Source organism: Rhodococcus sp. NPDC047139 (genome assembly GCF_040643435.1).
GTDB lineage: Bacteria > Actinomycetota > Actinomycetes > Mycobacteriales > Mycobacteriaceae > Rhodococcus.
The window spans coordinates 1-56,917 of record NZ_JBEYUH010000009.1; the positions used below are offsets into that span (position 1 = coordinate 1).

At 67.3% G+C, this 56,917-nt stretch carries 59 protein-coding genes and 1 pseudogene (1 of these 60 cut by a window edge); 19 read left to right on the forward strand and 41 right to left on the reverse strand.

Translation table 11 applies throughout. The features are described from left to right. Positions 1 to 133: 133 nt before the first annotated feature. The 6 genes from ABZ789_RS13265 to ABZ789_RS13290 all read right to left on the reverse strand — a co-directional run bounded on the left by ABZ789_RS13265 (position 134) and on the right by ABZ789_RS13290 (position 6,391). Positions 134 to 1,369, reverse strand: coding sequence for a fatty acid desaturase (locus tag ABZ789_RS13265; RefSeq protein WP_358424321.1), 1,236 nt, complete (start codon positions 1,367 to 1,369; stop codon positions 134 to 136). A gap of 63 nt (positions 1,370 to 1,432) precedes the next feature. Next, positions 1,433 to 2,719 carry an acyl-CoA desaturase gene (locus tag ABZ789_RS13270; protein ID WP_358424323.1) on the reverse strand — a complete coding sequence of 429 codons (1,287 nt, stop codon included), beginning with the start codon at positions 2,717 to 2,719 and terminating at the stop codon, positions 1,433 to 1,435. A gap of 35 nt (positions 2,720 to 2,754) precedes the next feature. Further along, positions 2,755 to 3,885: a ferredoxin reductase gene (locus ABZ789_RS13275; protein ID WP_358424325.1), complete on the reverse strand. Its 1,131-nt coding sequence runs from the start codon at positions 3,883 to 3,885 to the stop codon at positions 2,755 to 2,757. Positions 3,886 to 3,983: 98 nt separating this feature from the next. After that, entirely contained in the window at positions 3,984 to 4,460 is a 477-nt protein-coding gene (locus tag ABZ789_RS13280; RefSeq protein WP_358424651.1) for a hypothetical protein, read from the reverse strand. Positions 4,461 to 4,496: 36 nt separating this feature from the next. Further along, the gene (locus tag ABZ789_RS13285) at positions 4,497 to 5,906 is read right to left on the reverse strand and encodes a wax ester/triacylglycerol synthase family O-acyltransferase (RefSeq protein ID WP_358424327.1); all 1,410 of its coding nucleotides are present in this window, start codon (positions 5,904 to 5,906) and stop codon (positions 4,497 to 4,499) included. Then, positions 5,891 to 6,391 (reverse strand): HAD-IA family hydrolase, encoded by a 501-nt coding sequence (locus tag ABZ789_RS13290; protein WP_358424653.1) that lies wholly within the window; start codon positions 6,389 to 6,391, stop codon positions 5,891 to 5,893. The genes ABZ789_RS13285 and ABZ789_RS13290 overlap by 16 nt, the downstream gene beginning before the upstream one ends. Positions 6,392 to 6,565: 174 nt before the next feature. Between ABZ789_RS13290 and ABZ789_RS13295 the strand changes: the two genes are divergently transcribed. Then, positions 6,566 to 7,099, forward strand: a complete 534-nt coding sequence (locus ABZ789_RS13295) for an Rv3235 family protein (protein ID WP_358424329.1) — start codon at positions 6,566 to 6,568, stop codon at positions 7,097 to 7,099. A 49-nt stretch (positions 7,100 to 7,148) separates the two neighbouring features. On the opposite strand, the gene secA is transcribed toward ABZ789_RS13295, so the two are convergent. The 16 genes and pseudogenes from secA to ABZ789_RS13375 all read right to left on the reverse strand — a co-directional run bounded on the left by secA (position 7,149) and on the right by ABZ789_RS13375 (position 25,014). Next, a complete protein-coding gene (secA, locus tag ABZ789_RS13300) occupies positions 7,149 to 9,998 on the reverse strand; it encodes a preprotein translocase subunit SecA (RefSeq protein ID WP_358424331.1) in 2,850 nt (949 codons plus the stop codon). Positions 9,999 to 10,140: 142 nt separating this feature from the next. Next, complete coding sequence (gene raiA / locus ABZ789_RS13305; protein ID WP_358424333.1) at positions 10,141 to 10,809, reverse strand: ribosome-associated translation inhibitor RaiA; 669 nt, start codon at positions 10,807 to 10,809, stop codon at positions 10,141 to 10,143. Positions 10,810 to 11,042: 233 nt separating this feature from the next. Further along, positions 11,043 to 11,687 carry a phosphoribosyltransferase family protein gene (locus tag ABZ789_RS13310; protein ID WP_358424335.1) on the reverse strand — a complete coding sequence of 215 codons (645 nt, stop codon included), beginning with the start codon at positions 11,685 to 11,687 and terminating at the stop codon, positions 11,043 to 11,045. A 33-nt stretch (positions 11,688 to 11,720) separates the two neighbouring features. Beyond that, on the reverse strand, positions 11,721 to 13,496 hold the full coding sequence (gene lpqB, locus ABZ789_RS13315) for an MtrAB system accessory lipoprotein LpqB (protein ID WP_358424337.1): 1,776 nt from the start codon (positions 13,494 to 13,496) through the stop codon (positions 11,721 to 11,723). Then, a pseudogene (mtrB, locus tag ABZ789_RS13320) lies at positions 13,493 to 15,143 on the reverse strand (MtrAB system histidine kinase MtrB). Before mtrB ends, lpqB begins: the two are co-directional and overlap by 4 nt. Before the next feature lie 68 nt (positions 15,144 to 15,211). Then, positions 15,212 to 15,898: an MtrAB system response regulator MtrA gene (gene mtrA / locus ABZ789_RS13325; RefSeq protein ID WP_358424655.1), complete on the reverse strand. Its 687-nt coding sequence runs from the start codon at positions 15,896 to 15,898 to the stop codon at positions 15,212 to 15,214. Further along, a complete protein-coding gene (locus ABZ789_RS13330; RefSeq protein WP_358424338.1) occupies positions 15,895 to 16,560 on the reverse strand; it encodes a dTMP kinase in 666 nt (221 codons plus the stop codon). The genes mtrA and ABZ789_RS13330 overlap by 4 nt, the downstream gene beginning before the upstream one ends. A gap of 31 nt (positions 16,561 to 16,591) precedes the next feature. Beyond that, positions 16,592 to 18,061, reverse strand: a complete 1,470-nt coding sequence (ahcY, locus tag ABZ789_RS13335; RefSeq protein ID WP_358424340.1) for an adenosylhomocysteinase — start codon at positions 18,059 to 18,061, stop codon at positions 16,592 to 16,594. A 100-nt stretch (positions 18,062 to 18,161) separates the two neighbouring features. Beyond that, entirely contained in the window at positions 18,162 to 18,767 is a 606-nt protein-coding gene (locus ABZ789_RS13340) for a TetR family transcriptional regulator (protein ID WP_358424342.1), read from the reverse strand. 75 nt (positions 18,768 to 18,842) lie between these two features. Further along, the gene (locus ABZ789_RS13345) at positions 18,843 to 19,028 is read right to left on the reverse strand and encodes a rubredoxin (protein ID WP_358424344.1); all 186 of its coding nucleotides are present in this window, start codon (positions 19,026 to 19,028) and stop codon (positions 18,843 to 18,845) included. Then, positions 19,025 to 19,192 (reverse strand): rubredoxin, encoded by a 168-nt coding sequence (locus ABZ789_RS13350; RefSeq protein ID WP_358424346.1) that lies wholly within the window; start codon positions 19,190 to 19,192, stop codon positions 19,025 to 19,027. Before ABZ789_RS13350 ends, ABZ789_RS13345 begins: the two co-directional genes overlap by 4 nt. 5 nt (positions 19,193 to 19,197) lie before the next feature. Next, positions 19,198 to 20,442 (reverse strand): alkane 1-monooxygenase, encoded by a 1,245-nt coding sequence (locus tag ABZ789_RS13355; RefSeq protein ID WP_358424348.1) that lies wholly within the window; start codon positions 20,440 to 20,442, stop codon positions 19,198 to 19,200. A gap of 218 nt (positions 20,443 to 20,660) precedes the next feature. Continuing rightward, positions 20,661 to 21,938: a mannose-6-phosphate isomerase, class I gene (manA, locus tag ABZ789_RS13360; protein WP_358424350.1), complete on the reverse strand. Its 1,278-nt coding sequence runs from the start codon at positions 21,936 to 21,938 to the stop codon at positions 20,661 to 20,663. After that, positions 21,938 to 23,023, reverse strand: a complete 1,086-nt coding sequence (locus tag ABZ789_RS13365) for a tobH protein (RefSeq protein WP_358424352.1) — start codon at positions 23,021 to 23,023, stop codon at positions 21,938 to 21,940. Before ABZ789_RS13365 ends, manA begins: the two co-directional genes overlap by 1 nt. 146 nt (positions 23,024 to 23,169) lie before the next feature. Then, a complete protein-coding gene (locus ABZ789_RS13370) occupies positions 23,170 to 24,540 on the reverse strand; it encodes a phosphomannomutase/phosphoglucomutase (RefSeq protein WP_358424354.1) in 1,371 nt (456 codons plus the stop codon). 78 nt (positions 24,541 to 24,618) lie between these two features. Then, a complete protein-coding gene (locus ABZ789_RS13375) occupies positions 24,619 to 25,014 on the reverse strand; it encodes a DUF3499 domain-containing protein (protein WP_358424356.1) in 396 nt (131 codons plus the stop codon). 87 nt (positions 25,015 to 25,101) lie between these two features. On the opposite strand from ABZ789_RS13375, the gene ABZ789_RS13380 reads away from it, so the two are divergent. Next, positions 25,102 to 25,596: a metallopeptidase family protein gene (locus ABZ789_RS13380; protein ID WP_358424358.1), complete on the forward strand. Its 495-nt coding sequence runs from the start codon at positions 25,102 to 25,104 to the stop codon at positions 25,594 to 25,596. A gap of 121 nt (positions 25,597 to 25,717) precedes the next feature. On the opposite strand, the gene ABZ789_RS13385 is transcribed toward ABZ789_RS13380, so the two are convergent. Next, on the reverse strand, positions 25,718 to 25,984 hold the full coding sequence (locus tag ABZ789_RS13385; protein ID WP_167388378.1) for a WhiB family transcriptional regulator: 267 nt from the start codon (positions 25,982 to 25,984) through the stop codon (positions 25,718 to 25,720). A gap of 334 nt (positions 25,985 to 26,318) precedes the next feature. Here ABZ789_RS13385 and cofD point away from each other — a divergent pair, with 334 nt between their 5' ends. The 3 genes from cofD to ABZ789_RS13400 are packed head-to-tail and all read left to right on the forward strand — an operon-like array spanning position 26,319 to position 29,238. Next, positions 26,319 to 27,308 carry a 2-phospho-L-lactate transferase gene (gene cofD / locus ABZ789_RS13390; protein WP_358424360.1) on the forward strand — a complete coding sequence of 330 codons (990 nt, stop codon included), beginning with the start codon at positions 26,319 to 26,321 and terminating at the stop codon, positions 27,306 to 27,308. Further along, positions 27,308 to 28,678 (forward strand): coenzyme F420-0:L-glutamate ligase, encoded by a 1,371-nt coding sequence (locus ABZ789_RS13395; protein WP_358424657.1) that lies wholly within the window; start codon positions 27,308 to 27,310, stop codon positions 28,676 to 28,678. Before cofD ends, ABZ789_RS13395 begins: the two co-directional genes overlap by 1 nt. A 2-nt stretch (positions 28,679 to 28,680) precedes the next feature. Beyond that, entirely contained in the window at positions 28,681 to 29,238 is a 558-nt protein-coding gene (locus ABZ789_RS13400) for an NUDIX domain-containing protein (protein WP_358424362.1), read from the forward strand. Positions 29,239 to 29,283: 45 nt separating this feature from the next. On the opposite strand, the gene ABZ789_RS13405 is transcribed toward ABZ789_RS13400, so the two are convergent. The 4 genes from ABZ789_RS13405 to rfbD are packed head-to-tail and all read right to left on the reverse strand — an operon-like array spanning position 29,284 to position 32,994. Continuing rightward, complete coding sequence (locus tag ABZ789_RS13405) at positions 29,284 to 30,048, reverse strand: SGNH/GDSL hydrolase family protein (protein ID WP_358424364.1); 765 nt, start codon at positions 30,046 to 30,048, stop codon at positions 29,284 to 29,286. Positions 30,049 to 30,062: 14 nt separating this feature from the next. Next, positions 30,063 to 31,148: an NDP-sugar synthase gene (locus ABZ789_RS13410; protein ID WP_358424365.1), complete on the reverse strand. Its 1,086-nt coding sequence runs from the start codon at positions 31,146 to 31,148 to the stop codon at positions 30,063 to 30,065. Further along, positions 31,145 to 32,065 (reverse strand): glycosyltransferase family 2 protein, encoded by a 921-nt coding sequence (locus ABZ789_RS13415; protein WP_358424366.1) that lies wholly within the window; start codon positions 32,063 to 32,065, stop codon positions 31,145 to 31,147. Before ABZ789_RS13415 ends, ABZ789_RS13410 begins: the two co-directional genes overlap by 4 nt. Positions 32,066 to 32,124: 59 nt before the next feature. Further along, the gene (gene rfbD, locus ABZ789_RS13420) at positions 32,125 to 32,994 is read right to left on the reverse strand and encodes a dTDP-4-dehydrorhamnose reductase (RefSeq protein ID WP_358424368.1); all 870 of its coding nucleotides are present in this window, start codon (positions 32,992 to 32,994) and stop codon (positions 32,125 to 32,127) included. 292 nt (positions 32,995 to 33,286) lie between these two features. On the opposite strand from rfbD, the gene ABZ789_RS13425 reads away from it, so the two are divergent. Both ABZ789_RS13425 and ABZ789_RS13430 read left to right on the forward strand, forming a co-directional pair. Further along, a complete protein-coding gene (locus ABZ789_RS13425) occupies positions 33,287 to 34,780 on the forward strand; it encodes an LCP family protein (protein ID WP_358424370.1) in 1,494 nt (497 codons plus the stop codon). A gap of 53 nt (positions 34,781 to 34,833) precedes the next feature. Then, complete coding sequence (locus ABZ789_RS13430) at positions 34,834 to 35,544, forward strand: TIGR03089 family protein (RefSeq protein WP_358424372.1); 711 nt, start codon at positions 34,834 to 34,836, stop codon at positions 35,542 to 35,544. On the opposite strand, the gene ABZ789_RS13435 is transcribed toward ABZ789_RS13430, so the two are convergent. From ABZ789_RS13435 to ABZ789_RS13445, 3 genes are read right to left on the reverse strand one after another with little or no spacing between them, the layout of a single operon-like run. Beyond that, positions 35,522 to 35,932: a hypothetical protein gene (locus tag ABZ789_RS13435; RefSeq protein ID WP_358424374.1), complete on the reverse strand. Its 411-nt coding sequence runs from the start codon at positions 35,930 to 35,932 to the stop codon at positions 35,522 to 35,524. The genes ABZ789_RS13430 and ABZ789_RS13435 overlap by 23 nt on opposite strands. A gap of 43 nt (positions 35,933 to 35,975) precedes the next feature. Continuing rightward, positions 35,976 to 36,488: a 5-(carboxyamino)imidazole ribonucleotide mutase gene (purE, locus tag ABZ789_RS13440; RefSeq protein ID WP_358424376.1), complete on the reverse strand. Its 513-nt coding sequence runs from the start codon at positions 36,486 to 36,488 to the stop codon at positions 35,976 to 35,978. Then, complete coding sequence (locus ABZ789_RS13445; RefSeq protein ID WP_358424378.1) at positions 36,481 to 37,755, reverse strand: 5-(carboxyamino)imidazole ribonucleotide synthase; 1,275 nt, start codon at positions 37,753 to 37,755, stop codon at positions 36,481 to 36,483. Before ABZ789_RS13445 ends, purE begins: the two co-directional genes overlap by 8 nt. A 167-nt stretch (positions 37,756 to 37,922) precedes the next feature. Here ABZ789_RS13445 and ABZ789_RS13450 point away from each other — a divergent pair, with 167 nt between their 5' ends. Further along, entirely contained in the window at positions 37,923 to 38,456 is a 534-nt protein-coding gene (locus ABZ789_RS13450; RefSeq protein WP_358424380.1) for a GtrA family protein, read from the forward strand. Between the two features lie 9 nt (positions 38,457 to 38,465). Here ABZ789_RS13450 and ABZ789_RS13455 read toward each other — a convergent pair whose 3' ends face one another. The 4 genes from ABZ789_RS13455 to ABZ789_RS13470 form a co-directional block, all read right to left on the reverse strand. After that, positions 38,466 to 39,764 (reverse strand): HAMP domain-containing sensor histidine kinase, encoded by a 1,299-nt coding sequence (locus ABZ789_RS13455; protein WP_358424382.1) that lies wholly within the window; start codon positions 39,762 to 39,764, stop codon positions 38,466 to 38,468. A 10-nt stretch (positions 39,765 to 39,774) separates the two neighbouring features. Next, positions 39,775 to 40,458: a response regulator transcription factor gene (locus tag ABZ789_RS13460; RefSeq protein ID WP_358424384.1), complete on the reverse strand. Its 684-nt coding sequence runs from the start codon at positions 40,456 to 40,458 to the stop codon at positions 39,775 to 39,777. A 75-nt stretch (positions 40,459 to 40,533) separates the two neighbouring features. Beyond that, a complete protein-coding gene (locus ABZ789_RS13465) occupies positions 40,534 to 41,097 on the reverse strand; it encodes a PH domain-containing protein (protein WP_358424386.1) in 564 nt (187 codons plus the stop codon). A gap of 54 nt (positions 41,098 to 41,151) precedes the next feature. Continuing rightward, positions 41,152 to 41,997, reverse strand: coding sequence for a biotin--[acetyl-CoA-carboxylase] ligase (locus ABZ789_RS13470; protein ID WP_358424388.1), 846 nt, complete (start codon positions 41,995 to 41,997; stop codon positions 41,152 to 41,154). A 116-nt stretch (positions 41,998 to 42,113) separates the two neighbouring features. Between ABZ789_RS13470 and ABZ789_RS13475 the strand changes: the two genes are divergently transcribed. From ABZ789_RS13475 to ABZ789_RS13485, 3 genes are all read left to right on the forward strand, one after another. After that, entirely contained in the window at positions 42,114 to 43,754 is a 1,641-nt protein-coding gene (locus ABZ789_RS13475; protein ID WP_358424390.1) for an acyl-CoA carboxylase subunit beta, read from the forward strand. Between the two features lie 214 nt (positions 43,755 to 43,968). Then, positions 43,969 to 44,295, forward strand: coding sequence for an acyl-CoA carboxylase subunit epsilon (locus ABZ789_RS13480; RefSeq protein WP_358424392.1), 327 nt, complete (start codon positions 43,969 to 43,971; stop codon positions 44,293 to 44,295). A gap of 1 nt (position 44,296) precedes the next feature. Further along, positions 44,297 to 44,959: a Maf family protein gene (locus ABZ789_RS13485; protein ID WP_358424394.1), complete on the forward strand. Its 663-nt coding sequence runs from the start codon at positions 44,297 to 44,299 to the stop codon at positions 44,957 to 44,959. Here ABZ789_RS13485 and ABZ789_RS13490 read toward each other — a convergent pair. Further along, entirely contained in the window at positions 44,956 to 45,360 is a 405-nt protein-coding gene (locus tag ABZ789_RS13490) for a group III truncated hemoglobin (RefSeq protein ID WP_358424396.1), read from the reverse strand. The genes ABZ789_RS13485 and ABZ789_RS13490 overlap by 4 nt on opposite strands. Positions 45,361 to 45,422: 62 nt before the next feature. On the opposite strand from ABZ789_RS13490, the gene ABZ789_RS13495 reads away from it, so the two are divergent. The 7 genes from ABZ789_RS13495 to ABZ789_RS13525 all read left to right on the forward strand — a co-directional run bounded on the left by ABZ789_RS13495 (position 45,423) and on the right by ABZ789_RS13525 (position 51,426). After that, positions 45,423 to 46,316 carry a sulfurtransferase gene (locus tag ABZ789_RS13495; RefSeq protein WP_358424398.1) on the forward strand — a complete coding sequence of 298 codons (894 nt, stop codon included), beginning with the start codon at positions 45,423 to 45,425 and terminating at the stop codon, positions 46,314 to 46,316. After that, positions 46,313 to 46,726, forward strand: a complete 414-nt coding sequence (locus ABZ789_RS13500; RefSeq protein WP_358424400.1) for a SufE family protein — start codon at positions 46,313 to 46,315, stop codon at positions 46,724 to 46,726. The genes ABZ789_RS13495 and ABZ789_RS13500 overlap by 4 nt, the downstream gene beginning before the upstream one ends. Positions 46,727 to 46,733: 7 nt before the next feature. Continuing rightward, positions 46,734 to 48,173 (forward strand): condensation domain-containing protein, encoded by a 1,440-nt coding sequence (locus ABZ789_RS13505; protein WP_358424402.1) that lies wholly within the window; start codon positions 46,734 to 46,736, stop codon positions 48,171 to 48,173. A gap of 121 nt (positions 48,174 to 48,294) precedes the next feature. After that, positions 48,295 to 50,085, forward strand: a complete 1,791-nt coding sequence (locus tag ABZ789_RS13510; RefSeq protein ID WP_358424404.1) for an acetyl/propionyl/methylcrotonyl-CoA carboxylase subunit alpha — start codon at positions 48,295 to 48,297, stop codon at positions 50,083 to 50,085. A 111-nt stretch (positions 50,086 to 50,196) separates the two neighbouring features. After that, positions 50,197 to 50,574, forward strand: coding sequence for a DUF1707 domain-containing protein (locus ABZ789_RS13515; protein WP_358424406.1), 378 nt, complete (start codon positions 50,197 to 50,199; stop codon positions 50,572 to 50,574). Between the two features lie 70 nt (positions 50,575 to 50,644). Next, complete coding sequence (locus ABZ789_RS13520; protein ID WP_358424408.1) at positions 50,645 to 51,061, forward strand: DUF1707 domain-containing protein; 417 nt, start codon at positions 50,645 to 50,647, stop codon at positions 51,059 to 51,061. Positions 51,062 to 51,063: 2 nt separating this feature from the next. Continuing rightward, a complete protein-coding gene (locus tag ABZ789_RS13525; RefSeq protein ID WP_358424410.1) occupies positions 51,064 to 51,426 on the forward strand; it encodes a VanZ family protein in 363 nt (120 codons plus the stop codon). Positions 51,427 to 51,522: 96 nt separating this feature from the next. Here ABZ789_RS13525 and ABZ789_RS13530 read toward each other — a convergent pair whose 3' ends face one another. From ABZ789_RS13530 to ABZ789_RS13540, 3 genes are all read right to left on the reverse strand, one after another. After that, positions 51,523 to 52,356, reverse strand: coding sequence for a tyrosine-protein phosphatase (locus ABZ789_RS13530; RefSeq protein ID WP_358424412.1), 834 nt, complete (start codon positions 52,354 to 52,356; stop codon positions 51,523 to 51,525). 48 nt (positions 52,357 to 52,404) lie between these two features. Beyond that, positions 52,405 to 53,739: an L-lysine 6-transaminase gene (gene lat, locus ABZ789_RS13535; RefSeq protein ID WP_358424414.1), complete on the reverse strand. Its 1,335-nt coding sequence runs from the start codon at positions 53,737 to 53,739 to the stop codon at positions 52,405 to 52,407. 67 nt (positions 53,740 to 53,806) lie between these two features. Next, a complete protein-coding gene (locus ABZ789_RS13540) occupies positions 53,807 to 54,271 on the reverse strand; it encodes an Lrp/AsnC family transcriptional regulator (protein ID WP_358424416.1) in 465 nt (154 codons plus the stop codon). Between the two features lie 36 nt (positions 54,272 to 54,307). Between ABZ789_RS13540 and ABZ789_RS13545 the strand changes: the two genes are divergently transcribed. Further along, positions 54,308 to 55,813: an aldehyde dehydrogenase family protein gene (locus ABZ789_RS13545; RefSeq protein WP_358424418.1), complete on the forward strand. Its 1,506-nt coding sequence runs from the start codon at positions 54,308 to 54,310 to the stop codon at positions 55,811 to 55,813. 13 nt (positions 55,814 to 55,826) lie between these two features. Here the strand turns inward: ABZ789_RS13545 and ABZ789_RS13550 are convergent, their stop codons facing one another. The 3 genes in view from ABZ789_RS13550 to ABZ789_RS13560 are tightly spaced (at most 40 nt apart) and all read right to left on the reverse strand, a layout consistent with a single transcriptional unit that may run on beyond the window. Further along, positions 55,827 to 56,273 carry a pyridoxamine 5'-phosphate oxidase family protein gene (locus tag ABZ789_RS13550; RefSeq protein ID WP_358424420.1) on the reverse strand — a complete coding sequence of 149 codons (447 nt, stop codon included), beginning with the start codon at positions 56,271 to 56,273 and terminating at the stop codon, positions 55,827 to 55,829. After that, positions 56,270 to 56,644, reverse strand: a complete 375-nt coding sequence (locus ABZ789_RS13555; RefSeq protein WP_358424422.1) for a hypothetical protein — start codon at positions 56,642 to 56,644, stop codon at positions 56,270 to 56,272. The genes ABZ789_RS13550 and ABZ789_RS13555 overlap by 4 nt, the downstream gene beginning before the upstream one ends. 40 nt (positions 56,645 to 56,684) lie before the next feature. Further along, positions 56,685 to 56,917, reverse strand: the 3' portion of a protein-coding gene (locus ABZ789_RS13560; protein WP_358424424.1) for a Rho termination factor N-terminal domain-containing protein. It continues 25 nt past the right edge of the window; the window shows 233 of its 258 coding nt (coding positions 26-258); its start codon lies off the right edge, out of view — the gene reads right to left on this strand; the stop codon is at positions 56,685 to 56,687.

The following is a 56,917-nucleotide window of genomic DNA, read 5'->3' on the forward strand; positions in this document are numbered from 1 at the left end:
CCAGATGGTTACCGAACCGGTCGCAGTCCTCCGCAAACGACATGATCGTCGCAACCTCTCGTTGAGAGTGTTGCGACGATCATGTGAACCCGCCATGCGGTACCGGGGTCCGTTCTGCTTCGAATGAATACGGTCAGCGCATTCCGAGCACGCGGCGGATGAGCCCGCGCTTGCGGCGCTTCTCGATCGTGGTGGCCAGGCCCACGCGACGACCGGTGACCGGGTCGATCTCGGCCGGCCCACCGAAGCCCCGCTCGGACGCGGTCTCCGGGGCGGCGTGGCGATCGTCCTTGAGGTACTTGTCCGGAAGCGAGAGCTTCGCGATCGTGCGCCACGACTTCCAGTACTGCACCGCGAGCGGACCGGTGGTGTACGGCAGGTCGTACTTCTCGCAGAGTTCTCGCACGCGCACCGCGATCTCCGCGTACCGGTTCGACGGCAGGTCGGGGTAGATGTGGTGCTCGATCTGATAGCTTAGATTCCCGGTCATGAAGTCCATGACCCTGCCACCGGAGATGTTCGCCGAGCCGAGCATCTGGCGGAGGTACCACTCGGCACGCGTCTCGTTCTCGACGTCCTGCTTCGTGAACTTCTCCGCGCCGTCCGGGAAATGGCCGCAGAAGATCACGGCGTTGGTCCAGATGTTCCGGACGAAGTTTGCGGTCGCGTTGGCCTTCATCGTGGACTTCCACGAGCGGCCGGTCAGGGCCGGGTAGATCACGTAGTCCTTGAGATGCTGTTTGCCGAGTTTGGCGAGCACCTCCTTGCCGCGCGCCTTGGTCAGCTCGCGGTCGTCGCGTCCCTGGACGACCTTGCCGAGTTCGAGCAGCTGGATGGCGATGCCGTACTGGAACAGCGCTGCAAGGATCGCGTTGTAGGCGAGGTTGCCGAGGTAGAACGGCTTCCACCGCTGGTCGCGGGTGACACGGAGCAGGCCGTATCCCACATCGTCGTCCATCCCGAGGATGTTGGTGTACTTGTGGTGCAGATAATTGTGAGTGATCTTCCAGTGCGCCGACGGGTCGACGTTGTCCCACTCCCAGTTGGCCGAGTGCACCTCGGGGTCGTTCATCCAGTCCCACTGCCCGTGCATGACGTTGTGCCCGAGCTCCATGTTCTCGATGATCTTCGACAGGGAGAGCATGCCCGTGCCCAGCAGCCACAACGGCCGCTTCTTCGAACCGAGCAGCACGAGGCGGCCGCCGATCTCGAGGCCGCGCTGCAGCCGGATCGTGTTGCGGACGTAGCGCGCGTCGCGCTCACCGCGCGACTCCTCGATATCGCGCCGGATGGCGTCGAGTTCGCGGCCGATGGCCTCGACGTCCGCCTCCGTCAGGTGCGCGTACTCCTTGACATCCGATATCGCCATGCGGGCTACCCTACCGTAAGTTACGGCCCCGTAGGTTGGCCGATTTCCGTGCTGTGACGCGAATCACACATCAATCGGGCGGCGAGAGCGACGCAATCCGCCGCGGCCCCGCCGGCGCTCTGCTACTGCATGCTCGGCATGGGCACGCAGCGCCGTGAGCAGACCTCGGCGCCGCCCGGTGAGCGTTTCGGGGACCGTCACCGGCATGTGCGGACGCCACCGGTCGAACTTGCGCTCGGACGACGTCTCGGGCGCATCATCGGCGGTCGCCTTCAGGAACCGGTCGGGCAACGCGAGCTTGTGGATCGTACGCAGAGCGAGAAGGTACTGCCGGGTGAGCGGGCCGGTGGTGTACGGCAGGTCGTACTTGCCGCACAGCGCCCGCACGCGCGCGGCGACCTCCGGGTAGCGGTTGCTCGGCAGATCCGGGAACAGGTGGTGTTCGATCTGGTAGCTGAGATTGCCGGTGAGGAAATCCATCACACGTCCGCCGGAGATGTTCGCACTCCCGAGGAGCTGCCGCAGATACCACTCGCCGCGCGTCTCGTTCTCGTAGTGCTCGACGGTGAATTTCTCTGCACCATCGGGAAAGTGGCCGCAGAAGATCACCAGGTACGCCCAGATGTTGCGGATCACGTTCGCCGTGAGGTTCGCCGACAGCGTGCTGCGCCAGGCCGGCCCGGTGAGTGCAGGGAAGAAGATCAGGTCCTTGATGACCTGCCGGCCCGCTTTGGCAGCGAACTCCTTGTTGGGCAACGAATTCCACTGCATGCGGGGCACGCCGTCGATTGCCTTCTTCGCCGAGAGGTCGTGCAGTGCGATCCCCCACTCGAAGGTCAATGCGAGCACGATGTTGGCGACCGGCTGCGCGAGATTGCGCGGACGCCATTTCTCGTCGCGGGTCATGCGCAGGATGCCGAATCCCACATCGTCGTCCATGCCCACGATGTTGGTGTAGGTGTGGTGCGCGTAGTTGTGGGCGCGCTTCCAGTGGTCCGACGGGCCCGTCTGATCCCATTCCCACGAGGTCGAATGAATCTCGGGATCGTTCATCCAGTCCCACTGCCCGTGCATCACATTGTGCCCGAGTTCCATGTTCTCGATGATCTTCGCGAGCGACAGCGCAGCGGTACCCAGCACCCAACGCGACCGGCGACGCGAACCGAACAGCACGCCCCGCCCGACCACCTCCAGCACGCGTTGCAGACGGATGACGGAGTGGATGTACCGGGCGTCGCGCGGGCCGCGCGAGTCCTCCACATCGCGTCGGATCGCGTCGAATTCATTTGCCAGAGAAACGATGTCGGCTTCGGTCAGATGTGAGAACTCACGGATGTCGGTGATGGCCAAGCGGGATCCTTCGCGGGTTGCAGTCGGTGTCGTGTCTAGACGTCCAGCGTGCAGTCACCGGCTGCGGCGGAGATGCAGGTCTGAACGCGCTCGCCCTCTGCGTGTTCCTTGCCGGATCGCAGATCGACGACGTGCCCCTTGTCGAGCGGCACCACACAAGTCTGACAGATTCCCATCCGGCAGCCGAACGGCATCAGCGCGCCGACGCTCTCACCCGCCTCGAGAATGGTCGTGGCCCCGTCCACGGTGACGGTCTTGCCGGACTTGGCGAACGTGATGGTTCCGCCCGAGCCCGAGGTGTCGGCGCGGCTGACCGCGAACCGCTCGAGATGGACCCTGTCCTCGATTCCCTCGGCAGCCCAGTGCGCGGTGATGTCGTCGAGCATCTGCTGGGGACCACACGCCCAGGTCTGACGCTCCCGCCAGTCGGGGCACACCTCATCGAGTTCCGCCAGGGCGAACTTGCCCTGTTCGCGGGTGTGACGGACGTGCACCCGGAAGGTGTCGTGGTCGGCGGCGAAACGCTCGAGTTCGGAGCCGAACATCACACTCTCGGCCGTGGGCGCCGAATGGATGTGTACGACGTCGGGCAGCTCGAGTTCGCGCTCGACCGCGCGGCGGTCGAGCGTTCGCAACATAGACATGATCGGAGTGATACCGCTGCCCGCAGTAAGGAAGAGGATCTTTGCCGGCGGCGGATCGGGCAGAACGAAATCGCCCTTCGGCGCCGCGAGACGTACGACGGTTCCCTCCGGCACGCCACCGACGAGGTGGCTCGACAAGAAGCCCTCGGGCATGGCCTTCACGGCGATCGAGATGACCTTGTCGTTCCAGGTGGGCGAGGAGGTCAGCGAATACGACCGCCAGTGCCAGCGCCCATCGATGTGCAGGCCGATCCCGATGTACTGGCCGGGGGCGTACCCGAAGTCGAAACCCCAGCCGGGGCGGATGACGATCGTCGCGGAATCCGGAGTCTCCGATCGGACCGAGATGATTCGACCCCGCAGCTCACGGGCCGACCACAACGGGTTGACCAGGTGGAGATAGTCGTCGGGGAGCAGAGGGGTGGTCAGCCGGGCCACCGCGCCGCGCAGGACGTTGGAGAGCGACCGCTCCCCGGGCGCGACATGTGCCGCAGGCTTCTCGATCCATTGCTTCAGACCCATACGACCGCTTCTCCTCACTCCAGGCTACGCTCGCGCAGGTTATCAGAGGTTACGGAAGCGTAGGTTGAGTCGAGATCGTCGTCACACGGCCACGAAAGTCAGAGCAGTTCGAGCAGGAAGGGCAGTTCCTGGGCCGCATACCAGGCGAGTTCGTGGTCCTCCGCGTCTCCCAGCACGAACTCGGCCTCCTCGTCGCCCAGTTCTGCCGCGTCGACGATCTCCCGAGCGCGGGCGATGTCGGACTCGGCTTCCTGCAGGTCGATGTGCACCGACGCCACCGCCCGAAGCGGGATGGGTCCGGCGAGCTTGACGACCGCGTCGTCGAGGTCCGGTCGCGGTTTCACCTCGTCGACATCGGCTGCGATCACCACCCGGCGGGACGCGAAGGAGGGGTGCTCCTCCGAGTCCTCGGACGCGAGCAGCCGCAACGAGGCGCGTGCCGCTTCGGCCATGGCGACCTCGGCGAGTTCGTCGTCATCTCCGGCCGTGTAAGCCTCCCGCAGTGCGGGGGTCACCGCGAAGGCCGTCCTGCCGAGCGCGTCGAGCTCGTCGTCGGCAACCAGTCGCTGCAACATCGCGAGCGTTGCGGGTACGTAGACACGCGTCACTTCTCACCTGCCGGCATCCGTCAGCTCCTCGAGCGATTCCTGGATCAGCGTCGCTGCCACGTCCACATCGGGCATCGCATCACGATCCGCATTCAAACCGTAGTAGATCTTTCCGTCGTAGGACGTCAACGCGATGCTCAGGGCCTGATTCTTCAGCAGCGGCGAGACCGGATAGATCTCCAGCAGCCTGGCCCCGGTCAGGTAGAGCGGGTGCTGCGGACCCGGGGCGTTGGTGATCATGAGATTGAACACCCGCTGCGAGAACCCCATCGCCACCCGGGCGCCCACCGCGTGCATGGTCGCGGGAGCGAAACCCGACAACCGGACCATCGTCTGTGCCTCCACGCGCCGCCGCTGCCGTGAGTAGGCCTCACCGGCGTGCGCTATGTGCGACAAGCGGACGACCGCGTTCGGCTCCCCCACCGGCAGGTCGAGCAGGAACGACGAGACCTCCCCCTGTGGATGCACCTGGATGGTGTCGTTGTCGTCGCTGTCGGCCGGATCCTGCGTGTACACCGACATCGGAACCATCGCCCGTACCACGGTCGACTCGGTGACCGGCTCTCCGCGGGAGAGCAGCCAGTACCTCAAGGCACCGGCTATGACGGCGAGCACGACATCGTTGATCGTGCAGCCGTAGCGGGAGTGGATCTTGCGATACGGCTCGAGGTCGGACCGCACCACCGAGAACCGGCGACTCCGTGATATCTGCGTGTTCAGTGGCGTCTCGGGTGCCGATTGCGCGGCCGTTCGGGCGAGCCTTCCGACCGCGTCGACGGTCTCGGTGAGAGTCGTCGCGAGATCACCCATTGCGGAACGGAGCGCGGTGACACCCTCACCCGGACGTGCGACGAGTTCGGCGAGCGCCCCGACGAGCAGGGCGGACTCCGACGGTTCGCGCTCGGGCATCCACAGTTCCTCGGGAACCTCGCGGGGCTCGGGTTCCTTGTCGAACAGCACCTGCACGATGTCGAGTGCTCCCTCGCCGTCGACGAGCGCCGAATGCGACTTCGTGAACAACGCGACCCGATCGTCCGCGAGACCTTCGACGAGATACATCTCCCACAAGGGTCTCGTGCGGTCGAGCGGCCGCGAGACCAGGCGTGCGACGAGATCGTGCAACTGCTCGTCGGAGCCGGGTTTCGGCAGAGCCGAGCGCCGTACGTGATAGGTGATATCGAAGTCGCGGTCGTCGATCCACACGGGGCGCGAGAGCCCGAAGGCGACTTCGCGCACCTTCTTGCGGTAACGAGGCACTTCGGGGAGGCGTTGCTCGACCAATCGGAGCACGTTCTCGTAATCGAGACCTTCGCCCGGTGGCTCGAGGATCGCCAGCGAACCCACGTGCATCGGTGTGTTGCTCGTCTCCAGGTAGTAGTACGACGCGTCCTGCGCTGTCATCCGGCTCGCCATCGACCCCGCTCCCCCTCGTGATCCGAACTTCCCGTGCCCCGCCACCACGGCCCGGCGTCGCCCGCATCTCGCGTGTCGATCTCCCCGAGATCGAAATCGAAGAGCACGGCCAACTCCGACCGGACGTCGTGTGAACCATCATGGTGGACGCCGACCATCCCCGCAGCAGCGGCGGCCCGCACATGACCGAAGAGATCGTCGACGAAGACGCATTCGCCCGGTTCGAGGCCGAGCAACTGCGCGACCGCGTGGTAACTGGCGGCCTGTGGTTTCGCGACACCCACGTCCCCCGAAAGCACCACGCAGTCGACGAAGGGACCTTCGAGATCACGCAGCCACTGCGCCGCGGGTCCGCCCGGGTCATTGCTGAGCAGAGCGGTACGGACACCTCGCTTCCGCAGGAACGACACGATCGCCGCGAAAGTGCCGGGTTCGCTTCCCGGCCCGACGAGTACGCCACCGACATCGAGTACGAGTCCTCGCAGCACGACACCACCGTATGCCCCGGAGCCTCCGGACGCGGAAGGCACGGCTGCGCATCATCCGAGCCCGATCGCCCGGACTGTGGCATCATGTGCGCGGTTCGTCCTCTCCCGAGCCGCAGCACGGGACCGGTCTCCGCCGGTGCCGTTTCCTCCGACCGACTCTCGGGAGAGCTCATGTCGCATCACACCGGCCGTTACGTACACCGTCTCACTCGCGTCGAACCCCCGATCGAACGGGACTGTGCACAGCCCCGCAGCCACCTCTGTGCGCGGCCCACACCGCACGACGGGCGCTCCGGACGCTCCTCCACCCGGATCGACGGGGCAGAGCCCCCGCAGGTGGGGGGCGCCGGTACCGAGCAACCCCCGAGTATCCCACTCGATCCGGGCGTCGAGAGGTTCGCGGCGGCGGCCGTGCGTCTCGTTCTCGAAGTCGTCGACGGACGCCGACCCGCTGTGCAGTCGACCTCGGTTCTCGACCCCCGGCTCCTCGCCACTGTCACCACCAACCGCGCACCTCGTGCGGGCCGCAACACCGCGGTACTGCTGCGCACGCGTGTGCGCGCCGTCGATCCCGGCACCGTCGAACTGTTCGGCAGTTACGCCCGCGGAGAGCGGGTGTACGCGTTCGCCGGCCGGATGGTGCGCAAGCGTCCACGCCCGAGGGCGCCGTACCGGTGGACGATCACGACCCTGTGGCTCGGCTGAGCCACAGGGTCGTGGACGGACATCGGAACGCCTGTTCGGCGCCGACGGTTCAGTGTCGGCGGTTGGCCTTCGCGTCGCGCCGGGCCGCTGCACGACGTTCCTTGCGGGTTCCGGCCTGCCGCGGCGCGGATCCCGCATCGACGGCGGCGGTCGTACGCGCGACGTGGGCCCGACCGTCCTCGTCGGGACCGGTGTAGGTCAAGCGACGTTCGGTTTCGTCGAGTCCCTTCGCTCGCAGCGCCGCCGGGGCGGGCGCGGGCTGTGCCGGCGCCGTCCGTGTGGCTGCCGCCGCCGGGCGTGCGGACTGTGTGGAAGGAGCGGCCTTGGCCAGGCTCGGCGCCGCCTGAGCTGCCGCCGCTGCCGAGGCAGCCGTGACCGAGACACCCGCCGACGGCTGCGGCTGCGACGCCTCGACCTGCAGGTTGAACAGGAACCCGACCGATTCCTCCTTCAGGCCTTCGAGCATCGCGGTGAACATGTCGAAGCCCTCGCGCTGGTACTCGACGAGGGGGTCGCGCTGTGCCATCGCCCGCAGGCCGATGCCCTCCTTGAGATAGTCCATCTCGTAGAGGTGCTCACGCCACTTCCGGTCGAGTACCGACAGCAGGACACGGCGCTCGAGCTCGCGCATCGCTCCTTCACCGCCGATGGCTTCGAGTTCGGCCTCGCGGCGGCTGTAGGCGGCACGGGCGTCCTCGAGCAGAACCTCGAGCAGCCCGTCGCGGTCGAGGTCCTCGTTCTCGGCGACGAGCGCCCTGTAATCGACGCCGACCGGGTACAGCGTCTTGAGTGCCGTCCACAGCTGTTCGAGATCCCAGTCCTCGACGTAGCCCTCGGCGGTCGCACCGTCGACGTAGGCGGTGACGACGTCGGTGAGCATGTGCTGCACCTGTCCCTCGAGGTCCTCACCGCGCAGGATGCGGCGTCGTTCCTCGTAGATGACGGTGCGCTGCTGGTTCATCACCTCGTCGTACTTGAGGACGTTCTTGCGGATCTCGAAGTTCTGCTGCTCGACCTGCGTCTGTGCGCTCTTGATGGCCTTCGAGACCATCTTCGCCTCGATCGGCACGTCGTCGGGCAGGTTCAGGCGCGTCATGATCGATTCGAGGGCGGCGCCGTTGAAGCGGCGCATCAACTCGTCACCGAGCGACAGATAGAACCGCGACTCTCCCGGGTCGCCCTGACGGCCGGACCGTCCACGCAGCTGGTTGTCGATACGGCGGGATTCGTGCCGCTCGGTGCCGAGCACGTACAGGCCCCCGGCGGCACGCACCCGGTCGGCGTCGGCCTTCGACTCGGCCTTGATCTGCTCGAGCGTCCCGTCCCACGCCGCCTCGTACTCCTCCGGCGTGTTGACCGGGTCGAGGCCGCGCTTGCGCAACGCGATGTCGGCGAGGATGTCGGGGTTTCCACCGAGCACGACGTCGGTACCGCGACCGGCCATGTTCGTCGCGACGGTCACCGCACCCGACCGGCCGGCCTGTGCGATGATCTGCGCTTCCTGCTCATGGAACTTCGCGTTCAGCACGCTGTGCGGAACCCCGCGCTTGGTGAACTGCCGCGACAGGTACTCCGAGCGCTCGACGCTCGTCGTGCCGATAAGGACCGGCTGTCCCTTCTCGTGACGTTCGACCACATCGTCGACGACGGCCGCGAACTTCGCTTCCTCGGTCTTGTAGATCAGGTCGCCCTGGTCGACACGCACCATCGGACGGTTCGTGGGGATCGGGATGACGCCCAGGCTGTAGATCTGATGGAGCTCGGCGGCCTCGGTCTCGGCCGTACCGGTCATACCCGACAGCTTGTCGTACAGACGGAAATAGTTCTGCAGCGTGATCGTGGCCAGGGTCTGGTTCTCGGCCTTGATCTCGACGCCTTCCTTGGCCTCGATCGCCTGATGCATGCCCTCGTTGTAGCGACGGCCCGACAGCACACGGCCCGTGAACTCGTCGACGATGACGACCTCACCGTTGCGGACGATGTAGTCCTTGTCCTTGGCGTAGAGCTCCTTGGCCTTGATCGCGTTGTTCAGGTAGCTCACCAGCGGCGAGTTCGCCGCCTCGTACAGGTTGTCGATGCCGAGCTGATCCTCGACGAATTCGACACCGGCCTCGTGCACACCCACGGTCCGCTTGCGGATGTCGATCTCGTAGTGCACATCGGGCTTCAGCAGCTTCGCGATACGTGCGAACTCGGAGTACCACTTGCTCGACGCGTCCGCAGGACCGGAGATGATGAGCGGGGTGCGGGCCTCGTCGATGAGGATCGAGTCCACCTCGTCGACGATCGCGAAATTGTGACCGCGCTGCACGAGATCGTCGAGCGAGTGCGTCATGTTGTCGCGCAGGTAATCGAACCCGAACTCGTTGTTGGTGCCGTAGGTGATGTCGGCGGCATACGCCGCGCGGCGCTGTGCCGGCGTCATCCCGGACAGGATCACGTCGGTCTCGAGGCCGAGGAAGCGGTGCACACGGCCCATCCACTCGGCGTCGCGCTTGGCGAGGTAGTCGTTGACGGTGACGACGTGGACGCCGTCACCGGAGATTGCATTGAGGTAGGCAGGCAGCACACAGGTGAGGGTCTTGCCCTCACCTGTCTTCATCTCGGCGATGTTGCCGAAGTGCAGGGCTGCGCCACCCATGATCTGCACGAGATAGTGCTTCTGGCCGAGGACTCGGAAGGACGCCTCACGGGCGGTCGCGAAGGCCTCCGGAAGAAGGTCGTCGAGTGTCTCGCCCTCCTGGTACCGCCTGCGGAACTCGTCCGTCTTGGCACGGAGCTCGGCGTCGGTCAGGGCTTCGAAGTCCGGGGAGAGGGAATCGACATGCTCGGCGATGTGCTTGAGCCGCTTGACCATGCGACCTTCACCGATCCGGAGCAGCTTCGTCAGCGACAGCACTGGGTGTTCGTCCTCAATCTCGGGTACCTGCACGGACAAGAAATCCGGCCGAGGCCTTCTCGGACCCCGGCCGGATTCCATGGTAGGCGCTGCGCCGGAGTGACCGCGATGGCGAGGGTGCCTTCGGTCACTCCGGGCAGGGTCACACGAGCCTGATCAAACCGTAGTCGAAGGCATGTCGCCGGTAGACCACGGACGGCTTGTCCGTCTCCTTGTCGTGGAACAGGTAGAAATCGTGACCGACGAGTTCCATCTCGTAGAGTGCGTCGTCGACGGTCATCGGCTGCGCGTTGTGTTCCTTCGTACGAACGATGCGGCCGGGGCCTTCCTGACTCTCCTTCTCGGTGTCGCCGAGCGACAAGTCCGGCGAAATCGCGAGTTCGTCGTCCTGGGCGAGCGTCGCGGTGGCTTCTGCCACCGACACGGGAGTCTTCTCACCGTAAGAGACCTTGCGGCGCTCCTTCGTCCGTCGCAGGCGCGATTCGAGCTTGCTGATCACCGACTCGAAGGCAGCATAGAAGCTGTCGGCGCTGGCCTCCGCCCGCACGACCGGACCCTTCCCGCGGGCTGTGATCTCGACACGCTGACAACTCTTCTTCTGACGCCGATTGCGTTCGTGCTGCAACTCGACATCGAAGAGGAAGATCGTCGGATCGAAACGCTCGAGCCGCGCGAGTTTCTCGGACACGTAGATCCGGAAATGATCGGGGACCTCGACGTTGCGTCCTTTCACGACAACGTCGGCACGGGCGCCTTCCGTGGCGGCATCGGCCTCTGCAACGGAACCTTTGGACTTCGAAGGGGTCGTCACGCGTACCTCCCGAGTTACGGCCGGCGCAGCCCGCGCGCCGGCATGATTTGTGAGCGCGAAAGAGCACTCGCCCAGAACGGAAGAACAGGCGTTTCCACCCGTCTACCTTGTTGTTTCCGGGTCTGATGGCGACGGTAGTACGTAACTCGAAGGACTGCCAGTGTTCACGCCCGATTTCACTGCGTGTCGTACATCGCTCTCTCGGCGTGCCCTTCCGGGGCCCGCTCGAGGACTCACGCGTGAGCGATCACGAGGGCTCCGAGAGGCTCGAATCCGGCGTGCCGCAGCGCCCGGACGGACTCGCGGACGGTGGTACCGGTGGTGAGCACGTCGTCGACGACGAGCACCGGAACCGAGCGTGGCAGCCCCTCCGCACGCACCGAGATGCGCCCGGTGAGATTGCGTTGCCGGGCGGCTGCCGTGAGCCCCACCGAGTCGCGCACACCCGCCGCCACATTCAGGATCGGGTGCACGTGCAGCGAGCGGTCGTGCGCCGCGGCGGCGCAGGCCGCGCGCGTGACAGGATCGCCGCCGCGTGCCCGCGCCGCGCGCGTCCGGGTGGGCGCGGGTGCCACGATCAACGGTCCGTCCGGCAGGTCGCCCCACCGCCGTAGCCGCGAGATCGCAACCGCCCACGCGAGGCCGAGGGGCTCGGCGAGATCCCGGCGTCCGCGTTCCTTGGCGACGATCACCGCGCGACGCCGGGGCCCGGAGTACGTGCCCAGGCTCCACACCCGAACTCCGGGATCGACGCGGGGTACGACCACCGCGGGATGATCGGTGAGTTCCCGCCTGCACACCCGGCACCAGCTCGAGCCGGGGGCAGCGCATCCGCCGCAGGTGGAGGGCAGGACGAGGTCGAGAAGGGCCGACAGCACACCGGGGAGTGTGCCCGAGATCACCGACAGTGCTCAGCCGGGGAGCACGGGGATCGCAGCCATACCGGCGAGGCCGGGCACCTCTCGCCAGTACCGGTCGCCCGCCGGGTCGCGGTCGTTGAGCTGGAAGACCGTGCGGGAGTCCGCCACGAATTCGCTGCTCGTCGACGCCTCGATCGCCACCACAGGTGGCGTGAGGTTGCGACTGGGCAAGGCGTCGATTCGCGAGCCGTCGACCGCCAGCTGCACCACGGGCACATCGGCCGCGGCACGGGAGACCACGATGGTGTCGGCAGTACTCCAGTCCAGCGCCAGGGCAGGTCCGCCCAGACCGAAGCCGATCTCGCGCGGACTGCTGAGCGAATACTCGCCGGTCGTCGTCGGGACGACCGTGGCGACGAAGACCCGGCCGTCGACGATCATGGCGGCGCGGACCCCGTCACGCGACAGGCGCAGTTCACTGATCCGGCCCCCGAGACCCCGGATCGCCCCGGCCTCGACACCGACCACCGTCACCCGTCCGGTCCCTGGTTCCCGCACCGCACGTACGACTGCGGTCCCGTTGACGACCGCCCACACCGAGTTGTTGTTGGGAGCCCAGGTGGGGCGGGTGATGGTCCCGCCGTCGACCGCCGGCTCGGCCGTTCCCTCGTTGTAGGTGCCCACCATGAGCTGTGCGGCCGGTTCCGGTGCAGGTTTCCCAGTGTCCTCGACGGCGGCGACGAGTTCGCCGTCGAGTGACAAGGACACCGATTGCAGATCGTCGGATGCGCCGAAGAAGCTGCGGACGGGGGTGACCCCTGTCTCCGTGACGCTCACCAGCCTCCCGTCGAGCAGCGCGTGCAAACCGACCGTCACGCTCGACGTGGCGAGGGGATTCATCGACGCCACATCCGCAGTGGTCCACCCGTTCGGAAAACGTTCGTCGAGTGGTTGACCGTCCGCGAGGAGGTGGTACGGCCCGCCGATGTCGGCGTTGGCGAGAGTCCAGATCACCTGCGCGGCGAGCAGTTCGCGATCCTGCCGTCCCATCGAGCCGGCACCCTGGAAGTCGATGCGGATCCCGCCGAGTCCCACCCCCACGTCGGTCGTACGGCCATCCGCCTTCGTCACCGATCCGATGACGGTGACATCCTCGAGAAGATTCTTGACCGCCGGCGCGAGCACCGCTTTCGGCCCTTCGACGAGCAACCCGATGAGCTGGGAGGCCGTCTGCTCCGGAGGCCCCGTGATCCAGCGGGGGTCGGGAACGACAGCGTTGCCGGTCGGGTCGAGGAAGTACAGCGACCGGCGCTGATAGGTGTTGAGGAAGCGCGGCCGATCCATGATGACACCGGGTGGCATCCCGTCGATGCGCCACTCTCCGTCGGTGCGCACGAGAGAGAATCGGGCCTCGAAGTCGCCCTCGTCGGCCCGGTACACACCGCCTGCTTCGAGGTGTCCGACGGTGCTCGCCCGGATCACGTAGGTTGCGCTGTTGCCGTCCCGTTCCTCGACGAGGACGTCGACCTTGTCGACGATCGTCGCACTGGCAGCGTCGTCCCATGCCTCGGACATGCTCGAGGTGAGGAACTGCCGAGCGGCGCGATGCCGGTTCGCCGGGTCGGTGCTGGCCTGGAGGAAGTCGCGCAGCAGGAGGTCGGGTTCGCGGCCCGGCACGGGCGCTGCGACCTCCGTGGTCACCGGTCCCCTCTCGAGGGTTCCGATGGCCTGCGGGGACGACGAGTCGGGCAGGGTGGCACATCCGGACAGCACCAGTGCGAGAAGTACGACGAGCACGCCCGCTGTACGCGGAGTCGAGCGGCTCATGTACTGGCTCCTTCCGACGATGTGCTCGCAGAGTCGCTCGGGGTCTCCCCCACCGGCGGCCGCTCGGGTACTTCTGCGCCTTCCGGAAGTCTGCCCTGCACCGCCCGCACAGCGGTGGGGACGAGGGGAAGCGGACTGCGACCCACCTTACGTCCGCGCTCGCGCGGCAGCGTGAGCCGGAAGCTCGCACCCCGCCCCGGTTCACCCCACGCTTCGAGCTTGCCGTGGTGCAGGTTGGCGTCCTCGACACTGATGGCGAGCCCGAGACCGGTGCCGCCGGACCGCCGCACCCGCGACGGGTCCGAGCGCCAGAACCGGTTGAAGACGAGCTTCTCCTCGCCCGGCCGCAAGCCCACACCCTGATCGCGGACGACGAACGCTGCCGTGGCGTCGTCGGCCCGCAACCGCAACAGGATGGGCTTTCCTTCACCGTGGTCGATCGCGTTGGCGAGGAGGTTCCGCAGGATGCGCTCGACGCGCCGGGGGTCGACCTCCGCCTCGACGGGTTCGTCCGGCAAATCCACGATGAGTTCCGTGGCGGTTTCGCGGGCCAGGTGACGCACCGTCGAGACGGCAGCACGCGCACACATCCGCAGGTCGAGACGCTCGGATGCGAGTTCGGCAACGCCGGCGTCGTGCCGGCTTATCTCGAGCAGGTCGTTGAGAAGACTCTCGAAGCGGTCGAGCTCCGCGACGAGCAGTTCGGACGACCGCTTGAGGACAGGGTCCAGTTCGTCGCTGCCGTCGTGGATGAGATCGGCGGCCATGCGCACGGTCGTCAGAGGGGTGCGCAGTTCGTGACTCACATCCGAAGTGAACCGTTTCTGCAGGTTGCCGTACTCCTCGAGTTGGGTGATCTGCCGCGACAGGCTCTCGGCCATCTCGTTGAACGACATCGCCAGCCGGGCCATGTCGTCCTCACCTCGTACGGGCATGCGTTCCTTGAGCCGCCCGTCCGCGAATCGCACAGCGATCCGGGAGGCGGAGCGGATCGGCAGGACGACCTGCCGCGCGACGATCATGGAGATTGCTGCCAGCAGATACCAACAGGACCACGGCACCGACGAGCAGTGTGCCCCGCACGAGGGCGAGGGTGCGTTCCTCACCGCCGAGAGGGAAGACCAGATACAGCTCGAGTGTCGAGATGTCGGAATCGGTGGGACTGCCCACGATGAGGACGGGACCGGTATATCCCTCCGGGTCGGAGACGGTCGCGAACTGGTAGGCGATCTGTCCGTTCTGGACGAAGGCACGCAGATTCTGCGGTATCTGATCGGCGGGCCCGCTCGAGGTGGGGGCTCGCGGTCCGTCACCGGGGACGATCAGGACGGGGTCGAAGGTGCCCGCGACTCCGGCGTCCTGTCCCCCTTCATTTCCGCGGCTGGTCAGGATCGCAGCGGCACCGTCGAGCCGGACTGCGAGCGACCCCGAGTCGTCGGCTCCGGCGAGTTGTCCCTCGACCAGGGCGCGGGAGCGTTCCATCTCCTCGGTCGCCGCGTCGATCTTCACTTCGAGCAGACGGTCGGTGATCTGGCTCGTGAGTACCACTCCGAGCACGAACATGACGATCAGCGACAGCGTGAGGGTCGACGTCACGACCCGCAGCTGCAGCGATCGTCGCCAAGTGTGCGCGAGCCGGCTGCTCATCGACCGCGACCACCTCACCAGCGGCAGCGTCCTTCGCGTGATACGCCGCCGAAGCCGGTAGGTACGGATCACGGTGGTCCGGCCTTGTAGCCGACCCCCCGTACCGTGAGCACCGCCTCGGGATTCTCGGGATCCTTCTCGACCTTGGCACGCAGTCGCTGGACATGGACGTTCACGAGCCGGGTGTCGGCGGCATGCCGGTAACCCCAGACCTGTTCGAGCAGGACCTCACGAGTGAACACCTGACGCGGCTTGCGTGCGAGAGCCACGAGCAGGTCGAACTCGAGGGGCGTCAGCGAGATCGCTTCGTCGCCACGAGTCACCTTGTGAGCGGGCACGTCGATGGTGATGTCGCCGATCGTCAGGACCTCGGCGGGTTCCTGCTCGGTGCGGCGCAGCCGTGCCCGCACCCGCGCCACGAGTTCCTTCGGCTTGAACGGTTTGACGATGTAGTCGTCGGCACCGGACTCGAGGCCGAGGACGACATCGACGGTGTCGGACTTGGCGGTGAGCATGACGATCGGAACACCGGAATCGGCTCGGAGCACCCGGCACACGTCGATGCCGTTCATACCGGGAAGCATGAGGTCGAGCAGGACGAGATCGGGACGGATCTCCCGCACGGCGCCGAGCGCCTGCGTACCGTCACCCACCACGAACGGTTCGAATCCCTCGCCGCGCAGCACGATGGTGAGCATCTCGGCCAGCGCAGTGTCGTCGTCGACTACCAGAATCCTCGGCTTCATAACCTCTATCGTGTCACTCCTTCACCGTTGTGAAGCAGATTTGAGATGTGAACGGCGAGTTGTCGTGGGGCGGTCTGCGGGCCTGCGACCTCCCACGGAGACATCCAGTGTTGCTGCGCGAGCCCGTCGTACACCTCGCCGGTGCGCTCTTGCAGACCGGAGTCGCGTTCGTAGGCGTCGCGGTCGCGATCCGTCTCGGTCGCGGCCCGGTTACGGGCCCGCGCCGCAGCCAGTGCGACGGGAACCCGAAGCAGCACCTGCAGATCGGGCACCGGAAGCCCGAATCGTTCGAATTCGAGCCGGCGGATCCAGTCCACCGCAGGGCCGGTGGCGTCCTGGTTCCGGCGCGCCGCGGTGTACGCGGCGTTGGATGCGACGTACCGATCGAGCAGCACGATGTCGTTGTCGGCGAGCATCTTGCGCAACTCGTCGGCTGCATCACGACGGTCGAGTGCCCACAGCAACGCCATCGCCTCCACACTCGCGGCGGTGTCCCCGTGATGCCCTCGCAACGCTTCCGCACCCAGATCGGCATGGATCGAGTGCCCGTAACGGGGAAAGGCCAGCGTTGCGACCGTGAGTCCTGCCTCGCGCCAGGTCTCGACGAGGCCGGCGGACAGCGTCCGTTTGCCGGCCCCGTCGAGACCTTCGACGACGATCAGATCACCCATGTGCCCTGTGATTCCCGTCGAGTGGGCGGGCTCAGTAGCGGTAGTGCTCGGGCTTGTACGGACCTTCGACGTCGACACCGATGTACTCGGCCTGTTCCTTGGTCAGCTTGGTGATCTTGCCGCCGAGCGCCTCGACGTGGATCTTGGCGACCTTCTCGTCGAGGTGCTTGGGCAGGCGGTAGACCTCGTTGTCGTATTCGTCGGGCTTGGTCCACAGCTCGATCTGAGCGATCACCTGGTTGGCGAACGAATTGCTCATCACGAAGGAGGGGTGGCCGGTGGCGTTGCCGAGGTTGAGCAGGCGCCCCTCCGACAGGACGATGATCGAATGCCCGTCGGCGAACCGGAACTCGTCGACCTGCGGCTTGATGTTGATACGCGTGACGTCGGCCGCCCGCTCGAGGCCGGCCATGTCGATCTCGTTGTCGAAGTGGCCGATGTTGCCGAGGATGGCCTGGTGCTTCATCGCCTTCATGTGCTCGAAGGTGATGATGTCCTTGTTGCCGGTTGCGGTGATGACGATGTCGGCCTGGCCGATGAAATCCTCGACCGTGACGACGTCGTAGCCGTCCATCATGGCCTGCAGCGCGTTGATCGGGTCGACCTCGGTGACCGACACACGCGCACCCTGCCCGCGCAGCGCCTCGGCACATCCCTTGCCGACGTCGCCGTAACCGCACACGAGGGCGGCCTTGCCGCCGATGAGAACGTCGGTGCCGCGGTTGATGCCGTCGAGCAGCGAGTGCCGGGTGCCGTACTTGTTGTCGAACTTGCTCTTGGTGACCGAGTCGTTGACGTTGATCGCCGGGAACGCGAGTTCGCCGCCCGCCGACAGCTGGTACAGGCGCAGCACGCCGGTGGTGGTCTCCTCGGTGACGCCCTGGATGGACTCGGCGACGGTGGTCCACTTCTTCGAGTCGGCTGCCAGCGATCGGCGCAGCAGCTCGAGGAAGACCTGGTACTCGGCGGAGTCCTGCTCGTCGTCGACCGGCGGGACGACACCCGCCTTCTCGAACTGCGCACCCTTGAGTACGAGCATCGTGGCGTCACCGCCGTCGTCGAGAATCATGTTGGCGGGCTCGCCGGGCCAGGTGAGCATCTGCTCGGCCGCCCACCAGTACTCCTCGAGCGTCTCGCCCTTCCAGGCGAAGACCGGGACTCCCTTCGGCTCCTCGACCGTCCCGTGCGGGCCGACGACGACGGCCGCGGCGGCGTGGTCCTGAGTGGAGAAGATGTTGCACGAGGCCCAACGCACCTGCGCGCCGAGGGAGACGAGCGTTTCGATCAGCACGGCGGTCTGGACCGTCATGTGCAGCGAACCGGAGATCCGTGCGCCCTTCAGCGGCTGCACCTCCGCGTATTCGCGACGCAGCGCCATCAGGCCCGGCATCTCGTGTTCCGCGAGCCGGATCTCCTTGCGGCCGAATTCGGCGAGGGACAGATCGGCGACCTTGAAATCGAGACCGTTGACCCGGTCGGCGACGAGCGTGGTGTCAGACACGTGCAGATGCCTCTTCCTGTCGGCAGACGATGTTGGTTCCAGGCTATACAACCTGCGCGACGATCGGTTCGGTCGCACTCCGGTAGGGCCGCGGAGCCGGTCAGCCGTGTACTCCCGCTCGTTCCACGAACGGCACGAGCAGATCGGCGAGGTCGGCGGCCACGTCGCGCCCCGAGGTCGGGGGCATGGAGACGAAACTCAGCGCGACCCGCACGACAGCGCGTGCGAGGATGCCCGCGTCGGTCTCGGACGCCCCGATCCAGCTGTGGTGGAAGGTCTCGGTGAGACGGCTTGCGCCGCGTTCGAGGATCGGGGCGGCGTCGGTGGTGATCAGGCGGAGCAGGTCGGGTTTGGCCTCCCCGTCGAGCAGCGACCGCACGAGAGGGTCGGCGGCGGACGCCTCGAAGAAGAAGGCGAATCCGTCGACGAGTGCGGCACGCGCGTCCCCGACATGCGCGTACACGGAGTCGGCGACCGCGTCGACGAACTCGTCGACCAGACGCAGCGCGTAGCCCTGGGCGAGTCCCTGCCGGGAGGAGAACTCCTTGTACAGCGTCTGGCGGCTGATGCCTGCGGTTCGGGCGACATCACTCATGGTGACCGCCGACCAGTCGCGTTCGGCCAGAAGCTCACGCATGGCATCGAGAATTGTCGAACGCAACAACACCCGACTGGCCTCGTGGAAGGGAACGCGCGCGGTCGACATGGTCGGAACGCTCTCACGCAGGCGGGTGTGCGTCAAAGCCGCCACGCGCCGCGCCCTTCCGGTGTGGCCTGCCGCTCACCGGCGGACGATCTCCACCATTTCGAAATCCGCCTTGGCCGCGCCACAGTCCGGGCAGGACCAGTCGTCGGGGATGTCCTCCCAGCGGGTGCCGGGTTCGATGCCCTCGTCGGGCCACCCTTCGGCCTCGTCGTACTCGAAGCCGCACACGAGACACCGGAACAATCGGTAATCGGTATTCATCGAACGTGCTCCTCGAAGTCGATCTTCTCGCGGACGCCGCAATCGGGACAGGGCCAGTCGTCGGGCACGGCATCCCACGGGGTCCCGGCCGGGAATCCTTCGTGGGGCGCACCGGCACTCTCGTCGTAAACGAAATCGCAGACCGGGCAACGGTATGCCGACAACTAGATCACTTCCCTTCCCCGACAGCGGAATCCGTCGAGCCGTAGCGTGCCAGGATCTTCTCCCGCAGACGCGGCTCGATGTTCACACGCGTGATGTCGCCGTCGTAGTGGTCGAGCACGCGAGGGTCCATGACCTTGCGCCAGAGCGGCGGGATATAGGCGAGGGTGATCATCGTCGCGTAACCGGCCGGCAGCTGAGGCGAGACCTCCATGCTGCGCAGCGTCTGGTAGCGACGGGTGGGGTTGGCGTGATGGTCGCTGTGACGCTGGAGGTGGTACAGGAAGATGTTCGTCACCAGGTGGTCGCTGTTCCAGCTGTGCGCGGGTGAGCACCGCTCGTAGCGACCCTTGCCGGTCTTCTGCCGCAGCAACCCGTAGTGCTCGAGATAGTTCACGACCTCGAGAAGCGAAAACCCGAACACAGCCTGGATCACGAGGTAGGGAGCGATACCGAGACCGAACACGCCGAGCAGTACCGCGTACAGCACCACCGAGATCGCCCACGCGTTGAGGACGTCGTTGTGCACACTCCACACCGGCTTGCCGAGACGTTCGAGACGGGCGCGCTCGAGCCGCCACGCCGAGCGCAGGCTGCCGACCACACTGCGCGGCAGAAAACGCCAGAAGCTCTCCCCGAACCGCGCCGAGGCGGGATCCTCCGGAGTCGCCACGCGAACGTGATGCCCACGATTGTGCTCGATGTAGAAGTGGCCGTAGAACGACGGGGCGAGGGCCCACTTCGACAGTCGGCGTTCGAATTCGACCTTCTTGTGGCCGAGTTCATGCGCGGTGTTGATGCCGATACCCGCAACCACGCCGACGGAGATTGCGAGACCGATCGCGGATACCACGCCGAGACCGCCGTCGATACCGAGCCAGGACAGATCGTCGGCCGACCACAGATAGCAGGCGAAGATCAGTGACGCGAACTGGAAGGGCAGGTAGAGATACGTGCAGTATCGGTAGAAACGATCGTTCTCGAGCTGCTCGAACATCTCGTCCGGTGGGTTCTCACCGTCGGGTCCGATGAACAGGTCGAGGGTCGGAACGAAGACGTAGACCAGCATGGGCCCGATCCACCACAGGATCGGGGTGATGCTCTGCAAACCGAGCTGGTTGCCTGCCCACACGAGCGCTGTGGCGAGGAACAATGCCGTGGGCGGTACCAGGCCCAGAAGCCACAGGTGTCGCTTGCGGTCGCGCCAGTGGAGTTCGGGTTCCTCGCGCGACTCCGCCGATGCCGTGCTCATGTCGTCTCTCCTCATCCCCGTCGATATCCCCGTCGATGGCGCGCACCTCATCGAACTGGTGACGCACACCACTCTAGGTTTGACTCTAGATCCACATTCGTCAGAGGTCTAGACATTTTGAGGAATTTGTAAATGTTGTGATCCGTCCGGAAACGACGGAAGGCGAGCTCGTTCGAGCTTCGCCTTCCGGGTGATCCCGCTCCTGGCGGGAACAGCTCTCAGGATTCGTCGACGACCGGCATTCCCGGCAGGTCGCCGAGCCGGGCGCGGAACACCAGCGTGTCCGCAGCGCATCCGTGGACGGTGGGCTCCCGGTCGCGGGCCGACAACCACGCCGAATCGCCCGGCTTCAGGTTCACCGTCTCCCCGCCACATTCCACGCGAGCGATCCCGGCAGTGCACAACAGGATCTGCGGTCCGTCCGCGTCGACCCGGAGCACCTCACCCGCACCGAGATCGATTCGCGACAACATGAACTCCGGTGCCGGAGTGCGATAGCGCCGTTCCACTGGCGCCCCGGTCGCCACACCGTCCGGGGCCTCCGGCTCCGCTTCGAGGATCGGTACCGAGGCCGCATCGAAGTCGAGCACTCTCAGCAGTTCCGGCACGTCCACATGTTTCGGCGTGAGACCGCCGCGCAGCACGTTGTCGGAGTTGGCCATGATCTCGACGCCCATCCCGTGCAGATACGCGTGCAGATTCCCTGCGTCGAGATAGAGCCCCTCCCCCGGCTTCAAGGTGATCCGGTTGAGCAGCAGCGACGCGAGAACTCCCGCGTCGCCGGGATAGAAGTCGGCAAGTTGCAGAGCGGTACGCACTTCGGGAACGAAATCGCGTTCGCGCTCGCGACCGGACGCGAGATAGGTCACGCAACCGTCGAGTACCCGCGGCAGCAGTGCCCCCAGAGCAGGCGGAGGCAAGGTGATCCACGTGGTGAACAGCGCCCGCAGACCGCTGGAATCGGGTTGACCGGCGAGGAGCCCCACATAAGGATCGAGTTCCGGCACCGCCAGCGCCTCGAAGAGTTCCACCGTCCGTTTCGCATCGCGGAAACCGGCAAGCGCTTCGAAGCGCGTCAACGCCACCACGAGTTCCGGTTTGTGGCTCGCGTCCTTGTAGTTGCGCACGGGGGAATCGACGGGAATGCCCAGTGCTTCCTCCCGCGCGAAGCCCTCGGCCGCCTGGCGGGCACTGGGGTGCGCCTGCAGCGACAAGGGCTCCTCTGCAGCCAGCAGTTTCAGGAGGAAGGGCAGCCGGGGACCGAAGGTTCCCACGGCGCGGTCACCGAGATGCTGCGGCGGATCGGCGGACAGCAGGTCGAGCAGCGACTGTTGTCCACCGTCCGCGTCCACCACGCGGGCAGGATCCGCCGGATGGGCACCGAGCCACAACTCGGCCTCGGGATGATCGGACGGCACGGTGCGGCCGCGCAGCGAAGCGATCGCGGTCCGCGATCCCCAGGCGTACGAGCGCACCGCACCTTCGAGCCGGTGCACTATCTCCCCCCTGCCAATCCGAGATATGCGGCTGCCATCTCTGTGCGGACGGTCAACGCTGCCACCTGTTCCAGCACGGTGGGTACCGCACTCGACTCGAACTCTCCGATCACGGAGGTCAACTCCACGTCGGGTAACGCCGCCGTCCTGCGTTGCGCCGCCGATCGGTCGGGGTCGGTGCTGAACACGAACACGCGAGCCGGCGTGATCGGCGCCGGTCCGTCCAGTTCCTCGTCGTGGAAGAACGGGTCGTACGACTCTCCGCTCGCGGTGACGACGTCCATGAGCCGGTCCCGGGCGGCGAGCACGTCGCTCAGCGCTGCGGCACCCGCGACCACTCCCGCTGCCTGGAGCAGAGACTCCGAAGCGTGCCGGGCGAGCACAGTGGTCGCAGCGGAGTCCCCGGCGAAGACCACGCGTCGCGACTGCATGCGCACGGCGAGGGATTTCGCCGGATTCTGGAAGACCTCGTTCGCCGGATGGTTGCGCGCAGCTTCCGCGTCGGCCGCATCGGCCACCTCGGTGAGCGGGGGGACCCCGGCGAGCCGAACAGCGCGCTGCAGCATCCCGAGCACCGCGCAGAACACCGCGACGTGCCTGGCGAGCACGTAACGGGTCCGGACAGGAACCCGCGGCGACAGCGTCATCGCCCGGCCGGCAGCGACCGCCCGCACCGGGCCCTCGTCGGGTGCGTCCACGACGACCTCCGCGCTGCGGCGCAGTCCCGCGTCGACGCTGCGCGCCAACTCCGGATCTCCGGCGTCGTTCCCGGAGACGACCACGATGTCGAGCGCACCCACCCAAGGTGGAGTGGTCGGCGCGGATACCAGGGGCACCCCGGCCTGACCACCGAGCAACGCCACGACCAGTTCTGCGGCCGCCCGGGCACGAGCATCCGTGCCGACGAAAACGACGCTGCGAGGATGCATGTCGGTGAGCCGGTCGAGCAGTCCTTCGTCGACGGATGCTGCGACCGACCTGATCTGCGCGCCGCCGAGAGCCGCGCTTCTGAGGACGCCGTCGACATCGGCGGCGAGCAGACCACCCGCATCGTCGAAGTCGAACAGCGGCGAGGGTGCCGTCACGACCGCATCACCTTCCTTCTGCCGCCGCGACCTCGGCGCTTTGGCTGACCGGCCTCGGCGATGCCCCGAATCGACCCAGGTGCTTCGCCGAACCGGTACCGGCACGCCATGTACCGGCACTTCGATTATTCCCGTTGACCCTCCGTCTACGCACGAACGACAGAAAGGATCTCCTTCACCAACGCTTCGACCTCGCCGTCCGTACTCGCTTCCACATTGAGCCGCAGCAGTGGCTCGGTGTTGGACGCCCGCAGGTTGAACCAAGCGTTGTCGGGCAGGTCCACGGTGACACCGTCGAGCCGGTCGATCGACACTGCCCGATCCTCGAACGCCGTGACGACCGCTTCGGTGCGCTCGGTGGCATCGGCGACCGTCGAGTTGATCTCCCCCGAGGCCGCGTACCGGTTGTACGAGCTCATCAACTCCGAGAGTGGTCCGTCCTGCGAAGCGAGCGCGGCGAGTACGTGCAACGCAGCGAGCATGCCGGAGTCGGCACCCCAGAAATCGCGGAAGTAATAGTGCGCCGAATGCTCCCCGCCGAAGACCGCACCGGTCTCGGCCATCTGCTGCTTGATGAACGAATGCCCCACGCGCGTGCGCACCGGCTTGCCGCCCTGCTCGGCGACGAGTTCGGGCACCACACGCGAGGTGATCAGATTGTGGATGACCGTGGCACCGGGTTCCTTGGCGAGCTCGCGCGCGGCGACGAGCGCCGTGACGGCCGAGGGCGTGACCGGCTCGCCGTGCTCGTCCACGACGAAGCAGCGGTCGGCGTCGCCGTCGAAGGCCAGGCCGAGGTCGGCGCCGGATTCGACGACCAGACGCTGGAGGTCGACGAGATTCGCGGGGTCGAGCGGATTGGCCTCGTGGTTGGGGAACGTACCGTCGAGTTCGAAGTACAGCGGCACCAGTTCGACGGGCAATGCACCGAACACTGCGGGCACGGTGTGCCCGCCCATCCCGTTGCCTGCGTCGACCGCCACTTTGAGCGGTCGCATTTCCGAGAGGTCGACGAGACCACGGACGAACGAGGCGTACTCCTCGAGGACGTCGCGCTCGGTGACGCTGCCTCGTTCGCCGTCGTATTCGGGGACACCGGCGACGAGCTCGGCCGAGATCTGCGCCAGGCCCGTGTCCTGACCGACCGGCTTGGCACCGGCACGGCAGAGCTTGATCCCGTTGTACCGGGCAGGATTGTGGCTGGCGGTGAACATGGCACCGGGCGCATCGAGCAGTCCCGAGGCGAAGTAGAGCTGGTCGGTGGACGCGAGTCCGATCAACACGACGTCGAGGCCCTGTCCGGTGACACCTTCGGCGAATGCTTGCGACAGTGTCGGCGACGAGGCACGCATGTCATGGCCGATGACCACCCGGTCCGCGCTGCCCTCGCTGCGCAACAGGCGTGCGAACGACGCTCCGACCTCGCGGACGAACTGTTCGTCGATCTGCTCTCCGACGACGCCCCGGACGTCGTACGCCTTGATGACCGCTGATACCGACTCTGCAGCTCTCGCCACTGTATTCGCTCCTGAAGCTCGACTCGTCCGATGCCGTCCTCCGCGACCTCGGGCTCCGCTCAGCCTAGTGCGAACTGCTCAAGATGTCGGATCGGGAAGAACTCGCAGGTGACCACGTCGGCCGGTACGCGCGGTGGGGGGCACGACGGCCCGCTGAGGTTCTTCGGCGCCGTCCTCGTCGGAGTCCGGACGGGACCGGTCGCCCAAGCCGGCCTCGCGCACGGCCTCGGCGAGGGCGGTCAGATCGTCCTCGTCGGGGGTGGCCGACGAGAACGCGCCCTCGTACCGGACGAGCTCCCATCCCTTGGGAGCGGTGATGCGCGAACCGTGCATCTCGCAGAGGTCCCACGAGTGTGGTTCCGCGACGGTCGCCAGGGGACCGACGACGGCAGTGGAATCCGAGTACACGTAGGTCAGCGTCGCAACAGCAGGGTTCTTGCACCCAGGCCGGCAGCATCGACGCAGTGTTCTCACGACTGGGAGCGTATCGCTTCGAACGCTGCGGGACTATTCGGACACACCGAAACGGAGGAAGGATTTTCGTGTCGTAATGTCCATGGCATGGTCCGCCCACGCCGTTCCCGCCCAGTCTCGTCCCGCTCCGTGGCGCGTCGCGGCAGAGGGATCCGCGGCCCGCTGTTCCCACAGAGCCTGCCGGCATGGAAGACCCGCGCCGAGAAATTCGACCTTCTGGTACTCGGGGCGTTCGCCCCGATCGACGCGCGTTGGCACAACCGTCTCACCAAGCTCGACATCGCCGTCGACGAGGTCCCGAAGATCCGGGCGCGCGACCCGGACTCGGTGAACTGGCCGGACGAGGTGGTAGCGGACGGGCCGGTGCCGCTGTCCCGGCTCGTGCCTGCGGGCATCGATCGACGAGGCGCCGCGACCCGCGCTCGGATCGTGCTCTTCCGGCGGCCGCTCGAAGTCCGCGCCAAGGATCCCGACGATCTGACGGATCTGGTCCACGACGTTCTCGTGCACCAGGTGGCCACTTATCTCGGCATCGAGCCGGAGGTGGTGGATCCGACGCTCGGTGAAGACGAAGAGGATTGAACGCCTTCGGGCAGAAATGACAAAGGCCGGGTTGCTCGTCCCCCACGGCCGCAACCCGACCTTCGTCGTCCGACTCGGTGTTTCCTCGTCCCGTACTCCCCGTACCGGGCCGAACCCTGCGTCAGACTATTCCGCGCTTGAGGCGACGGCGTTCCCTCTCGGAAAGCCCGCCCCATATTCCGAACCGCTCATCATGAGCGAGTGCGTATTCGAGACAATCGTCCCGTACCTCACAACCCATGCAGATGCGCTTGGCCTCTCTGGTGGAGCCACCCTTCTCGGGGAAGAATGCCTCCGGATCGGTCTGCGCACAGAGCGCACGCTCCTGCCACTGCTCCTCGCCGTCCGCGGGATCACCGAATCCTGAGATCAAACTCAGGACGGGCACCCCCACATCCGGGTCGTCACAGACAGAGTCGACTGCAGTGTCGCTCCGAGTGAGCTCCGAGCTGTCGCGCTCGCCGGCCATAGTCCCTCCTCACCTGCAGCGCCGAATCATGACCGGGGATCAACCCGCTGCCATCCTTCGAATACTCGTTCGAATGCGGGTTCACCGCAAGGAATCTCGAATTCGATTTTCGAATGACATGTATGTGATTAGACACTTCGGGCGTGTCGTGGTCAAGCGGAGCGGCGTTGTTCACATATCATCGGCCGCTTTGCCGAAACACGTTTCGGACGGTGCGCAACGGGGTACGAAGCGCACCGCTTAGGCTTGGGCCGTGAATGTGACTGTATTGGTCGGAGGTGTAGGTGGGGCGCGTTTTCTGTCAGGTTTGCGCCGACTTCTCGATATTTCTCCGGGAGTCGAACCGAATCCTGACGCGCCGCACCGCATCACGGCGATCGTCAACGTCGGCGACGACGTCTGGATGCACGGGCTGAGGATCTGTCCCGACCTCGACACCTGCATGTACACCCTGGGCGGTGGGATCGACGAGGAACGCGGCTGGGGCCGCGCCGGCGAGACGTGGAACGCGAAGGAGGAACTCGCCGCCTACGGTGCGATCCCCGACTGGTTCGGTCTCGGTGACCGGGACATCGCCACGCATCTCATCCGGACCCAGATGCTCAGGACCGGCTATCCCCTCTCTGCGGTCACCGAGGCCCTGTGTACGCGGTGGAAGCCGGGTGTCGACCTGCTGCCCGTATCCGACGACCGCAGCGAGACCCACGTCGTCATCACCGATCCCGAGGACGGTGAGCAACGCGCCGTGCACTTCGAGGAGTGGTGGGTCCGCCACCGTGCCCAGGTACCTACCCACAGCTTCGCCCATATCGGAGCAGACGACGCCAAGCCCGCTCCCGGAGTGCTCGAGGCGATCGAGAATGCCGACGCCGTCCTGCTGGCACCCTCGAATCCCGTCGTGAGTGTCGGCGCGATTCTTGCGATCCCGGGTATCCGCGGAGCACTGCGCACCACGTCCGCAAAGGTCGTCGGCCTGTCCCCGGTGATAGACGGAAAGCCCCTGAGAGGGATGGCCGATGCATGCCTGGACGTCATCGGGGTGGAGACGACCGCCGAAGCTGTCGGCAGGTACTACGGAGCCCGCTCCGGAACGGGCATTCTCGACGGATGGCTCGTGCACTCGACCGATCGCGCCGAAGTGCCGGGTGTCGAGGTCCGATCCGTACCACTGCTCATGACCGACACCGACGCGACGGCCGAGATGGCCCGCGCCGCCCTCGAGCTCGCCGGAGTAACCCCGTGATGTCTCCTGACGCCGTCACCGACCCCACCGTGCGCGACCACGCTCCGGGCGGATCGATCGAGATCCGGCCCGTACGCGGACTCCCCGAGTTCCGGCCGGGCGACGACCTGGCCGCGGCCATCGCCCAGGCCGCACCGTGGCTGGCCGACGGGGACGTCCTCGTGGTCACGAGCAAGGTGGTCTCGAAGGTCGAAGGGCGGATCGTGTCCGCACCCACCGACCCCGACAGCCGCGACGCCCTCCGCCGCCGTCTCGTGAACCAGGAAGCCGTCCGCGTCCTGGCACGCAAGGGGCGCACCCTCATCACCGAGAACCGGTTGGGCATCGTGCAGGCGGCCTCCGGAGTCGACGGGTCCAATGTCGACGGAGCCGAACTCGCCTTGCTGCCGGAAGATCCCGACGCCAGTGCCGCTGCCCTGCGGGAGCGGATCGGTGCGGCGCTCGGCGTACGGATCGCCGTGGTCGTCACCGACACGATGGGCCGGGCCTGGCGGGTGGGACAGACCGACGCCGCGATCGGCTCGTCCGGGATCCCCGTCCTGCACGGTTACGCGGGCTCCCGTGACGGGCAGGGCAACGAGCTGCAGGTGACCGAGGTGGCTGTCGCCGACGAGATCGCGGCGGCCGGCGACCTCGTCAAGGGCAAACTCGGGGGCGTTCCGGTCGCCGTGGTGCGCGGCCTCGACCTGCGCGACGACGGATCCACCGCACGTGAGCTGATCCGCAACGGTGAGGAGGACCTGTTCTGGCTCGGCACCGCCGAGGCGCTCGAGCGTGGCCGGAACGAGGCTCTCCTCCTGCGCCGTTCGGTGCGGCAGTTCTCCGGCGAACCGGTGGATCCGGAGGATCTCCGCGATGCGATCGCTGATGCGCTCACCGCCCCGGCGCCACACCACACCCGCCCGGTGCGCTTCGTCTGGGTCCGTACCGAGCAGGTCCGCCGCCGGTTGCTCGATCGTATGCGCGACCGCTGGGCGGAAGATCTCGCCGGCGACGGACTGGAGCCGATTGCGGTCGAACGTCGACTCGAACGCGGCTCGATCCTCTACGACGCCCCGGAGGTCATAGTGCCGTTCCGGGTCATGGACGGCGCCCACCACTACCCCGACCCGCGACGCACCGCCGCGGAGGAGACGATGTTCACCGTCGCGGTGGGCGCGGCCGTACAGGGGCTGCTCGTCTCCCTGGCAACCCGCGGATTGGGCAGCTGCTGGATCGGATCGACGATCTTCGCGCCGGACATCGTGCGCGAGGAACTCGGATTACCCGCCGACTGGTCGCCACTCGGTGCGATCGCCGTGGGCCATCCGGTCACCGAAACCGGCCCGCGCGAACCCGCGGAACCGGGCGACGCTTTCGTGGAGCTGTAGCCGTGTCGGCACGTTCACTCCACGACTCCGCGATCGATCGACTCTCCGCATGGCGCACGGACTCACCCGACGCCGAGTCCCTCCGGCACACGATGCTGGCATTCCTCGACTCGGCACCGGACGGCTGTCTTCGCGAGCACGCCCCCGGACACATCACGGCGTCGTCGATCGTGCTCGACGCCGACCACCGGAACGTCCTGCTCACACTGCATCCACGGGTGGGCCGGTGGATCCAGCTCGGCGGGCACTGCGAGCCGGCCGACGAGACTGTCGTCGATGCCGCCTTGCGAGAAGCCACCGAGGAGTCCGGCATCTCAGGTCTCGTGATCGACCCGGATCTGCTGTCGGCGCATACGCATCCGATCACCTGCTCGCTCGGCGTTCCCACCCGCCACCTCGACCTGCGCTTCCTGGTGACCGCCCCGTCCGGCGCCCGCCCCGTCCGCAGTCACGAGTCGACCGACCTGCAGTGGTGGCCGGTCGACGCGCTACCGGCCGAAGCCGAGCACGAGACGATCGCGCACCTGGTCCGCCTCGCCGCGGCACGGCGTCATCGCTGATGTCTCCGCGCTCGTCCCGGCGGGTCTGCCGGGACGAGCGGGATGTCAGAACCGGACCGGTCCGAGTCCGGGATACTTCGGGGTGATGCCGTCGCCCGAGGACACGCCGCGCAGCCGCCGGCCCACCCACGGAACGAAGAAGTCGCGCATCCACGCGCGGTCCGCAGCACGCTCCTGAGCACGGGTGAGGACGGGTGCCTCCTCGAACTGCACCGGTCCGAGGCCGTGTTCGACACCGAGCAGGTCGAGCACCCGCAGGGCCATGTTGTGATGTCCCGCAGCAGACATGTGCAACCGGTCGAAGTCCCACATGCGCAGATCCCGGTACTCGTCGAAGCGCCAGAAGTCGACGATGCCCGCGCCGTGCCGGTCCGCGATCTCGCGGACGAGCTCGTTGTACACCGCCCAGCGGCCACGCAGGATCCCGAAGACCGGCGCCCAGCTCCCGTCGTAGGCCGTCCACATCAGGACACGGGCACCGGTCGCGGCGAGTTTCCCGATCGCTTCGTCGTACTCCGCCGCGAGCTGGTCGAGGTCGAGCCTGGGACGCATGAGGTTGTTGCCGCCGGCGTAGATCGTCACGAGATCGGGACGCATCGACACTGCCGTCTCGAGCTGCTCGTCGATGATCGGTCGCAGCAGTCTGCCCCGGATCGCGAGATTCGCATATGCGAAGTTGTCGGAACGGCGCGCCAGTTCCCCGGCGACGAGGTCGGCCCATCCGCGAACCCCGTTGGGACGCGAGGGATCCGGGTCGCCGACACCCTCGGTGAACGAATCCCCGAGCGCTACATACCTTTCGAAGCTCACCTCTGCCTCTCGATTCACACGTCGGTGCTGAACCGGATACCGCCGTCGGGAATTTTCACTCCCGGCCAGACCCGGGCCCCGCGCAGCAACTCGCACCGGGCACCGATGTCGGCGCCGTCACCGATCACACCGTCACGGATCAGGGCCCGCGGACCCACCCGCACACCGAACCCGATGATGGTCCGCTCGATCACCGCACCGGCCTCGACCCGCGCACCGTCGAAGATCACCGCGCCGTCCAACCGGGCACCGGCACCGATCTCCGCACCACGGCCCACGACAGTGCCACCGATCAGCAACGCCCCCGGAGCGACCGAGGCACCCGGATGCACGAGCGACTCTCCACGCTGCGGCGGAAGCGCCGGCGACGGGGCGATTCCGCGCACCAGGTCGGCCGATCCACGGACGAAGTCCTCCGGGGTTCCCATATCGCGCCAATACGCCGCGTCGACATGTCCGTACACCTTCTTGCCCTCGGTCAGCAGGGTCGGGAACACCTCCCGCTCCACCGAGACCGGACGACCGGACGGAATCTGCTCGATGATCTCGCGGCGGAAGACGTAGCAGCCGGCGTTGATCTGGTCGGTCGGCGGATCCTGGGTCTTCTCGAGGAAGGCGGTCACCCGGCCGTCTGCATCGGTGGGCACACATCCGAACGCACGCGGATCGCTCACCCGCACGAGGTGCAGGGTCACATCCGCCTCGGTCCGCACATGGGTGTCGAGCACCGCACCCAGATCGGTGCCGCCGAGCACGTCGCCGTTGAACACCATGACGTTCTCCGCGCGCAGCTTCGGCAGCACATTGCGGATGCCGCCACCGGTACCGAGAGGCTCGGTCTCGGTGACGTACTCGATCTCGAGGCCGAAATCGGAACCGTCGGCGAAGTACTCCTCGAACACCTCTGCCTTGAACGACGTGCCGAGGACGACGTGCTTGATGCCGGCCTCACGAATCCGCGCGAGGAGGTGGGTGAGGAAAGGCACCCCGGCGGTGGGCAGCATCGGCTTGGGTGCCGACAAGGTCAACGGCCGCAGCCGCGTGCCCTGTCCACCGACCAGAATCACCGCGTCGGTGTGCGGTGCCGAATCACTCGTCATCGTCTCCCCTTGTCCACTGTCGTGCCGACCGGCGTGTTCTGGTCGGTCCTCCCGTTTCGACGCTCTCGCACGGCAGCTGCGACCGCGAGGCGGGACCGCACCCCGAGCCCGGCCCGCAACGCCCACCGGAGCGGCGCCTGCCACCGGTGGGGGTGCCGATCCGCCTGGAAGCGATAGGCACTCTCGTGATGTGCCGGAAGCATCAGCTCGGGGTGCCGACCGGCGGCGTGCCCCTTGGCGTGGGTGACCACCGCGGACGGCACGTACACGTTGAGCCAGCCTGCCCGCCCGAGCCGGTCGCCGAGATCCACGTCCTCCATGTACATGAAGTATCGCGAATCGAAGCCGTCGATCGAGTCGAAAGCGGCCCGGCGCAGCAAAAGGCACGATCCGGAGAGCCACCCCACGGGGCGTTCGCTGATCTCCTCGTTCTCCTGCCGGTAGCGGCGTGTCCACGGGTTGGCCGGCCACACGGTGCCCAGCAGCGCGTGACCGGCACCGGAGACCAGAGTGGGGACGGCACGCGCCGAGGGATAGACGCTCCCGTCGGGTTCGTGGATCAACGGCCCGAGCGAACCCGCCCGCGGCCAGCGACTCGCCGCTTCGAGCAGTTCGTCGAGCGAGCCGGGGGCCCACTGCACGTCCGGGTTCGCGACCACCACGAACTCTGCCGAGGAGTCGACCTCGGCGACGGCGCGATTGATCGCCCCTCCGTAACCGATGTTCCCGCCGGTTCGGAGCAGACGGACGTTCGCGTGCGCCGACTCGGCAGCTTCGGGAGCACCGTCGATCGAACCGTTGTCGGCCAGGATCACCTGCGTCGGCAGAACTGTCGCAGAGGTGAGCGAGGTGAGAAAGTTCTCGAGGTGCTCGCCGGGCGAGTAGGTCACCGTCACCACGGCCAGCTTCGAATCCACGCCGGTCACCTTAGCGACCTCGATCGGGTCGGCCACCTCGCGGGCCGATTCCTCGCACGTCATCGCACGGCAGGCGTCGTGCCGTCCCCGATGATCGCCTCGTGCAGTGCCTCCCGCCACGGCCGCAAGGGAGTCAGTCCGGCATCGATCCAGGCGCTGCCGTCGAGGACCGAGTAGGTCGGGCGCGGAGCCGGCCGGACGAACTCGTCGCTGCCGCAGGGCCGCACCCGCTCGGGGTCGGCGCCGATCTCCTCGAAGACCGCCCGGGCGAGATCGAACCACGTCGCTTCCCCTGCATTGGTCGCGTGCAGGATCCCGCCCGGAATCCGGTCGGCGCGCGTGGCGAGTTCGAGCAGTCCGTCCGCCAGGTCACGCGCGTAGGTGGGGCAGCCGCGCTGGTCGTCGACCACGCTCAGGATGTCGCGCTCACCTTCGAGCCGCCGCATGGTGGCGACGAAGTCGGTGCCCTCGCCCGTGTACACCCAGGCGGTACGCACGACATGCGCGGACGGCAGCCGTTCGAGCACCGCTCGTTCCCCGGTGAGTTTGGTACGGCCGTAGGCGGTGCGCGGACCGGTGGGCGCGTCGATCCGGTAGGGCTCGGTGGCATCACCGGCGAAGACGTAGTCGGTGGAGACGTGGACGAGATGTGCGCCCTTGTCCGCGCACACGGTGGCCAACACGCCCGGGCCGGTGCCGTTGACGGCGGCGGCCCGGGCCTCGTCGGTTTCGGCGGCATCGACAGCGGTGTACGCCGCCGCGTTCAGGACCACGCAACCGGGTTCTACAGCAGCGGCCACGGCCTGCGGATCTGTGATGTCCACCTCGGACGATCCGACGCCGCGGATCGGGATTCCCGCAGCCGTGCCGCGGTTCACGAGGTGCCGGCCGAGCTGGCCACGGGCTCCGGTGACGAGGACTGTACGCACTCGGAGAAGTCTGGCACGCCGGAGTGGTGTGCGCCGCGCGACCGCCGCCACAAGTAGCCTTCAATCAAGAGCCGTCGACCATCGAGCATCGTCACAGGAGGAGCACCAGGTGCCGCCAGAGCCGCGTCGCCGCACCGGAAGGCGTCCCACGCCGCCGGGACGTCGCCCCCGCGCGAGCGAGCCGACAGCTGCCGACGGCAGGTACCGGCCCGGGCCCCGCGCCGGGCAGTCCCGGCGCACCGGACGCCGCGAACCGCGTCCTCCCGCCGCGGACAGGTCGGGAGAAGTCCGGGTGTACAGCGGCAGGCCGTGGCAGCTTGTCGTGGCGATCGCCGCGTGCCTCGTCCTCGTCGTCACCGGTATGGCGTGGCGCAGTATCGACTCCCTGCGGTCGTCCCTGGCCTCGGTCCGCGGCCTCTCACTCGGCGACGGAGAGGACGGCGCCGTCGACATCCTGCTGGTGGGCACGGACAGCCGCACCGATGCGCACGGCAACCCCCTCTCACAACGCGAACTCGACGCCTTGCGGGCGGGTGAAGAGGTGGCGAACAACACCGACACGATCATCCTGCTCCGGATACCGAACGACGGCCGGTCGGCCACCGCGATGTCGATCCCCCGCGACACCTACGTCGAGGTGCCCGAGATCGGGATGTCGAAGATCAACGCGGCCTACGGGGCCACGAAGGCGATCCGGCGTACCGAACTCCTCGAGGCGGACGCCGACACGAGCGAGGCCGAGCTCGAAGCCGAGTCCACTCTGTCCGGCCGGGAGGCGCTGATCGAATCGGTCGGCAATCTCACCGGCGTGACGGTGGACCACTACGCCGAGATCGGACTTCTCGGGTTCGTGCTGCTGACCGATGCCGTCGGCGGTGTCGACGTGTGCCTGAACGCACCCGTCGACGAGCCTCTCTCGGGCGCGAAGTTCGAGGCGGGTGTGCAGACCCTCGACGGCTCGGACGCGTTGAGCTTCGTCCGGCAGCGTCACGACCTGCCCCGGGGTGATCTCGACCGGATCGTGCGCCAGCAGGTGTTCATGGCATCGCTGGCCCAGAAGGTGCTCAGCGCCAAGACCCTCTCCAACCCCTCGAAGGTGAGCCAGTTGACCGCGGCGGTGCAGCGATCCGTGGTGCTCGATTCCGATTGGGACATCATGGCGCTCGCCACCGAGTTGCAGGGTCTGGCCGGGGGCGACGTGAAGTTCGCGACGATCCCGGTGCAGGACATCAATGCGATGACCGATTACGGCGAGTCCCTCGTGCAGGTCGACCCGGACGAGGTGCGCGACTTCGTGGCCGAATTGATCGGCCGGGAGCCCGACGGCAGCGAGACCACCTCTTCCGAGGTGCCCGCACCCGACATCGACCCCTCGGCCGTCACGGTGGATATCGCCAATGCCGGTTCGGTGTCCGGTCTGGCTTCGGAGGTCTCCGTGACCTTGTCGGCAGAGGGATACCTCGAAGGCGTCGTGGGCAACTACACCGGCTCGGGGGTGGGCACATCGACCGTCTTCGGCGCCGACGAGGACTCCGACGAGGTTCGCGCTGTGGCTGCGGAGCTCGGCGGCCTCGACACCGCGTCCGACCCGTCGCTTCCTTCCGGCACAGTGCGGGTGGTCCTCGCCGGCGACTACACCGGTCCCGGCTCGTCGTCCTATTCCGGTTCGTCCACCTCGGACTCGGATTCCGATACGGAGCTGAGCCCGGCCGGAGGCACCGCTACCCCGGCTCCTCCCGGGCCGCCGATAGACGCGGGATCCGACGGCCCCCGCTGTGTGAACTGACAGCTACGTGAACCGACAGCTGCGTGAAAAGTAATCCGAGAAGAAGGTAGTTCGTGACGACTCTGACCGATGCTCTGCTCGACCCGATCCTCGCCGACGATCCGGCGGGGCCGCGAATCACCTGGTACGACGACGCGACCGGCGCACGCATCGAACTGTCGGCCCTCACCCTGGCGAACTGGGCAGCCAAGACCGCCAACATGATCCGAGACCAGTTCGGTGTCCTTCCCGGCGGCCGGGTCTCGGTGTTGCTCCCCGCCCACTGGCAGAGTGCCGCCGTCCTGCTGGGTGCGTGGTGGGCCGGGGCCGAGGTCGTCCTCGAGGCCGATGCGGACGCCGACCTCGCTCTGGTCACCCCCGACCGACTGGATGAGGTGGACACGGTCGCCGAGGTCGCCGCACTGTCACTCGACGCCTTCGGAGCACCCGTGCGCGACCTGCCGCCCGGGATCACCGACTACGCTACGGACGTGCGGATGCACGGCGACCAGTTCCGGTCCTCCGGTTCGGGCGAGGCGGTACTCGCCGGGCGATCCCTCTCGGAAGTTCGCGACGCAGCCGCGGATTCGGCCTCGCGAGCAGGTATCGGCAACGGCGACCGTGTGTTGTCCTCCCGTTCCTGGTCGCAGCCCGACGACCTCGTCGACGGTTTGCTCGCGGTCCTCGCCGCACGAGCGTCGCTGGTGCAGGTGAGCAATCCTGATCCGGGGGCGACCGAGCGCCGCGTGGCGAGCGAGAAGATCACGGTTCGTCTCGACGGGTGATCCCGCGCTCCGTGCGATAGTCACCGTCGGCGAGTCCTGCCTCGACCTCGAATCGGTTGCGCGTACCCGGGTTGCGGAGTTCCTCCCACAGATAGCGCGCCGCGAAGCCGATGCCGTAGCGGGCCCACTGGTCCACGTGCACCGCTTCGTGGCGCAGCAACCTGCGCGAGGGCGGTCTCCGGGTGAGAAATACCCCACCGACGGTCGTGCCGCCGCGCGCGAAGCCGCCGCGCATGCCGGTGCAGACGTACAGGCCGAACTCGTCGTCTAACGACACCGAGCCACCCCAGAGCCTCCCCCAGCACAGTGCGAGGGCCGAGACGGCGCGTACCGTCGGCACACCGCGGGACGCGCGCGCTGCCCTGCCCGGACCCCGGGCCTCTCTCATCTCGTCAGCCTACGACGCTACGAACTCGGGCCGGAATACTCCGTCAGCCGAGCAGTTTCTGCCGCAGCGCCTCGTCCTTCTCGAGCACCATCTGCTCGAGACCCGCCTGGAACTGCTCCATCCGCTCACGCAGCGCCGGGTCCGAAGCGCCGAGAATGCGCGCTGCGAGCAGACCCGCGTTACGGGCACCACCGATCGAGACGGTGGCCACGGGGACACCGGCCGGCATCTGCACGATGGACAGCAACGAATCCATGCCGTCGAGGTATTTCAGCGGAACCGGCACGCCGATCACGGGCAGCGGGGTGGCGGAGGCCACCATGCCGGGAAGGTGAGCTGCGCCGCCGGCGCCGGCGATGATGACCTTGATGCCGCGACCGGCGGCGTCCCTGGCGTAGTCGAGCATGCGCTGCGGCGTGCGGTGCGCCGACACGACACCCACCTCGAAGCGGATCCCGAACTCCACCAGCGCCTCGGCAGCCGCCTGCATCGTCGGCCAGTCCGAATCGCTTCCCATGATCAGGCCGACCTGTGCACCCTGCGCCACGTCACTCACCGCTTTCTCCCGTGTGTTCGTTCCAACCGTCGGTCCACACCGCATGCGAGAGCCAGTGCGCCGCGCGCTCCGCTCGTTCGCGCACCGCGGCGACGTAGTCGGAGTCGTCGATCGACCCGCCCGGAGCACCGAGCACATTGACGTGGCCGATCTTGCGGTCCTTGCGTTCGCCCTTGCCGTAGAGGTGAACGTGCACGTCGGGCATCCGGGCGAACAGGTGGTGCAGGCGCTCGTCCATGCTCATCGCCGGCGCCTCCGGCGCACCGAGCACGTTGGCCATCACCGTCACCGGCGCGATGGGGGTGGTGTCGCCGAGGGGGTAGTCGAGGACGGCCCGCAGGTGCTGCTCGAACTGTCCGGTGCGGGCGCCGTCCATCCCCCAGTGCCCGGAGTTGTGCGGACGCATCGCGAGTTCGTTGACGACGAGTTCGCCGGTGCGGGTCTCGAACAGTTCGACCGCCATGACGCCGACGACGCCGAGTTCCCCGGCGATCCGCAGGGCGAGCTGCTCGGCAGCGGCGGCGACGTCCTCGGGAAGGTTCGGGGCGGGAGCGATGACGACGGCGCACTGCCCGTCACGCTGCACCGTCTCGACGACGGGCCACGACGCGCCCTGACCGAACGGGGACCGTGCGACCATCGCGGACAGTTCCCGCTGCCATTCGACCTTCTCCTCCGCGAGCAGCGGGACACCGGCCGCGAGCTGCTCGGCGACGACCCGTTCGAGTTCCGCGTGGTCGTCGAGGATCCACACGCCGCGCCCGTCGTAGCCGCCGCGTGCAGCCTTGAGCACATAAGGGTCACCGAGCGTGCCGAGTGCGGCGCGCGCGTCGTCGACGGACGTGATCTCCGCGAATTTCGGCATCGGTGCGCCGAGTTCGCCGAGGCGATTGCGCATCGCGATCTTGTCCTGGGCGTAGATCAGGGCCTGCGGGGGCGGCAGCACCGCGACCCCTTCACGCTGGAGCACCTCGAGGTGCTCGGTGGGGACGCCTTCGTGGTCGAAGGTCAGCGCGTGCGCGCCGGTCGCGGCGCGGCGCAGGGCGTCGAGATCGTCGTGACTGCCGAGCACCACGTTCGGGCTCACCTGCGCGGCGGGCTCGTCCGGGCTGCCCGCGAGCACGCGCAGCGTCTGACCGAGTGCGATCGCCGCCTGATGCGTCATCCGCGCGAGCTGACCTCCGCCGATCATCGTGACGACGGGCATGCCGGCCGTCAGTGTGCGAGGAGTGTCGGAGCGGGGGGACGAATCTGGTCTGCCTGTCACGGCTGTCAATGGTGTCACAGCACGTCCCGGGTCGTTCCGGTGCTCCCCCGGGAAGCCGCGCAGGCATGTCCCGGGGGTCCGGAGACCCGGATATCGAAAGGTGTGGGAATACCGACATGTGCGGCCAGTTTCGGAAAATCACGTCCGTGTTTCGTACACTTCTCCAAGTGGCGGTCGTCGATGAAGCACTGAGCAGAGTTCCCCAGCCGTTCCGGGGGCTGCTGCTCCGGAATCGCGAACTGATCAAATTCGCCATCGTCGGCGGCACGACCTTCGTCATCGACTCCGTGATCTTCTACACGCTCAAGCTCTCGGTTCTGTCCGAGAAGCCGGTGACAGCCAAGATCATCGCGGGTGTGATCGCAGTGATCTGCTCGTACATCCTCAACCGCGAGTGGTCGTTCCGTAACCGCGGTGGCCGCGAACGTGCCCACGAGGCCTTCCTGTTCTTCTTCATCAGCGGCATCGGCGTGGTGCTCTCGTTCATCCCGCTCTGGATTTCGAGCTATGTATTCGATCTACGGGTGCCCGAGGTCAGCCTCGCGACAGAGAACATCGCCGACTTCGTCAGCGCGTACATCATCGGCAATCTGCTGCAGATGTTCTTCCGCTTCTACACCTTCCGGAGGTACGTCTTCCCGGAGGAGATGGCCCCGGAGCCGCCCGTCGACGGGCCGAGAGAACGTCTCGACCGCTCCTGATCCCGGGGTCTATCGCGGCTCGCGCGCGGGATGCACGTCCCGGTCGCGCGGCGCGGCAAGAAACAGCGCGAACAGCGCGGGCCGGCGGCGCTGCAGTTCGAGCCGGCCGCCGTCTGCTTCCGCCAAGGCGCGGGCCAAGGCCAATCCCACCCCGGTCGAACCGCCTCCGGAGAAGCCCCGGTCGAAGATGTACGGAGCGAGCTCGTCGCTGACCCCTACTCCCTCGTCGGCAACCTCGACGCACACCGTGACGTCACCGCGCGTGGCCACCTGCCGCACGGACACCGTGCACGTGCCCCCGCCGTGAACGAGTGCATTGTCGACCAGCACGGCGACGGCCTCCCGCAGCCGCGAGCCGGTGACCGCCGACTTCAACGACGGATCGCCGCGCAGCACCAGTTCCCGTCCGGCCTCCTCGTAGGGTCCGCGCCAGTCGGCGATCACCCCGGTGAGTTCGCCGACCACCGACATCTCGGTGCGCTGGTCTGCGCTGCTGTCCCGGGACTGCCGTACGAGTCCTTCGATCGCGGTGGTGAGGCGGTCCACCTGCGCCATGGCGGCTTCGGCCTCCTCCACGACGGCCGGATCCTCGTGGGTGGACAGCTCGTCGAGACGGAGCCGGATCGCCGTCATCCTCGAGCGGAGCTGATGCGACACGTCGCCGACCAGCGCGTGCTCACGCTGCAGACGGTGCGAGATCTCGACGGCGGCAGCGTCCAGCACGTCCGACACCCGATCGAGTTCGGGAATCCCGTGTCTACGGGCGACGGGGCGGAAGTCCCCTTCCGCCAGCCTTGCCGCACGGCTCGCCACGTCGCGTAGCGGGTCGGCGAGCCGCCGGGCGGTCGCCACCGCGACCAGCGCACCGGCCGCGACGGAGAGCAGAACGAGAAGGCTCACTGCGGCGAGCACCTGTTGCTGCAGTGTGCGCATACTGTCCGACGGCACCTCGATCATCAGCGAACCCGACGTCCCCATCGACAGCGACTCGACGATCGAGGGACCGAGCACCGGCGTGCCGATGTCGAGGCGGGCCGCGACATTCTCGGGTGTCGGATACACCACCACGGCCCGTCCGTCGCTCGGGACGAGTAGTCGCAGCGAACTCGTGTCGAGTCCCCCGACCACGAAACCATCGGTCCCTTCCTGCGCGATGATCTCGTCGGCCATCCGTTCGAGCCGGATCTGCAGGTCTCGACGGGCGGTGTCCTCTACGAACAGGAAGGCCGTGTAGGCGAGCGGGATGCCGAGCAACAACGCCACGAGCAGCACGGTCGCCAGGACGGCGTTGAGGATTCGGCTGCGCACGCCGGAGACGCTAGTCGGTGTTGAACCGGAAACCGACACCGCGCACCGTCGCGATGCGACGCTCCCCGGCCGGTCCCTCGTCGCCGATCTTGCGGCGCAACCACGACATGTGCATGTCCAGGGTCTTCGAACCGCGCAGGTCGGCGTCGCCCCACACTTCCTCGAGGATCGCATCACGGGAGACGACCTGACCCGCATGCTCGAGCAGTACGCGCAGCAACTCGTATTCCTTGTTGGCCAAAGTCACCTCCGATCCGTCCACGAGAACGCGGCGCGCGGCGCGTTCGAGCCGGATACCGGCGACATCCACGATGTCGTCGTTCTCCGGTCCGCCCCGGCGGCGCAGCAGGGCTCGGACCCGCGCCATGAGTTCGGCGAGCCGGAACGGCTTGCCGACATAGTCGTCGGCACCGGCATCGAGACCGACGACGAAGTCCACCTCGTCGGTACGAGCGGTGAGCATGAGCACGGCCAGATCGGATCGGCTCGCGCGGATCTGGCGACACACCTCGAGCCCGTCCATGCCGGGAAGCCCGAGATCGAGGATGAGCAGTTCGAACTTGCCCGACAGCCCCTGCTCGAGGGCGTCCGGTCCGTTGTCCGCGACCGTCACGTCGTAACCCTCGCGTCCCAGCGCGCGGGACAGCGGTGCAGCGATTGCGTCGTCGTCTTCGGCGAGTAGAACGGCAGTCACCAGGCCAGCCTACGGATCAGGGTGCACTTTGTCGGGATTACGAGCGCCGTCGTGTCATACCGGGCCGCTCGCGGTTCACCACGCCTTCCGCGGATCGTGCTCGTGTCCTGGATACCGGCTGGTGTGCCGGTCGTCGGGTCGGGCGTCGCGGGCATCGAAGGCCTGCCGGTAGAGCAGAGCGTGCACCTGCTGGACCTCGGGAATGTCGTCGAATTCGATGGGGTCGTCGGCCGCCGAGACGACGACGAGCGTGCCGCTCCGCAGCATGCGGTCGAGGAGACCGTGCCGGAACTGGACGTTGCTGATCCTGCCCATCGGGATGTCGATACCGCTGTGGGTGAGCACGCCCGTACGGACGAGGACGCGCCGGTCGGTGACGATGAAGTGCGTGGTGAGCCAGCCGACGAAGCGCGGAACGCACCGCCATCCGACGATCCCGAGCCACGCGGCGGCCACAGCGAAGCCGCAGACCGTGGCGGCCGCACCGTCGAGCCGGGCCTGGGTCACACCGAGCAGGAAGCCCGCGAACATGGTCGACACGAGGAACGTCACCGTCGGCATCACCAGCGCCTTCCAGTGCGGATGCCGATGCAGCAGCAACTCTTCCTCGGGTGCGAGGGCGTCCTCCGGGTATGCCATACCGCCAACGATGGCATACGCCGGTGCAGCACTTGCACGACCGGTGGGCGCCTTTCAGGCCGGGCGCAGATGTGTGATGTCGCCTGCCGCTACCGCCACCGCGTCTCCCCCGTCGTCGGGGCGGATCACGATCCTTCCCTGGTCGTCGACGTCGGTCGCGATGCCGTGGAGTTCGGTGTCGCCGGGCAGGATCGCCCGGACGTGCTGCCCGACGGTGCTGCACCGTTCGCGATACGCCGAGGCCGCAGCGGAGGTGTCCCATCCTGCACGGGCCCACGCCCGGATCCGCTCGCCGAGCTCGGCCAGCAGGGTCTGCGCGAGCAGGGTGCGATCGAGTTCGGCTGCGCCCTCGAGCAGCAGCGACGTCGCGGTGGGAACGGGTAGCTCGTCGCGTTCGAGGGTGACGTTGATTCCGATGCCGGCGACCACTGTGGGGACGGGCGCGGTGGCAGCGACCTCGACGAGAATCCCGGCGAGCTTGCGTCCGTCGACGAGCACGTCGTTCGGCCATTTCAGTTGTGCCGCAACGCCCGAGACCGACCGCACGGCATCGACCGTCGCGATCCCGCACAGCAACGGGAGCCAGCCGAGATTCTGCAGGGGACATTCGGGCAGGCGCAGCAGGACCGACACGATGACCTGGGCACCGGGCACACCGTTCCAGCTGCGCGAGTGCCTGCCACGGCCACCGTGCTGAAACTCTGCGAGCAGAACACGGCGGTCGTCACCGGTCGCGGCGACGGCAAGCAGATCGGCGTTGGTCGAGGCCGTCTCGGGAACGACGTCGAGACGGGTGTAGAAGCCCTCCCGATCGGCACCTACGAGAGCACTGCGCAGCGCCGGCTCGTCGAGCGGTGTGCGGAGGGTGAAAACGTCGTTCGTGGGCCGGTCGGATGCCATGTACACAGCCTAAAGTGGACCTTCACAACCTACCCGCGGGTAGGTCGGGTTCGATCGTCTACTCTTCGGGACCTCGATGCAGCAGCCTTGTATGACGATCGCTAAGCTGACTGGCCATGACCACTGTCCAGGAGCCGTCCGCGCCCGAGGCGGCGAGTACGCCCGATATCCACACCACCGCCGGTAAGCTGGCCGACCTGCGCAACCGTCAGGCCCAGGCTCAGGTCCCGGTCGGTGAGGCCGCAGTCGAAAAGGTCCACGCCAAGGGCAAGCTGACCGCTCGCGAACGCATCCACGCGCTCCTCGACGAGGGTTCGTTCGTCGAACTCGACGCCCTCGCGCGCCACCGGAGCACCAACTTCGGTCTGGCAGACAACCGGCCGCTCGGCGACGGCGTCGTCACCGGCTACGGCACGATCGACGGCCGCGACGTGTGTGTCTTCTCGCAGGACGCGACCGTCTTCGGCGGCAGCCTCGGCGAGGTCTACGGCGAGAAGATCGTCAAGGTCATGGATCTCGCACTCAAGACCGGTCGCCCCCTCATCGGCATCAACGAGGGTGCCGGCGCACGCATCCAGGAGGGTGTCGTCTCGCTCGGCCTCTACGGTGAGATCTTCCATCGCAACGTGCAGGCATCGGGCGTCATCCCGCAGATCTCGCTCATTATGGGCCCTGCGGCGGGCGGCCACGTCTACTCCCCCGCTCTCACCGACTTCGTCGTGATGGTCGACCAGACCAGCCAGATGTTCGTCACCGGACCCGACGTCATCAAGACCGTCACCGGCGAAGACGTCACGATGGAGGATCTCGGCGGCGCCCACACCCACATGGTCAAGTCGGGTGTCGCACACTACGTCGCCGACGGCGAGCAGGACGCCCTGGACTACGTCAAGGATCTGCTCTCCTACCTGCCGAGCAACAACCAGGCCGCCGCGCCGCGCCTCGCGCCGAGCGACCCGATCGTCGGTTCGATCGAGGACTCCCTCACCGCGGAGGACATCGAGCTCGACACGATCATCCCGGATTCGCCGAACCAGCCGTACGACATGCACGAGGTCATCCGGCGCCTGCTCGACGACGACGAATTCCTCGAGGTGCAGGCCGAGCGCGCGAAGAACATCATCGTCGGCTTCGGACGCGTCGACGGCCGTAGCGTCGGCATCGTCGCCAACCAGCCGACCCAGTTCGCCGGCTGCCTCGACATCGACGCCTCCGAGAAGGCCGCTCGCTTCGTCCGCACCTGTGACGCCTTCAACGTGCCGATCATCACGCTCGTCGACGTGCCCGGCTTCCTTCCCGGCACCGAGCAGGAGTACAACGGCATCATCCGCCGCGGCGCGAAGCTCCTCTACGCCTACGGCGAGGCGACGGTCGGCAAGATCACCGTCATCACCCGCAAGGCCTACGGCGGCGCATACGACGTGATGGGTTCCAAGCACATGGGTGCCGACGTCAATCTCGCGTGGCCGACCGCGCAGATCGCCGTCATGGGTGCCTCCGGCGCCGTCGGATTCGTCTACCGCAAGCGCCTGCTCGAAGCAGCCAAGAACGGTGAGGATGTCGACGCGCTGCGCCTCGAACTGCAGAACGAGTACGAGGACACGCTCGTGAACCCGTACATCGCCGCCGAGCGCGGATACGTCGACGCGGTGATCCCGCCGTCGCACACGCGTGGCCAGATCGTCTCCGCGCTGCGCCTGCTCGAGCGGAAGATGGTTTCGCTCCCGCCGAAGAAGCATGGAAACATTCCGCTGTGATGTTCGGTGATGCGCCCGGACTGTGGCCCGCCGGTGAATCCGGCGGGCCACGTCCCGGGTCGCGTCGCGACCGACGGTCCGGTCCCGCATCACGACCGGCAACACGGCGTAGCACGTCGCCGACGACGTGCGATGAACCCGAGAGAGGGATCGACATGACAGCGACCCGGTGGGCATACGGTGCCCGTGTGGACGCGTACCCGGGGGGTGCCCTGTGACAGCGACGGCGGAGGACAAGATCATCAGCGAGCTCGAGGCCGACGAGCAGTCGCCCGACGTCGAGGTTTCGGCCGTCGACGGAGCCACCGAGCCCGCCACGGATGCCCCTGCGGTCGCCGAGACCGCAGCCGCCATCCGCATCGTCAAGGGCAATCCCACCGACGAAGAGCTCGGGGCTCTCGTCACCGTTCTCGTCGCGGCCGCCGCGTCGGCGGGCGAGGACGAAGGCGACACCCGGCCGCCGGAGACCTGGGGTGATCCGGCGAGGATGCACCGGCAGTGGGCGCCCTTCTCGCCGTATTCGTATCCGAACCGCGGCTGACATGCCTCGTCTCGTACTCGCCTCGGCCTCACCCGCCCGCCTCGCGGTCCTCCACGAGGCGGGCGTGAAGCCGCTGGTACAGGTGTCGAATGTGGACGAGGACGCGGTCATCGCGTCCCTTGCTCCGGGCACCCCTCCGGCGGAGGTCGTCACCGAACTCGCCCGCGCGAAGGCCGAGGACGTCCTGCCCGTTCTGCGGGAGCAGGGCCTGCGCGACGCGATCGTCATCGGATGCGATTCGATGCTTCTGATCGACGGCGTCCTGCAGGGCAAGCCGGGCACCGTCGAGGCCGCCCGGGAGCGCTGGCGGTCGATGGCCGGGCGCAGCGGCGAACTGCTCACGGGTCACGCGGTGATCTGTGTCCGGAATGACGAGGTGGTCTCGAAGGCAGCCGCCCACAGCGGCACCGTCGTGCATTTCGGCACTCCCACGGACGAGGAACTCGAGGCCTATCTCGACAGCGGTGAGCCCCTCGAGGTAGCGGGAGCCTTCACCCTCGACGGTCACGGCGGCTGGTTCGTCGAGGGCATCGAGGGCGATCCGTCGTCGGTCATCGGCATCGGACTCCCCCTCGTGCGGCGCCTGCTCGCCGAGGTCGGCGTCTCCGTGGCGCGGTTGTGGGCCGAGAACGCCGCTATTCCCGTGGAGATGCTGGAGAACTAGCAGTACAGGGACTTCTGCAACGACGTCGCCATCGCCTCGGCCTTGGTCTTCGCGCGGTCCGCATCCACCCCGTGGAACGATTCGTCCACGGTCTCGCACCACAACTGCAACCACCTTGCGATACGGGCCGGGGTGAGTCCGTGGTGCCCGTGGAGCGCGCGATGCACCGGCACGAACGCGCCGCGGTATCGGGTGGTGCGAAAGAGTATCTGCTCCCAGAAGTCGCCGACGACCACCAGGTGGTCGTCGAGTCCGACGACGGAGAGAACCTCGAACACCGGTGCGAGCACGGGGTCGCGGAGCGCGCGTTCGTAGAAGCGCCGAACCAGCAGGTCGATGTCCTCCCGCGTTGCGAGTTCGACGCGGGCGGGACGGTCGCGTGCGGTCTTGCTGCGGGTCACGTCCGGTGACGGTACCGCCTAGAATCGACGTCGCACCTGCCACCACTGCCTCAGGAGCCCATGTGCCCGTCGCACCCGATAGCAACCCTTCGTTCGCCGCTTACGCGGATCCCACCCGTCTCGTCTCGACGGAGTGGCTCTCCGCACATCTCGGCCATCCCGAAGTGAAGGTCGTAGAGTCCGACGAGGACGTTCTGCTCTACGACGTGGGGCACATCCCCGGCGCGGTGAAGATCGACTGGCACCTCGATCTCAACGATCCTGTCACCCGCGACTACATCGACGGCGAGCAGTTCGCGGCCCTCATGGACCGCAAGGGCATCCGCCGCACCGACACCGTGGTCGTCTACGGCGACAAGTCCAACTGGTGGGCCGCGTACGCGATGTGGGTCTTCACCCTGTTCGGTCACGAGGACGTCCGTCTGCTCGACGGCGGACGCGACGCGTGGATCTCCGAGAATCGCGACACCACGCTCGACATCCCGTCGACCACGGTCGGCGGTTACCCGGTCGTCGAACGCAACGACACGCGGATCCGCGCCTTCAAGGACGACGTCCTCGCGCACCTCGGTAATGGACCGCTGATCGACGTGCGGTCGCCGCAGGAATACACGGGCGAGCGCACCCACATGCCCGACTACCCCGAGGAAGGTGCCCTGCGCGGCGGTCACATCCCGACCGCGGTGTCGATCCCGTGGGCGAAGGCCGCGGCGCCGGACGGCCGCTTCCGTTCCCGCGCCGAACTCGACGAGATCTACGGCGGGATCGACAAGGATGCCGACGTGGTGGCCTACTGCCGGATCGGCGAGCGGTCGAGCCACACCTGGTTCGTTCTCACCCACCTGCTCGGGTACTCGAACGTTCGCAACTACGACGGATCGTGGACCGAGTGGGGCAACGCCGTCCGCGTACCCATCGTCAAGGGTGACGAGCCCGGAGAAGCACCGGCCGCATGAGCATTCCTGCCCCCCTCGCCGAGATCGTCGACGACTTCGCTGCGGTCGACGGTCAGGACAAGCTGCAGTTGCTTCTCGAGTTCAGCCGCGAGCTCCCCGCTCTTCCTGCCGAGCTCGAGGAAGCAGCGATGGAACCCGTCCCCGAATGCCAGTCGCCGCTGTTCCTGTCGGTCGACGCCTCCGATCGGTCGCAGGTCAAGCTCCACTTCAGTGCACCCGCCGAAGCACCGACGACGCGCGGGTTCGCCTCGATCCTGCACCAGGGACTCGACGGCCTCAGTGCCCAGGAGATCCTCGAGGTGCCCGACGACTTCTACGCCTCGCTCGGTCTCGCCGAGACCGTGAGCCCGCTACGCCTGCGGGGGATGAGCGCGATGCTCGCGCGCATCAAGCGGCACCTTCGAACCTGACGCGGTCATGGAGTTCACCGAACTCGCCGATTACCGGATTCCGGCCGGTGTCCTGACCGAGTGGCTGCCCTGCGCGGCCGAGGACGACTGGCGTGAGGATCCCCGCCCCGCCTCCTACATCCACGAAGCCCATCTGAGGCGTACTTCGGGGACTCGCTACGGCGCTGGGCGCGAATCCTGGCTCGGCACGGCCTTCGAAGTCGCGGGCCCACTCGACGCCGAGCATTTCCGCCGAGCGCTGCAACGCTGGATCGACCGGCACGAACCCCTGCGCAGCCATGCCCACCTCACCGAGGAACAGCGCGGAGATCTGGTGCGGCGAACCGCACCTCCGGGCGGGGTGTCCGTGCGGCCGATCCGCCACGATCCCGCCGATCCGGACACCATCCGCGACCATCTGCTCGGGCTGTTCGACGATTACACGACGCCGCACATGTGGCCGTCCTACGTCTTCGCGACCCTCGAGCGGCTTCCGGGGACCGCCGACACCGACGAGGACGACCGGTTCACCGTGTTCTTCGGGGCCGACCACTCCGTCATCGACGGGTACTCGGTCGTGCTCGTGGCACACGAGATCTCGGCGCTCTACGAGGAGGAACGAACGGGCTACGCCGCCGACCTCTTCCCGGTGGGGAGCTACATCGACTTCGGCGCCGCCGAACGGGACGAATCCGCGCACCTCGACGACGACCACGAGGCTGTACGGATCTGGCGCCGAACCCTGACCGACTGCGGAGGCGAACCGCCCGCCTTCCCTCTTCCCATCGGACAGCGACCACCGCACGCGACGCCGCAGCAACGACTCGCCGAACGCTGGTTCGACGACGACGAGGCGACGGCCTTCTCCGCCTGCTGCCGCCGTGCCGGGACGGGCTTCTTCGCCGGCGTGCTGGCGTGTTTCGGCCGGGCGACGGCCGAAATCACCGGTGCGGAGCGGTTCCGGACCGTCGCGCCGGCACACACTCGCGCCGGGCCCATCTGGGCCGGTTCGCTCGGCTGGTTCGTCGGCCTCCGCCCGATCGATCTGGACCTCACCGGCACAACGGAATTCACCACCCTTGCAGCGCGGGCAGGCGACGAGCTGCGCCGAACCCGGGCGAGCGCGCGGGTTCCGTTCGTGCGGGTGGGAGAGCTTCTCGGCGTCCCCATCCGCCCCCGGTTCGTCGTCTCCTACATGGACGTGCGGTTCGTGCCGATGGCGGCCCAGTGGCCGGAGTGGAACGCCCGGGCGCTGCGCAGCCGGAGCTTCACCCACGACGTGTACGTCTGGATCAACCGCACGCCCGAGGGTGTGAACATGTCCGCGCGTTTCCCCGACAACACGGTGGCAGACGAGAATGTCCCGCTTCTCCTCTCACGCACCCGTGAATTGATGCACGAGGTGGTCGTCGACGAAGCGTGGACCTCACATCCGGACCCGTCGGCGGTCCCATCTACCGGCGAGTAGCATTGTGCGCCCGAATGCGCGCCGTAATGTGTAGGAGCCATCCGGTTACATCGTCTATCCGATTGGCGCTTAGACTTCCCGTCGACGGAAATAACCTAACGATCGATCAACAGGAGGCTCCGTGCCCAGTCATGCCAGCGCGCAGATCACGAAGGTGCTCGTCGCGAACCGCGGCGAGATCGCTGTGCGGGTCATCCGAGCCGCCAAGGACGCGGGCTACGGCAGTGTCGCCGTCTACGCCGAACCGGACGCAGACGCACAGTTCGTGAAGCTCGCCGACGAGGCGTTCGCACTGGGCGGCACCACCTCCGCCGAGTCCTACCTGGTGTTCGACAAGATCCTCGACGCCGCGGCCAAGTCCGGCGCCGACGCCATCCACCCCGGCTACGGCTTCCTGTCCGAGAACGCCGACTTCGCGCAGGCCGTGATCGACGCCGGCCTCATCTGGATCGGCCCCTCGCCGCAGTCCATCCGCGACCTCGGCGACAAGGTCACCGCCCGCCACATCGCCGAGCGCGCCAACGCACCGATGGCGGCCGGCACCAAGGACCCGGTCAAGAACGCCGACGAGGTCGTCGAGTTCGCGAAGCAGTACGGCGTTCCGGTCGCGATCAAGGCCGCCTTCGGTGGTGGCGGTCGCGGCATGAAGGTCGCGCAGACCATCGAGGAGATCCCCGAGCTGTTCGAGTCGGCCACCCGCGAGGCCGTCGCCGCCTTCGGTCGCGGCGAGTGCTTCGTCGAGCAGTACCTCGACAAGGCTCGTCACGTCGAGGCTCAGGTCATCGCCGACCAGCACGGCAACGTCATCGTCGCCGGCACCCGCGACTGCTCGCTGCAGCGCCGCTTCCAGAAGCTCGTCGAGGAGGCTCCCGCGCCGTTCCTGACCGACGAGCAGCGCAAGCGCATCCACGAGTCCGCCAAGGCGATCTGCCGTGAGGCCGGCTACTACGGCGCCGGCACGGTCGAGTACCTCGTCCAGGGCGACACCGTGTCCTTCCTCGAGGTCAACACCCGCCTGCAGGTCGAGCACCCGGTCACCGAAGAGACCGCCGGTATCGACCTCGTGCGTCAGCAGTTCCGCATCGCCAACGGCGAGAAGCTCGAGCTCACCGAAGATCCCACCCCGCGTGGCCACAGCTTCGAGTTCCGGATCAACGGTGAGGACGCCGGTCGCGGCTTCCTCCCCGCCCCCGGTCCGATCAACGTCTACAAGGAGCCGACGGGTCCCGGCGTCCGCGTCGACTCCGGCGTCGTCGCCGGCGACGTCATCGGTGGCCAGTTCGACTCGATGCTCGCCAAGCTGATCGTCACCGGCGAGAACCGCGAGCAGGCCCTCGAGCGCGCCCGCCGTGCGCTGGCGGAGTTCGAGGTCGAAGGCCTGGCCACAGTCATCCCGTTCCACCGCCACATCGTCGAGCACCCGGCATTCATCGGCGACGGCGAGAAGTTCGACGTCTACACCAAGTGGATCGAGACCGAGTGGGACAACACCATCGAGCCGTACACCGGTGGTGCCCCGATCGAGGACGAGGACGAGGCGCTGCCGCGTCAGAACGTCGTCGTCGAGGTCGGCGGACGCCGCGTCGAGGTGTCGCTGCCGGGCCAGTTCTCGCTCGGCGGTAACGGCGGCGGTGCCGGCGTGATCCGCAAGAAGCCCAAGCCCCGCAAGCGCGGTGGCGGCGGCGCAGGCAAGGCGTCGGGTGACGCCGTGACCGCACCCATGCAGGGCACCGTCGTCAAGGTCGCAGTGTCCGAGGGCCAGGAGGTCGCCGAGGGCGACCTGATCGCTGTGCTCGAAGCCATGAAGATGGAGAACCCGGTCAACGCCCACAAGGCGGGTGTCGTCACCGGCCTGGTGGTCGAGCCGGGCGCCGCGGTCACCCAGGGCACCGTCCTCACCGAGATCAAGTAATACAACTCGAGACCCCGGCGAGTCCCCCGCATCGCAGTCGATGCGGGGGACTCGCCGTATCGGATCCGAATCGGACCCGCTCCCGTCCGCGAATGGCACTAGCCTGGAGATATGCCCGACCGCCCCGAGATCCGCATCGGCACCGCCGAGCGCGAGGAAGCCGTCGCGCTGCTCGGTGATCACTTCGCCGCGGGTCGCCTCAGCTTGGCGGAGTTCGACGAGCGGGTCGCGCTGGCGACGCAGGCCACCGTCCGCGCCGACCTCGCCCCCCTCTTCGCCGACCTGCCCACGGCACCGGCCGTGGTCTCCTCGTCCGGACAGCGGGATCTGGCGGAGCAACTGTTGACGTTGGTTCCGTTCGTGCTCGTCGCGCTGCTCCTGATCGTGGTGCTCAGGCACCCGATCGCGCTGCTCATCGCCTTCTCGGTGTTGTTCGTGGCAGGACGACGTGCCTATCTGCTCCTCGGTCGAGGCCGCGGACCGTCCTGATCACGATGGCTCCGTGCCCGTGTCGCCCTGCGCCTGCGTCCGGTTCACAGGCACCGTCTAATCTGTCGGCATGTCCGACTCTCCCGACATCCGTATCGGCAACGCCGAGCGCAGCGAAGCACTGGATCTGCTCGGCGACCACTTCGCGCTCGGCCGGTTGAGCCTGTCGGAGTTCGACGATCGCAGCGCCAGGGCCTCGATGGCCACCACCAGGGGCGACCTCGCGGTTCTGTTCGCCGACCTGCCCACGCACGTCACCGACGACCTGACAGCGACCCGGGACGATCTTCCGGTGATCATCCCTCAGAAGGAGTCCGCACTCCGACGCGAAGTCGTCATGGGACTGACACCGCTGGTCGCGCTGGTGTTGTTCTTCGTCTTCGACACGTGGCTGTTCTTCCTGCTGATCCCGGCGGTGGCGATCGTCCTGTTCGCCGGGCGAGACCGCGACGAGCGCGCACACCGGAGTGAGACGGAAAGCGCCTGACCGTGGTGGGCGCTATCCTTCGGCACCGCACTCTCCCCCTCATCGTCGCGGTCGTCGTCATCACCGCGATGCTTCTCTCCCCCGGCGGCACCGTACCGAGCGGTCCACCCCATGCCGACAAGATCACGCACGCCGTGATGTTCGTCGTACTCGCGATCTGCTGCGGGTACGCCCGGCTCTCGCCTGCGCTCACCGTCGTGTGGCTGGGCCTCTACGGGGTGCTCACCGAGATTCTCCAGGCGACCGTCGCGGTGCGGCGGTCCGGTTCGTTCTGGGACTGGTGCGCCGACCTCGTCGGTATCGCGATCGGTCTCGCGATCACCGCAGTCGTACGGCGAGGTGTGCGCGCCGACCGGAAACCGTAGGTGGAACTCACGATTCGTCCCGATCATCGTTGCCGGTAGCCTCGCCCGCGTCGAAGCGGGTTCGCCGCCCCGGGCACGGCCGAACAGCGGCGAGAATCAGACCCGCGTGACTTCCGAATCGACGAGCCGAGTGCGAAGCGCCTGCAGACTGTCGTCCTCCAGTCCGAGTCCCTCGGCGAAGTACTGCTCGATCGTGCCGTAGCGCGAAAGTGCTTCGTCGATCGCGACCTCCAGATACTCCCGCCGGACCCCCAGCATCGGCTTCAGGATCTCGGGATCGCCGCCGAGTTCGGCGAACCGTGCGAAGAGGGCATCGAACTGTGGGAGAAGCAGGTCGTTGGTCCGTAGATAGTCGGCGAAGACCGCGTCCTCGTCGGCACCGGCGAACAGCAGCAGCGACGCCGCGGCCCAGCCGGTGCGGTCCTTACCCGCACTGCAGTGGACGAGTGCGGGAACCTCGCCGTGGGCGAGTCCCTCGGCGAGCACCCCGTAGGACGCCGTCGCGCTCGGGAGTGCGACGAAATCGCGGTAGCTCTCCCTGAGGTACTGGGCGGCCCGCCCGTCGTCGAACGCTTCGGCGGCCAGCGCGGGGTCGGCGATGATCTCCGGGAGCGAGGCGGCAATGGAGCCGTGCTGCCGATCCGCGAGGACGTCGAGTCCGACGTAGCGCGCACCTCGGGGTACGCGATCGGGACGCCGCTGCCGTTCCCCGAGTGTGCGCAGATCGAAGATCGTGGCGATGCCCAGTGCGTCGACGGTCTCGATGTCCGTGTCGGTCACTCCACCGAGGTCGGTCGAGCGGAAGACCACGCCGGTGCGGACCACGCCACCGAACGAACTCGGACAGCCCCCGATGTCCCTCAGATTGACCAGCGAGGGAATCACGAAGGATTCGCCGCCGCTTACGCTCTCACCCAGTGCATCGGCCATGTCCGACAAACTACCGTCGTCCGGCCGGGAACAGGTCGATCCGGTCCCTCATTCGCAGCGGGCGGTCACCCGGTCGAACGCGTCGAGGGCTTCGTCGAGTTCGTCGTGCGTGACGGTCAGCGGGGGCCGGAAGCGCACGCCTCGCGGACCCGTTCCGATCGCGAGGACGTGCTCATCCGTGTACAGCCGTCGCAGCACCTGGTCGCGGATCTCCGCGTTCGCGAGCGTGACGGCGCACATCAGTCCGCGTCCACGCGGCTCGGTGACCACCGATCCACGCGCGGCAAGGTGCTGCAGCCCGGACAGCAGGTGCGCACCGCCGGACCGGGCACGTTCGACGAGTCCGTCGCGCTCGACGACTTCCAGGATGCGCCGCGCCCGCACCATGTCGGTGAGATTGCCGCCCCAGGTCGAGTTGATCCGCGAGCCGACGGCGAAGACATTGTCGCGGATCTCGTCGACGCGTCCGCCGGCCATGATGCCGCACACCTGCGTCTTCTTACCGAAGGCGACGACGTCGGGGGTCACACCGATCTGCTGGTACGCCCACGCGGTACCGGTCGTGCCGGCGCCGGTCTGCACCTCGTCGAAGACGACGAGGGCATCGTTCTCGCGGCACAACTGCGCCATCGCCCGGAAGAACTCCGGACGGAAATGATGGTCGCCGCCTTCGCCCTGGATCGGCTCGGCAACGAAACACGCGATGTCGTGAGGACGCTCGGCGAAGGCTGATCGGGCCTGCTCGAGCGCGCGCGTCTCGGCTGCAGCGACATCCCGCCCCTCGGCGAGATAGGGAGCGTCGATCCGGGGCCAGTCGAACTTGGGGAATCGATCGGTCTTGACCGGATCGGTGTTGGTCAGCGACAGCGTGTAACCGGTGCGGCCGTGGAAGGCCTCGGTCAGGTGGAGCACCGAACCGCCGAACGACGCAGGGACACCCCGGGATTCGTTGAGCCGACTCTTCCAGTCGAAGGCGACCTTGAGCGCGTTCTCAACAGCCGGGCCCCCGCCGTCCACGAAGAACAGGTGAGGAAGTGCCGGGTCGCCCAGTACGCGCACGAAGGTCTCGACGAAGCGGGCCATGGGCACGGTGTAGATGTCGGAGTTGCTGGGTTTGTTCGCCGCGACCGCGGCCAGTTCACGAGCTGCCTCCGGCACGGTGAGCGCGGGATGGTTCATTCCGAGCGTGGACGACGCGAAGAACCCGAACATGTCGAGGTAGGTGGTTCCGTCACGGGCGTCGACGAGTCGCACCCCTCGGGAGCGGTCGAGGTCCAGAACGAGGTCGAAACCGTCGGTGAGCATGTGCCGGCCGAGGATGGGGCGTACCCGGTCCGGGGCGAGATTCCCGGCACCGTCCAGGTTTCGGAAAGCCGTGCTCATGGCACAACGGTACGCGCCGATTACCGGGGCGAAAGCGATATGAACGAAATAGTTACGGTCCGGGGCGCTACCGTTCGTAAAATGTTTGGAGAACTACCGTGCTGCGGGTGGCCACTCCGGCGGTGGCCCGAATCTCCTGCAGCAGTCGTTCGAGGGCGCGAGGGGACTCGACACGCACGAGAAGGACATAGCTTTCCTCACCCGCCACCGAGTGACACGATTCGATCGCGTCGATGTGCTGGAGTCGAGCCGGCGCGTCGTCGGGTTGCGAGGGGTCGAGAGGGGTGATCGCCACGAACGCCGAGAGCATCAGCCCGAGCGCCTCGGGATCGACTCGCGCACTGTATCCGCGGATCACATTGCGAGCTTCGAGCCTGCGCACCCGGGACTGCACGGCCGAGACGGACAGACCTGCCTTCTCGGCGAGCGCCGCGAGCGTTGCGCGACCGTCGGCCATCAGTTCGCGCAGCAGCATCCGATCGATGTCGTCCAGCGACTCCTTCGACGAACCGTTCCTCGGGGATTCGGGCACCAGCGAAGGGTATCCGAGCAGCAAAGGAGCTCACTCATGAATGCGACCACCGACTTCGCCGAACGGGCCACCTCCGCCCTGCGGCGTTGCGGGGCGGAAGCCCACGGCGCCGACACATCGCTCGTGGTGACGACTCCCATCGACGGCAGCGTGATCGGACGCCTGCCCGCCCACTCGCCCGCCGACGTCGACGCGGCGATCTCGGGCGCGGCGAGCGCCTTCGAGCAGTGGCGCGACGTTCCCGCTCCGGTACGTGGACGCGTGGTGCGGCGGCTCGGCGAACTCCTCGTCGAGCACAAGGCCGATCTCGCCGAACTCGTCACACTCGAAGCCGGGAAGATCCCGTCGGAAGCCGCCGGCGAGGTGCAGGAGATGATCGACGTCTGCGAATTCGCCGTCGGGCTGTCGCGGCAACTGTACGGGCGGACGATGCCCTCCGAGCGGCCCGGGCACCGGCTCATGGAGACCTGGCATCCCCTCGGCGTGGTGGGCGTGATCTCGGCGTTCAACTTCCCGGTCGCGGTCTGGTCGTGGAACACCGCGATCGCTCTGGTGTGCGGCGACCCGGTGGTGTGGAAACCCTCGGAGATCACCCCGCTCACCGCGGTCGCCTGCGACGCGTTGCTTCGCCGCGCCGCCGCCGAGGCCGGTGCTCCCGAAGGGCTCCATCATCTTCTCCTGGGCGACCACGCCGTGGGAGAGGCACTCGTCGACGATCCCCGCGTCGCGCTGCTCAGCGCGACCGGTTCCACCCGGATGGGCCGGGTCGTCGGACCGCGGGTCGCCGCGCGTTTCGGCCGGTGTCTGCTCGAACTCGGCGGAAACAATGCCGCGATCGTCACACCCTCCGCCGACCTGGATCTCGCCGTCCGCGGCGTGGTGTTCGCCGCAGCCGGGACGGCGGGTCAACGCTGCACCACCCTGCGGCGGCTCATCGTGCACCGGTCGATCGCCGACGAGTTCGTCGAGCGGATCGCGGTGGCCTGTTCTCGCCTGCGCGTGGGGAATCCGTTCGACGAGGGTGTTCTGGTCGGTCCGCTGATCTCGGAGCGGTCCTACGAGCAGATGAGCTCGGCACTCGACCGTGCCCGGGCGGACGGCGGCACGGTCGTCGTCGGCGGTGAGCGGGTGGACGTCGCAGGCAAGGGCGTGTACGTCTCCCCCGCGCTCGTACGGATGCCCGCTCAGACGGCGGTGGTGTGCGAGGAGACCTTCGCTCCGATCCTGTACGTCCTCGAATACGAGGATCTCGACGAGGCGATCAAGGTGCACAACGGTGTCCCGCAAGGACTCTCGTCGTCGATCTTCACGCTCGACCAGCGTGAGGCCGAGTTGTTCCTCGCCCGATCGGACTGTGGAATCGCCAACGTCAACATCGGCACATCCGGCGCGGAGATCGGGGGCGCCTTCGGCGGTGAGAAGCACACCGGCGGGGGTCGCGAGTCCGGGTCGGACTCGTGGAAGGCGTATATGCGGCGTGCGACGAACACCGTCAACTATTCGGACGAGCTGCCGCTCGCTCAGGGCGTCGAATTCGGCTGAGGCGCCGTCGTCGTCACGGTCGGCGCACGAGTTCCGCTTCGAGGGGTTCGATCTGGAGGACCGCCCCCTCGGCCTGGGCGTAGTACCTGGTACGCAGTCGCCACAGACGGGCATGAGCGAACTCCGAACGCCATCCGGCGAGATAGTACTTCCGGGCCAGCCCGAGCAGGACCGGCAAAGAGGGTATGCCCTCCCGTACGGTTGCACGGCCTCTCAACTGCAGCAGGTGATCCGAACCGCCAGCCCTGCCGGGCAGGTCGAGGAGCACGGCTACGTCCGGATCGGCTTTCACGTTCCGCACGACGACCGATGTCCGGGCCGTACCGAGATGCAACCGGCCCCCGTGCGCCAGGAACCACAGGGGTGTCATCGCCGGTCTCCCCTTCGGGGTGCGGGTGGCGACGCGCGCGACCATCGACGACTCGAGGAACACCCGGGCGAGAGGATCGTCGGGACTCATCCGCCCGCCTCCTCGTGCAGGCGTCCGTAATCCCACGCGGTCACCCGCTGTACGTCGAAGACGAACCATGCGAGGTCTTCGGGCGCGCCGACGGGAGCGCGCTGCGCCGGAACCATCGATCCGCGTAGGTTCGCAGCACGCAGATCGAACCAGTACGACCCATCGTCGAGGTTCAACGACACCCGGCCGAAGACCGCGGCGGCAGGAACAGCGGACGGATCCAAACCGACGAAGAGATCACCGCGCCGGACCACCCGTGCCGGCAGAGCTTCGATCCTTCCCGCCGCACCGAACGCGACCGCGGCCCGGGCATGACGCTCGAGATCGTCCACGACAGACCGGGGATCGACCCTCTGAGTGATGCGGCCCATGCTCCCCCCTCGGAGAACCGGCAGTAGCCACGAAGTCTACTCAGTGGTTGCGCAGCGCATCGACGAGTTCGCTCTTCTTCATGTCGGAGTAACCGGTCATTCCCAGTTCCTTCGCGCGCTTCTTCAGGTCGGCGACCGTCCAGTCGTCGTAGGAGCCGGACTCGCCGCCCTTCTTCCCCACCTTCGACTTGCCCTCGTTCGCAGCCGCGTTCGAGATCCGCGCGGCCTTCTCCTTCGATGCGCCGTCCTTGCGCAGGTCCTCGTACATCTTCT

Bases quoted from the DNA above. Each gene is read 5' to 3' on its own strand.
- ABZ789_RS13265 (WP_358424321.1), bottom strand. From the start codon at position 1,369: ATGGCGATATCGGATGTCAAGGAGTACGCGCACCTGACGGAGGCGGAC.
- ABZ789_RS13275 (WP_358424325.1), bottom strand. From the start codon at position 3,885: ATGGGTCTGAAGCAATGGATCGAGAAGCCTGCGGCACATGTCGCGCCC.
- ABZ789_RS13280 (WP_358424651.1), bottom strand. From the start codon at position 4,460: ATGTTGCAGCGACTGGTTGCCGACGACGAGCTCGACGCGCTCGGCAGG.
- ABZ789_RS13285 (WP_358424327.1), bottom strand. From the start codon at position 5,906: ATGGCGAGCCGGATGACAGCGCAGGACGCGTCGTACTACTACCTGGAG.
- ABZ789_RS13295 (WP_358424329.1), top strand. From the start codon at position 6,566: ATGTCGCATCACACCGGCCGTTACGTACACCGTCTCACTCGCGTCGAA.
- lpqB (WP_358424337.1), bottom strand. From the start codon at position 13,496: ATGAGCCGCTCGACTCCGCGTACAGCGGGCGTGCTCGTCGTACTTCTC.
- ABZ789_RS13330 (WP_358424338.1), bottom strand. From the start codon at position 16,560: ATGGGTGATCTGATCGTCGTCGAAGGTCTCGACGGGGCCGGCAAACGG.
- ABZ789_RS13340 (WP_358424342.1), bottom strand. From the start codon at position 18,767: ATGTCGACCGCGCGCGTTCCCTTCCACGAGGCCAGTCGGGTGTTGTTG.
- ABZ789_RS13345 (WP_358424344.1), bottom strand. From the start codon at position 19,028: ATGAATACCGATTACCGATTGTTCCGGTGTCTCGTGTGCGGCTTCGAG.
- ABZ789_RS13355 (WP_358424348.1), bottom strand. From the start codon at position 20,442: ATGAGCACGGCATCGGCGGAGTCGCGCGAGGAACCCGAACTCCACTGG.
- ABZ789_RS13380 (WP_358424358.1), top strand. From the start codon at position 25,102: ATGGTCCGCCCACGCCGTTCCCGCCCAGTCTCGTCCCGCTCCGTGGCG.
- ABZ789_RS13395 (WP_358424657.1), top strand. From the start codon at position 27,308: ATGTCTCCTGACGCCGTCACCGACCCCACCGTGCGCGACCACGCTCCG.
- ABZ789_RS13410 (WP_358424365.1), bottom strand. From the start codon at position 31,148: ATGACGAGTGATTCGGCACCGCACACCGACGCGGTGATTCTGGTCGGT.
- ABZ789_RS13435 (WP_358424374.1), bottom strand. From the start codon at position 35,932: ATGAGAGAGGCCCGGGGTCCGGGCAGGGCAGCGCGCGCGTCCCGCGGT.
- ABZ789_RS13465 (WP_358424386.1), bottom strand. From the start codon at position 41,097: ATGGCATACCCGGAGGACGCCCTCGCACCCGAGGAAGAGTTGCTGCTG.
- ABZ789_RS13470 (WP_358424388.1), bottom strand. From the start codon at position 41,997: ATGGCATCCGACCGGCCCACGAACGACGTTTTCACCCTCCGCACACCG.
- ABZ789_RS13475 (WP_358424390.1), top strand. From the start codon at position 42,114: ATGACCACTGTCCAGGAGCCGTCCGCGCCCGAGGCGGCGAGTACGCCC.
- ABZ789_RS13485 (WP_358424394.1), top strand. From the start codon at position 44,297: ATGCCTCGTCTCGTACTCGCCTCGGCCTCACCCGCCCGCCTCGCGGTC.
- ABZ789_RS13500 (WP_358424400.1), top strand. From the start codon at position 46,313: ATGAGCATTCCTGCCCCCCTCGCCGAGATCGTCGACGACTTCGCTGCG.
- ABZ789_RS13505 (WP_358424402.1), top strand. From the start codon at position 46,734: ATGGAGTTCACCGAACTCGCCGATTACCGGATTCCGGCCGGTGTCCTG.
- ABZ789_RS13515 (WP_358424406.1), top strand. From the start codon at position 50,197: ATGCCCGACCGCCCCGAGATCCGCATCGGCACCGCCGAGCGCGAGGAA.
- ABZ789_RS13520 (WP_358424408.1), top strand. From the start codon at position 50,645: ATGTCCGACTCTCCCGACATCCGTATCGGCAACGCCGAGCGCAGCGAA.
- ABZ789_RS13530 (WP_358424412.1), bottom strand. From the start codon at position 52,356: ATGGCCGATGCACTGGGTGAGAGCGTAAGCGGCGGCGAATCCTTCGTG.
- lat (WP_358424414.1), bottom strand. From the start codon at position 53,739: ATGAGCACGGCTTTCCGAAACCTGGACGGTGCCGGGAATCTCGCCCCG.
- ABZ789_RS13545 (WP_358424418.1), top strand. From the start codon at position 54,308: ATGAATGCGACCACCGACTTCGCCGAACGGGCCACCTCCGCCCTGCGG.
- ABZ789_RS13550 (WP_358424420.1), bottom strand. From the start codon at position 56,273: ATGAGTCCCGACGATCCTCTCGCCCGGGTGTTCCTCGAGTCGTCGATG.
- ABZ789_RS13555 (WP_358424422.1), bottom strand. From the start codon at position 56,644: ATGGGCCGCATCACTCAGAGGGTCGATCCCCGGTCTGTCGTGGACGAT.